The sequence below is a fragment of the Citrobacter sp. S39 genome (assembly GCF_009495675.1).
GTDB lineage: Bacteria > Pseudomonadota > Gammaproteobacteria > Enterobacterales > Enterobacteriaceae > Citrobacter > Citrobacter freundii.
The window spans coordinates 1,896,262-1,952,882 of record NZ_CP045555.1 but is presented as its reverse complement, the minus strand read 5'-3'; the positions used below and the strand labels follow the sequence as shown (position 1 = coordinate 1,952,882).

Genomic DNA, 56,621 nt, shown 5'->3' with positions numbered 1-56,621 from the left:
CCAACAGCCGGTCATGCAGAATTTCCACCTCGCGCTGTGGGCTATGGCAGACATGGAAAGTCACGCTGGTATCGTTCAGATCAAGCCGGCGTTTATTGTCACTACGGGAATATTCTTTCAGCGTGACGCCCGCCACGGCATGACTTTCGAGTTCCAGAATATCTGATTGAATATTATGCAAAAGGTTGTCAGGCGTAATGTCGACAAACGCATCCAGTTCCTGACTATTTTCCAGCTCCGAAAGCAAATAAATGTAATCACGCCCCAGTTTGCCCCACGAGGCCAGCATCGGGTTGCCCACATCCTGTTCGCCATCGCTGTTAAATAATCCTTCGGCTTTCTGGTTATCACGAAACAGCGGCAGGTGCCGTTCTTCAAAGCTGTGCCGACGCTGACGCGCCATCAGCTTCGCCAGCCAGGCAGGATCTTTAATATCTCCCCAGTAGTAGCGACAAGGGTTGGTAAACAGCAGATGAATATCGATATGCTTACCCAGCGCTTGCAATGCCTGCAAATAAACCGGCGGCAGCGCCGAAATACCGCAAATAAAGACACGAGAAGGCAGTCCCTGCGGGCACTCGGACGCGTTTTCCAACGTCTGAATAAATCGTTGGTATAAATTGGCACGATGCCAACGCGGCTGGCCCAACTCCGCGGTGTATTCCACCAGCGCTTTCCACAACGGTGCCTGCCAGGCCTGAGACTCGCCGAGTCCCTCAACCAGTCGCCCCGCTTCCCACTGGGTCAACCAGTCAGGGCGGTAGACTAAATACTGGTCGAAAAGGTCAGCCGCGCGCGAGGAAAGCTGAAAAAGCTTACGTTTATCGGTGTCGTCCGTCAGATAGTGGCGCAGCAATGCAAAGTCATCGCCATCCAGCAATTGCGGCAACAGCGTCATCAACTTCCAGCTCATGCTCTGTTTGCTGAACGCGCTCTCTTTCGGGATATCCGGCAGCACACGCACAAACATATCCCAGATAAAACTCGCGGGCAGCGGAAAATCGATATTGGCGGCAATACTAAACTTCTGTGCAAGAGTCATTTGTAACCACTGCGCCATACCGGTACTTTGAACCAGGATCATCTCAGGCTCAAAGGGGTCGTCCAGCCGCTCGCGCTCAACGATAAACTCCATTAACGCTTCCAGCACATCCAGACGGTTGGAGTGGTAGACCCTTAACATAGCGACTCCTGACTACTGACGATTCGGGCAATGCAGACGCGTCATCTGACCCTGCCTGCCGAGGGGTGAAGAAATTATGACGTTGATGCTGACACATCCCGCTCTCGTTGTCTGCATTCGGTTAACCTGCCAGTTCACAGGCGATGAAAACTGGTACAGCTGGCTTTGCTGCCAGGCGTAACGCCAGAGTTGTTGATACTGGTTTCTGATAATAAAGCTGTTCATTAGCACCCGCTGGTATCCTGACAACGCGGTCACAATCATGATCATCAGTACCATTGCCAGCATAACTTCCGGCAGACTAAAGCCACGCTGACTGTTCAGGGGATCTGGCATAACGTCTGCTCCTTAATCGGACAAAAATCGCTCCAGCCATGCGCCGAGAATTCTATGTTGCCATCAATAACCGCCCCCTGACGCCATAAAAATACTCCTTCATAGTGGGCGATTAGCAGCACGAAATTATTGGTAAGCAGGCGCAGGCAAACCGCGGCATTCTGCGTGGGATCGCGCCGACACTGTACAACGGGTTGTAAGCGCCAGGGTTGTATACGCCCCCATTCCATCGCGGATTGCACTACCGCCTGACGCTGCAGCGCCTGACTTTGTGTGACCACACGCGCAGCAAAACTAGCCTCCTGTCTGCTAACGCCTTCCAGCAGCAGACTACTGAGCACCAGCAGCAACAGGACCATTGCCAGAGAGGATACGCCTCGCTCACGATTCACAGGTTGAATCCCGTAACGCTGTAGACCGCTTCAACAACTTTTTGTGGTTCGTCATTGCTCACTCCACGCAAACGCAGCGTAAGAAGCGGGGAATATCCGCTGAAATTCAGCCGTTCAACCTGGAATGCCTCAATCTGGATGGTAGTCTGATCGGTCATTTTCTCCCATCCTTTTCCAGTGCAACCGGTGGCTCCACGCAGGGTTTCCAATACCTTGTCCTGTAGACGAAACCCGATAGCATCAGCCTCTTTCGCGGAACTGCTCTCCCAAACGCCGTTGCCGTTGACATCCCAGCGTGCAATGACACAGTCCCCCTTAGCCGATATCACCAGTCCCTCTCCGACACAGTTTCCCCGGCAATACCCCGCCCGTTGAAGATGCTTCGCCACGGTGTAGGCTCGCTGCCATATTTCATCTTCCAGCGCTAACTGGCGCGTGTTACGCAGAATCTCTCGCTGTAGCGCCGGTAAAAATCGTGCTGAGCTAAGTAATAAAATACTGCTAATCGCCATGGCAATGAGCACCTCCAGCAGTGAAAATCCCCGTTCGTTTACTGACATAATCTGGCCTCATCGCGCTCACAAAGCCTGATTCGCCCCCAGCCAGACACCACCACGCGCCATTCCCCTGCCGCATTTTTCAGGCGTATATGTCCGGCCCATGCCGTATTGCGCAGTCCAAAAAAAGCCAGTGAAGGCGTGATATCTGCCATTTCGACATCAGCCCAAAGTGGCGCAAATATCAACGGTGAAACAGGCTGACACGAAGCTTGTGATGTCGCTGAGCTTGCCAGACACCATGTCCCCCCTTCGCGGAGTACGTTGATGACGTGATCACGATTGCGCCAGTTAGCATCTTCACGCAGTTGCAGCAGGTAGTCCCGCACCTGGCAGGCGGTCTGCCACAGCCGCTGTTGCTGCTGCCAGCGCTGCCAACCATACAGCCCAGATGCACCAAGCGCCGCGACGATCAGCATCGCAATCAGGGTTTCGAGAAGCGTGTAACCTTGTTGTTTTTTCATGTCGCCAGTATGGCGCGAGGAAAATGAATAACGAGCGGGAAATTCGGTTTCTACGGCGAGCTACGGGAAATATTCGTCGCGTTGCAGACCGTTGCACTACTTCAGGAATGTTCGCTGAAGAACGTGATTTTAGACAAAAAAACCGACGCTCACGGGCGTCGGTTGTGTCAGCATAAAGCTGGTTAGATAGCCACCGGCGCTTTAATACCCGGGTGCGGATCGTAGCCTTCAATTTCAAAGTCTTCGAAGCGATAGTCAAAGATAGATTCAGGCTTACGTTTAATAACCAGTTTCGGCAACGCGCGAGGTTCACGGCTAAGCTGCAGATGCGTTTGATCCATATGATTGCTGTACAGGTGCGTGTCGCCACCGGTCCAGACAAAATCACCCACTTCCAGATCACACTGCTGCGCCATCATGTGTACCAGCAAAGCGTAGCTGGCAATGTTAAACGGCAGGCCGAGGAACACATCGCACGAACGCTGATACAGCTGACAGGAGAGCTTGCCATCCGCGACGTAAAACTGGAAGAACGCATGGCACGGTGCCAGCGCCATTTTATCCAGCTCACCGACGTTCCATGCAGAAACGATAATGCGGCGAGAGTCCGGGTCATTTTTAAGCTGGTTTAACACGGTGGTGATCTGGTCAATATGGCGACCATCTGGCGTAGGCCACGCGCGCCACTGTTTACCATAAACCGGGCCTAAATTACCGTTTTCATCCGCCCATTCGTCCCAGATTGAGACGTTGTTTTCATGCAGATAGGCAACGTTAGTGTCGCCCTGCAAAAACCACAGCAGCTCATGAATGATCGAGCGTAAATGGCAGCGTTTCGTCGTAACCAGCGGGAACCCTTCCTGCAGATTAAAACGCATCTGATGACCAAAAATGGAAAGCGTTCCGGTTCCGGTACGGTCGTTTTTCTGTGTGCCTTCATCCAGCACTTTTTGCATCAGTTCTAAATACTGTTTCATGGTTCCTCAGGAAACGTGTTGCTGTGGGCTGCGGCGGTACGCCCAAACCATCATAATAATGCCTGCGACAATCATCGGGATAGAGAGGATCTGCCCCATGCTGATGTACTGTACCCAGGTGCCAGTAAACTGCGCATCCGGCTGGCGGAAGAATTCAACGATAATACGAAACGCGCCATAACCAATCAGGAACAGACCGGATACCGAGCCCATTGGACGCGGCTTACGAATGTACAGGTTGAGAATGATAAACAGCACAACACCCTCGAGCGCCATCTCATAAAGCTGTGAGGCGTGGCGCGGCAGCGAGCCGTAGGTATCAAAAATAGACTGCCATTGCGGGTTAGATTGCAGTAGTAAAATATCTTCGGTACGGGAGCCCGGGAACAGCATGGCGTACTTGAAGTTCGGGTCAACGCGTCCCCACAGCTCACCATTGATAAAGTTACCCAGACGCCCTGCACCCAGACCAAACGGAATCAGCGGGGCAATGAAATCAGAAACCTGGAAGAACGAACGTTTGGTGCGTTTGGCGAAGATAATCATCACCAGGATCACACCGATAAGTCCACCGTGGAAGGACATACCGCCGTCCCAGACGCGGAACAGATACAGGGGATTATCGAGGAATAACTCGAAGTTATAGAACAGTACGTAACCAATACGCCCACCGAGGAAAACCCCGAGGAAGCCCGCATACAGTAAGTTTTCTACTTCATTTTTGGTCCAGCCACTGCCCGGGCGATTCGCGCGGCGCGTCGCCAGCCACATCGCAAAAATAAACCCCACCAAATACATTAAGCCGTACCAGTGAAGCGCGACGGGTCCGATTGAGAAAATGACCGGATCGAAATCCGGAAAATGCAGATAGCTACTGGTCATCTGTCACCACAAGTTCTTGTTATTTCGCTGAAGTCAGACAGCAATTGATAAGCGCGCCTGCATAATGCAGGCGCTCCAAAGGTGCGAATGATAGCACAAGGGGTTAGAAGCGGATGCCGGGAAGATGTAAAAGATCTGTATAAGTAATCTTTACCCCGTAATGCCTGATGACGCTACGCTTATCAGGCCTACAATCCCCCGCGAATCAACCCCCCCATGCCGCGGCGCTCCATAAAGGCCGCTACCTGATGGCGTACCTCTGCTGCCATCTGCGCTTCCAGGCTGCGCTGCGCCAGCGTTTGCGCCTCATCAAAATCGATATGACGCAGCAGATATTTAACGCGAGCGACAGAACGACCGTTCATCGACAAATGACGGAAACCCAGGCCGATCAGAATAGCCACGCACATCGGGTCGCCCGCCATTTCACCGCACAGGCGTAAATCGATACCGCTTCTTTCGGCTTCCTGCGCAATCATCGCCAGCGCACGTAACATCCCCGGATGCAGACTGTCATAAATGCTGGCTACCCGTGTGTTGTTACGATCGACGGCCAGTATGTACTGGGTAAGATCGTTGGTTCCGACCGAGATAAAGTCAATCCGGTTTGTCAGATGCGGCAGCATGAACACCATCGACGGAACTTCCAGCATGATGCCAATGCGCGGTTTCGGGATCTCGTAACCGATCATCTCCTCCACTTCGCGTCCGGCGCGTTCAATCAAACGTCGCGCTTCGTCCACTTCATCAATGCTGGTTACCATCGGCAGCAAAATGCTGAGGTTACCGGTTGCCGCGTTGGCACGCAGCATGGCGCGAACCTGGATCAAAAAGATCTCTGGCTGATCGAGCGTTATGCGGATCCCTCGCCAGCCAAGGCACGGGTTCTCTTCACTGATCGGCATGTAGGGCAGCTGTTTATCGGCACCAACATCCAGCGTACGTAGGGTCACCGGCTTGTCGTTAAACATTTGCAGCATGCCCTGATACTGCGCAACCTGTTCTTCTTCCGAAGGAAAACCGCTTTGCAGCATGAACGGGATTTCGGTGCGATACAGGCCAATACCGTCGATCCTGCTACCCAGCTTTTCTTCATGTTCCGGGCTGAGACCCGCATTGAGCATCACCTTCACGCGCTCGCCGCTTTTCAACTGTGCTGGCTGGTTGACGTCATCTTCCGCCAGGCGGCTCAGCTCAATTTCTTCACTGATAAGACGCTGGTATTCCTGAATCAATACCGGTTCCGGATCGACCAGCAGTTCACCGCGATAACCGTCCACCACCAGCGTGCGGCGATGCAGCACCGACGGCTGGATATCGGCCCCCATAACGGTAGGGATACCCAGCGCACGAACCATAATTGCCGCATGAGAGTTGGCTGCGCCGTCCCGGACAACCACGCCGACTAACCGGTCCTGAGGAAGCTCCGCCAGCGTGGTCGCCGAAAGTTCATCCGCCACCAGTACGAAGCGTTCCGGCCAGGCATTCGGCCCCTGGATAGAGTCGTCAAGGTGGAACAGCAGACGCTGGCCGAGCGCGCGTAAATCTCCGGCCCGCTCTTTGAGGTAGTTATCGCTCAGCGCGGCAAATTGTTCGGCAAACTTTTCAATGATCGTTTTAACCGCCCACTCGGCCACTGAACCGTTATCCACTTCCGCAAACAGCTCGCGGCGCAGACGGGTATCGGAAAGCAAGTGCGAGTAAAGATCAAAGATCGCCGCCGTTTCTTTCTGCGCCCCAGCGGTAAAACGCTTGCTGTAGCGGCGGAATTCGTTCGCCGCCTCTTCCAACGCACCGGTCAGTCGCTCGCGCTCAAGCACCGGATCCAGCGTTGAAGCCTGATAGACCTGCTCCATCAGCGGCAGCGTCGCATCCTGCCAGCCTTCAGCTATTGCCACGCCGGGGGCGGCAGGCAATGCACGGATGCGCGTTTGCCGGTATTGACCGAACAGCGCGTTTAGTTGCGACTGCGAAAGTATGGCCGCCATTTGCGTGGCGAGCGTGACGAGGAAAGACTCTTCACTTTCATCGTACTGACGCAGTTCACGCTGCTGCACCACCAGCACACCTAAAAGCTGGCGACGCTGAATGATCGGTACACCTAAGAATGCACGAAAACGCTCTTCTTTTACCGAAGGTATGTATTTAAAGCTGGGATGCTTTTGCGCATCGGCGAGGTTGATAGGTTCCGCCAGCCTGCCAACCAGGCCAACGATACCTTCATCAAACGCGAGTGCGACAGTGCGACCACGTGGTTTTTTCAGTCCCCGGGTCGCCATGAGGTAATAACAACGTCGATCGTGATCGGCCAGATAAACCGAACAGACCTCTGTATCCATCGCAAGACAGATGTCGGTAACCAGTATATTGAGCGCTTCATTCAGACGCGGAGCACTGGCCACCTTTTCGACTATTTCGCGCAGGCGGGTGAGCATAATTTGCGTAGCTTAACCTCTTTTACGTCTGTACGCAGGTGTGCTTTGCGGCTTAGGAGTGCTCTCCTGAAGCGCCATGACAACACTTGCGAATTCTTTCATCACCCTGCGATAGACATCGCGTTTAAATGACACCACCTGTCGAACCGGATACCAGTAACTCACCCAGCGCCAGCCGTCGAACTCAGGTGTACTGCTGGTTTGCATATTGATTTCAGCATCGCTGCTGACCAATTGCAGAAGAAACCACTTTTGTTTCTGGCCGATACAAACCGGCTTCGTGTCCCAACGCACCAAACGTTTCGGTAACTTGTAACGCAACCAGTTACGAGTAGAAGCAAGGATCCGTACATCTTTACGACTGAGACCCACTTCTTCAAAGAGTTCCCGGTACATCGCCTGCTCTGCTGTCTCTCCTGCGTTGATCCCACCTTGTGGAAATTGCCAGGAGTGCTGACCAAATCGCCGGGCCCACATGACCTGCCCCTGGCGGTTACAAATTACTATCCCTACATTCGGGCGGTAGCCATCGTCATCAATCACCGGACTACCTCAACATAAACCTTATATACAAACGATTGTTTCACACTCCTGAGGGGCGGTAAACCACTCTGTTAAGGGTGCGATATTCTAATAACAATTGAATAACTCACAGTTAAAGGCCGAGTTATAAACAGAAGAAGGGCAAGCAAGGCGATTTTATTCACCTTTTCTGTGGATATAGTTGTGAAGAAGTACGGAATTACTATGGGAAAACCCAGAACAGTCCGAATAAGACATTCGTCACAGAGTAAAAATAGTCTTATACATTCATAAAGTTAAAACAGATCCACGCAGATAAACACACAGAAATGTGATGTACATCACTCATACGATCTTCACGCTGATGAAAGATCGACCAGCGTCGGTTTTATCCACAGATTATGCCAATAAGTTAGGCACAATTTGTGTGAAAATTCGATTTTCGTCGCACGTCAAGGCTGTAAATTGAAACAGTAGTGGGGGTTTTTCACAGTTATCCCATCTTTCTGTGGATAACATGGTGTAAGATCCTGTTCATTGTCAGTGGCCAGAATTGGAAAACCCGCTTCGCTGTTGCGCAACTCTGCAAACGTGAATCTAAAAACCAATATAAATCATATAATTGAATAAAGCATGTGGAAAAAGATAAACTCTGTCCACACGGTATAAAATCATTGCTTATTTTTTCACCTAAGGGTTAACCCGATGCCAGAACTCCGTCCGTTACTTTCTCCCCCTGAATCTGAAGCCCAGTTGCTGAGCCAGGCACGACAGCTTTCGGGCTACGCGTTAGGAGAATTAGCGGCAATGGCGGGAATCGTTACGCCGAAGGATCTTAAGCGCGATAAAGGCTGGATTGGCGTGCTACTGGAAATCTGGCTCGGTGCCAGCGCGGGCAGTAAACCAGAGCAGGATTTTGCGGCGCTGGGCGTGGAGTTGAAAACGATCCCTGTGGACAGTCTTGGCAGACCACTGGAAACCACCTTTGTGTGCGTGGCACCGTTAACCGGCAATACCGGCGTCACCTGGGAAACCAGCCATGTACGGCACAAACTCAAACGCGTTCTGTGGATCCCAGTAGAAGGCGAACGCAGCATCCCGCTGGCTGAGCGCCGCGTCGGCTCTCCCCTGCTGTGGAGCCCGAATGAAGAAGAGGACCGGCAATTGCGTCTGGACTGGGAAGAATTAATGGACATGATTGTATTAGGTCATGTCGAACGCATCACCGCTCGCCATGGGGAAGTACTGCAACTGCGTCCTAAAGCCGCCAACGCCCGCGCGCTTACCGAGGCCATTGGCGCCAACGGCGAGCCCATCCTGACCCTGCCACGCGGCTTTTACCTGAAAAAGAACTTCACCCGCGCATTGCTTGAGCGACATTTCTTGTTCCAGGCGCAATAGGCACCGCCCGGCCTTTCACCCGCCGCGTTACGGGCCTATAATTACCGCTTCTTTTTTTTGGCAGGACTTTGTTCGATGTTATTTGCATGGATAACCGATCCTAACGCCTGGCTTGCGCTCGGTACACTGACGCTGCTGGAGATCGTTCTTGGGATCGACAATATTATTTTCCTTTCTCTGGTTGTAGCCAAACTCCCGACAGCGCAACGCAATCATGCCCGACGTATTGGGCTGGCGGCGGCGATGATCATGCGTCTGGCTCTGCTGGCTTCTATCGCCTGGGTAACGCGACTGACAAACCCGCTATTCGAGTTGTTTGGCGAGGCAATATCAGCACGCGACCTGATCCTTCTGCTGGGGGGATTGTTCCTGATCTGGAAAGCCAGCAAGGAGATCCACGAATCCATTGAAGGTGAGGAAGAGGGGTTAAAAACCCGCGTATCTTCTTTCCTGGGCGCGATTGTGCAGATCATGTTGTTAGACATTATCTTCAGTCTGGATTCCGTGATTACTGCGGTTGGTTTGTCCGATCATCTGTTTATCATGATGGCGGCAGTAGTGATTGCCGTAGGCGTGATGATGTTTGCTGCTCGCCCAATTGGTGAGTTTGTCGATCGCCACCCTTCAGTAAAAATGCTGGCGCTCTCGTTCCTGATTCTGGTCGGTTTTACGCTGATTCTGGAAAGTTTCGACGTCCACGTTCCGAAAGGATATATCTATTTCGCCATGTTCTTCTCTATCGCGGTAGAGACCCTGAATCTGTGGCGTAATAAAAAAAATCCGCTCTGATGAAATCCATCGCTCCCCGCAAGGGGAGCGAATGCCCACCACACCTACCCCTTCTCACAGTTTAAGATTTTACTGCTTTCACCCTGCACAACTTCGCGTTATTACTAAACTATTGTCAGACGCAGGCCATGTGAGGATAAGCAGATGAAAAAATGGGCAGTTTTGATTTCCGCCGTAGGACTGGCTTTTGCCGTTTCCGGATGCAGCAGCGATTATGTAATGGCGACAAAAGATGGTCGAATGATCCTGACCGATGGAAAACCAGAAATTGACGATGATACCGGTCTGGTGAGCTATCACGACCAGCAGGGCAATGCGATGCAGATTAACCGCGATGATGTGTCCCAAATCATTGAACGCTGATGGTTGAGGTCAGCAGCGCGCTGGCCTTAACAATTTTACTTCCCTTTTTCGCTTCCCTCAGCCATTTTTATAATCCTTATGTCGTGATTATAAAAAGGAAACGGCTATGCAATATCACCGTATACCCCACAGCTCGCTGGAAGTCAGTACACTGGGGCTGGGCACAATGACGTTTGGTGAACAAAACAGCGAAGCCGACGCACATGCACAGCTCGATTATGCCGTAGCACAGGGCATTAATTTGATCGACGTTGCCGAGATGTATCCGGTACCGCCGCGTCCTGAAACCCAGGGTCTCACCGAAACCTACGTAGGTAACTGGCTCGCCAAACACGGCAGCCGCGAAAAGCTGATCGTCGCTTCTAAGGTCAGCGGACCATCACGCAACAACGACAGCGGCATCCGCCCGAATCAGGCGCTGGATCGTAAAAATATCCGTGAAGCGCTGCACGACAGCCTGAAAAGACTGCAAACCGATTACCTGGATCTGTATCAGGTTCACTGGCCGCAGCGCCCGACCAACTGCTTTGGTAAGTTAGGCTACAGCTGGACAGACTCCGCGCCGGTCGTTTCCCTATTGGACACGCTGGACGCATTGGCAGAGTTTCAGCGCGCCGGGAAAATTCGCTACATCGGCGTTTCTAATGAAACCGCATTTGGCGTGATGCGCTATCTGCACCTGGCGGACAAACACGATCTGCCACGCATCGCCACCATCCAGAACCCCTACAGCCTGCTGAACCGCAGCTTTGAGGTTGGACTGGCAGAAGTGAGCCAGTATGAAGGCGTTGAGCTGCTGGCCTACTCTTGCCTGGGCTTCGGTACATTAACCGGGAAATACCTGAACGGCGCGAAACCTGCCGGTGCACGCAATACGCTGTTTAGCCGTTTCACGCGCTACAGCGGCGAGCAGACGCAGAAAGCCGTTGCGGCCTATGTGGATATCGCGAAACGCCATAATCTGGATCCTGCGCAAATGGCGCTGGCATTCGTGCGTCGTCAGCCGTTTGTCGCCAGCACTTTGCTGGGCGCCACGACCATGGAGCAGCTAAAAACCAACGTTGAAAGTCTGCATCTGGAGTTGAGCGAGGAAGTGCTGGCAGAGATTGAAGCGGTGCATCAGGTGTATACCTATCCTGCACCTTAACAGTTAGCGCCTGATGGCGCTGCGCTTATCAGGCCTACAGACAGCGTTCCCTGTAGGCCTGGTTGCAACAGCATATAACAGACTAATGGCGGCGCTGCCAAATCCACAGCGCCGCAATCGCCAGCGCAAACAGCGCACCGAACCCAATACCAATCGCTACCGCCGGAATCCCCACCAGCACCGCCAGTGAGTAAATACCCAACATCAACAGCATCGCGCTGTTTTCACCCAGGTTTTGCACCGCAATCGCATTACCTGCGCCGACGCTTTTCTTACCCCGCTCCTGCAGTAACGCATTCAGCGGCACCACAAAGAACCCACCACACACGCCGATAAGCATCAGCAATGCGTAGGCCGGAAGCAGCGAATGTTGAAGAGAAAAAATCAGCACCACGACGCCGATCAGGATCCCCGCAGGCATACAGCGCGACACAGTTTCCAGCGTCACCAGCTTCGCAGCCGCCCCCGCGCCGACGACAATCCCGATCGCTACCATGGCATTGAGATAGGTCGGCGTGGCGTTATCGGTGATGCCGAGCGCCACCGGAACCCACAGTACCAGCAGAAAACGCAGCGTAACGCCCGCCCCCCAAAAAAGGCTGGTTCCCACCAACGAGAAGCGTGTTTCACCGTTGCGCCACAGCGAAGAGGCGGCACAGAAGAAACTGCGCGTCATTTTCCCCAGATGCCAGGACTGGCCAGGGCGAGCCGCGGCTAGTTTCGGGATATACAGGTTAGCGACCACTGCGCCAGCATAGGCCAGCGCACAGGCAGAAAGCGCGGCAATCACGTGCCAGTCGGCCAGAACGCCGCCGGCGACAGAACCGAGCAAAATCGCGGCAATGGTGGAAGCTTCCATCAGGCCGTTGGCTTTCACCAGTTTGTCGCCGGTGGTCAGTTCACCGAGAATGCCATACTTGGCCGGTGAATACGCCGCCGCGCCAATCCCCACTAGCGTATACCCGAGAAACGGATTAATGCCGAAGCAAATACTTGCCGCACCCAGCAGTTTCAGGGAGTTCGCGAACATCATCACTCTGCCTTTGGCAAAGCTATCCGCCACCTGTCCAACAAACGGCGCAAACAGAATGTAAGCACCCACAAACACCATTTGCAGGATAGGCTGGCTCCAGTCCGGATAAAATTGCTCCTTCAGCAACGCCAGCGTAGCAAACAGCAACGCGTTATCGCCAAACGCCGACAGAAACTGCGCGGCGATAACGGACATCATCCCTTTGGACCAGATTGACGTGTTAGTGTGCACTGACTCACTCATGTTGTTTTTCCGGCTCATCGACCCAGCTTTTCAGCGTAACAAAATCCGGCTTACCGCTGCCGAGTAATGGGAGTTGCTTCAGGTGGCGTATATCACGCGGTACGGCGAGTTCAGGTACGCCGTGCGCCCGCGCATACTGCTGTAGTTTTTCACGCGTGAGTTCGCTATCGGTGGTAAACAGCACCAGCGCCTCACCTTTGCTGGCATCACTCTTGATCGCAGTGGCATGCATTTTGTCTGCAGACACCGCCAACGCCAGTTGCTCAACCATTTCCAGCGACACCATCTCTCCGGCAATTTTAGCAAAACGCTTAGCGCGCCCCTGAATCTGTACAAAGCCGTTTTCATCAAAGCGCACGATGTCTCCGGTGTCATACCAGCCGCGCTCAATCTCACCTTGCGCATTCTCTGCCGTTGGCACCTCCAGCACCCCAGGTTTTTCGACGCGCAAATAGCCGCTCATAATATTAGGGCCTTTCAGCTGTAAACGCCCACCGTCCTCAATTCCCGGAACGGCCAACAGTCGAGCATCCATACCAGGCAAGATGCGCCCTACCGTTCCCGATTTTGCCGCCATCGGTACGTTAATCGACACCACCGGCGCACATTCCGTCACCCCATAGCCCTCAAGGACACGCAGGCCAAATTTCTCCTGCCATAGTTGCTTTGTGCTGTCCTGCAGTTTTTCCGCTCCCGCAACCACATAGCGCAGGCGATGGAAATCGTAAGGATGCGCGAAACGCGCGTAGTTGCCGAGGAACGTTGACGTACCAAACAACACGGTGCAGTTCCGGTCGTATACCAGCTCTGGCACAATGCGGTAATGCAGCGGGCTGGGATAAAGAAACACTTCTGCGCCAGTCAGTAGCGGCGTGAATAATCCCACCGTTAGCCCAAAGGAGTGGAACAGCGGCAGCGCCGACATAAAGCGGTCATCGGCGGTGAAATCGGCAATCGTTTTAATCTGCTCAACGTTCGCCAGAATGCTTTTATGACTGTGAACCACGCCTTTCGGATGGCCTTCTGAACCGGAGGTAAAGAGGATCACCGCAGCGTCTTCCGGCTGCTGCTTCACCTGCGCCAGATGCGGTGCCAGCAGATGTGAGAAAATCCACAGCTTATCGCTAAAGGTCACATCAGCTTTCAAGTCTTCCAGATACACCCAACGCACCTGGGTGAGCTGTTCCGGTAAATGCCAGAGTTTGCCTTTATCGAGAAACTGTCGGGATGTGAAGATCGTCTTTATTTCAGACGCAGTAATGGCGCTGGTTAATCCTTTCACACCCGCGGTGTAGTTCATCATGGCTGGAATGCGTCGACGCGCAATGGCGCCAAAAATGACCGCCGCGCTGATTCCCGCATTTGGCAGCATCAGGCCGATTCTTTCACCCTCGGTGCTGTATTTTTCCAGAATACGCGCGACAAACAGCGTTTTCGTCAGCAGTTTGCGGTAGCTGTCCGGAGTGAAATTAATATCTTCAATGCAGTTTTTGCCTGCGCCAAAACGGTATTTCGCCGCCAGCAGCGACTCGTAGAGCGTCTCACGCGGACGAACCGCCATGCGTGCTTCCATCATAATTTGATGCAGCATCTCTCCGGCGATTTTACGGCGATCGCGAGCTCGCGGTGCTTCCGGCATCGGCAGTTGTGTCGGCGGTAGGATGTGTAAGCGGATGCGCGGGAAGAATCGCTGTTTAACCAAACCTTTCAGGCGGCTAAAGCGGGAAAGCTCTGCGCCCTCAATGCGCACAGGTACGACCGTCGCTCCCGACTTAGCGGCGACAAACCCGGCACCGTCATAGATTTTCATTAACGAGCCGGTGGTCGAAATACGCCCTTCCGGAAAGATAACCACCGGGCGGCCCTGTTCGACCAGACGAACCAGATGTTTAATCGACATCGGTTTGGTTGGATCTAACGGTACGAAATCAATCAGCGGGGTTAGCCAGCGCATATACCATTGCTGGCTGATCGAGGTGTAAACAGCGAAGACGGGACGAATCGGTAAAAAGAGCGCCAACAGGATGCCGTCTATAAATGAAACATGGTTGGGAGTGATTAGAACGCGTTCTCCCTGTAGCGCGCTGACATCGCCCGTGACGCGAACGCGGAAAAGCACGCGAAACAGATTACGAAAAAAGCCAAATAGCATCTCAACTCCCTGTGCCATTAATTATATAAACATCAATGGTGGGAGAGTATACGAGTTGGGGAATAGGTGCGACAGGTAACTGTTAAATACAATTCGAAAAAAAACCTGCGCATCCGCGCAGGTTGGTGCAAGAGACAGGTACGAAGTGCGTACCGAATAATCTCACCAATCAATACCTCTGGGATCTTGATTGTGGTCGTCAGCAGCCAGATACGCCAGTGCGAAAACGCAAAGGAATGAACCCAAATGCAACGAGTTGTGTAAATTATCGGTTACTGTTACAGATAGGCTGAAGGTAAAAAAAAACCTGCGCATCTGCGCAGGCTGGTGTAATTCTAGTGATCAACCCGAAAGTTGATTTCACCTATCAATACCTCTGGGATCTCAACTCTAGCAATCTGCTCAGTTCCCTCACCAGCGAACAATCGCAACAGCACATCGCAAAGTGTAAGCAAAAATTAGCATTTTCTATTTTCTGTCTTACTTCGCTCGTGTGCGCTCACATTTGCGACGTTCTGACGGGCAATCTGCTTGAACAGCCAGCCATTTTCCGTAACACTGACGGAATGTAAGCGTTTACCCACAACAGGTACTATCATGGCGACCATAAAGGATGTAGCCCGACTAGCAGGTGTATCAGTCGCCACCGTTTCTCGAGTGATTAATGATTCCCCTAAAGCCAGCGAAGCATCGCGCCTGGCTGTAACGAGTGCAATGGAATCACTCAGCTACCACCCCAACGCCAACGCGCGTGCGCTGGCACAACAATCCACAGAGACCATCGGTCTGGTAGTTGGTGATGTGTCCGATCCATTCTTTGGGGCAATGGTTAAAGCTGTCGAGCAGGTGGCCTATAACACCGGTAATTTTTTGCTGATTGGCAACGGCTACCATAACGAACAGAAGGAACGACAGGCGATTGAACAGCTCATTCGCCACCGCTGCGCAGCCCTTGTTGTCCACGCAAAAATCATCCCGGATGCTGAGCTGGCATCACTAATGAAGCAAATCCCCGGCATGGTATTAATTAACCGAATTCTGCCAGGATTCGAACAACGCTGCGTTGCCCTTGATGACCGTTTCGGCGCATGGCTCGCGACCCGGCACCTCATTCAACAGGGCCATACACGCATTGGCTATCTGTGCTCCAATCACACAATTTCAGATGCGGAAGATCGTCTGCAAGGCTATTACGACGCGCTGGCAGAGAGCAATATACCGGTCAGCGATCGCCTGGTAACGTTTGGTGAACCGGATGAAAGCGGCGGTGAACAGGCGATGACCGAGTTACTTGGTCGTGGCAAAAACTTCACTGCGGTAGCCTGCTACAACGACTCAATGGCGGCTGGTGCCATGGGCGTATTAAATGATAACGGCATTGATGTACCGGGAGAAATCTCGCTGATTGGTTTTGATGATGTGCTGGTTTCCCGCTACGTGCGCCCGCGTCTGACCACGGTGCGCTATCCGATCGTGACGATGGCAACCCAGGCTGCCGAACTGGCGCTCGCGCTGGCGGAGAAGCGCCCCGTGCCTGAAATTACCCACGTTTTTAACCCAACTCTGGTGCGTCGCCATTCCGTTTCGACGCTGACAGAGCCGGGGAATTCATCGTCAAACGATTAACCAGGATAGCGTTATGACTACGATGTTGGACGTTTCACGACACGCAGGCGTCTCAAAAGCGACCGTTTCGCGCGTACTGAATGGCACGGGTCAGGTAAAAGAGAGCACGCGCCAGAAAGTGTTTAAGGCCATGCAGGCACTTGATTATCGGCCTAATTTTTTAGCGCGATCTTTGGCAAACCGCACCAGCAACAGCATTGGTCTGGTGGTTTCTACATTTGATGGATTCTACTTTGGCCGGCTGTTGCAACAGGCTTCACGCCAGACGGAATCTCACGGCAAGCAGTTGATCGTCACTGACGGACACGACACACCAGAGCGTGAGCAGGAAGCCGTGCAAATGCTGGCGGACAGGCAGTGCGACGCTATTATTCTCTATACCCGCTATATGAGTGAAAAAGAGATAATGTCGCTGATGAACAGCATCGCTATGCCCTTGCTGGTCATCAACCGTGATGTCAGCCAGGCCCGCGATCGCGCGATTTTCTTTGAACAGGAAGACGCGGCCTATCAGGCGGTCAATTATCTTATCTCCCAGGGCCATAGCGATATTGCTTGTATCACAGTGCCAGGCCATACCCCGACCGGTAAATCCCGCCTGATGGGGTATCGTAAAGCGCTGGAAAAAAACGGTATTCCTTGGGATCCCGACAAGGTCAAATACGGCGACTCCACGATGACGCGAGGTTATGAAGCCTGTCGTGAACTGCTGGAGGAAGGGGTGAAATTCAGCGCATTGTTCGCCTGTAACGATGACATGGCATTAGGCGCATCAAAAGCGTTACATCAGGCCGGGCTGAGGATCCCAACGGACGTCTCACTGTTTGGTTTTGATGATGCACCCAGCGCCAAATGGCTGGAGCCGGGGCTGTCTACCGTTTATCTGCCGATTGATACCATGATAACCACGGCAATCGACCAGGCTATCCGGCTGGCCAACGGCGAGAGCGTCGAGCCAATCCCGCCGTTTACCGGCAAACTGGTACTACGTGACTCAGTAACGCTCGGGCCGTACTTTAAGTAATTAAATGCCGGATGGTGGCACAAGTGCCTTATCCGGCCAACAGCGCCCACAGTTAATTTCGTAGGCCGGATAAGCGTAGCGCCATCCGGCATTTCACCACGCTGTAATCAGATTAATTCCAGCGCTAACAGCTCATCAATGGTCTGGCGACGGCGAATCAGCCGCGCCACGCCGTTATCGAACAAAACCTCCGGCAGCAGAGGACGGCTATTGTAGTTTGACGACATAGACGCGCCGTACGCCCCGGTATCATGCAAGACCAGATAATCACCCGGCACCACCGCAGGCAACAGACGGGTTTCCACATTTCCGCCCTCCTGCTGGGTAAACACGTCGCCAGATTCGCACAGCGGCCCGGCCACCACGGTTTCCCGTTGCGGGGTGTGTTCCAGAGAGCGACCATCCCCAGCCAGCGCGGAGATATGGTGATAGCTGCCGTACATCGCCGGGCGCATCAGATCGTTGAAGCCCGCATCGATCAGTACAAAGTGACGGCTACCCATCTCTTTTACGCTGCGTACCTGTGCTACCAGCACGCCGGCTTCCGCGACCAGAAAACGACCCGGCTCTATCTCAAGCGCGACCGGGTGCCCCAGGTATTTAGCAATCTGCTCACGCGCAGCGTTCCACAATCCAAAGTAGTGATCGGTATCGATCGCCTCTTCACCTTCGCGATACGGGATTGATAAACCGCCGCCCGCAGAGATCGCCTCCAGATCCTGATCAAATTCAATTACCTGACGCACCATCGCACCACACACCTGCTCCAGATGCGCGTAGTCCACACCGGAGCCAATATGCATATGAATCCCCACCAGCTTCAGCTTGTAGCGCTGAATCACCTCCAGCGCCGCGGGAAGATCGCTATACCAGATCCCGTGCTTGCTGTTTTCGCCGCCGGTATTGGTTTTCTGACTGTGTCCATGCCCAAAGCCAGGGTTTACGCGTAGCCACACGCGATGGCCCGGCGAGACCTGACCCAGTTGTTCCAGCATATCCACCGACCCGGCATTTACCGGAATGCGCAATTCATGCACCCGCGCAAGCGTCGCTTCATCAATCATATCGGCGGTAAAGACGATTTCATCTTTCCCCGGTACAAAACCTGCCGCTAGTGCACGTTCAATTTCGCCAAGCGAGACGGAATCAACCTTTACGCCCTGCTCGCGCATCAGGTGCAAAATATGAATATTCGAACATGCCTTCTGGGCAAAACGCACCACGTCAAACTGACTCAGTTTGGCAATCTGGGCGCGTATAATCTGCGCATCATAGACCCACACCGGGCAGCCGAATTCGGCAGGCAGGCGCAGCAGGTTGTCGGCGGTCAGGTCAGTGTCTGTGTTGTTGAGTGGGCGTGGCATGGTGTACTCCGGCATTGGCTTTTTTATGATTACGCCACAGCCCGAAAAGAATAAAAAATATCGTTTTATCGTGAGTCTATGCAAAAATGATATGGATTGGTTCATTCGAGGATTGCCCATGCCCGCCGTTAACCTGCGACACATCGAAATTTTTCACGCCATCATGACGGCAGGCAATCTGACGGAAGCCGCGCGCATGCTACATACCTCGCAGCCCACCGTCAGTCGGGAACTGGCCCGATTCGAGAAAGTACTGGGATTAACGCTGTTTGAACGCACGCGTGGCCGGCTGCACCCAACCGTGCAAGGGTTACGTCTGTTTGAAGAGGTGCAACGTTCGTGGTATGGCCTGGACAGAATTGTGAGCGCCGCCGAAAGCCTGCGCGAGTTCCGCCAGGGCGAATTGTCGATTGTTTGCCTGCCGGTATTCTCACAGTCCTTTTTACCGCCACTACTGCAGCCATTCCTCGCACGCTATCCGCAGGTCAATATTCAGATAGTGCCGCAGGAGTCACCGCTACTGGAAGAGTGGCTGTCGGCTCAGCGCCACGATCTGGGGTTAACGGAAACGCTGCATACGCCTGCCGGAACAAAACGCACCGAATTGCTGGCGCTGGATGAAGTGTGCGTGCTGCCCCAGGGGCATCCGCTGACTAAGAAAGCGGTGTTAACGCCGCAGGATTTTCAGGGGGAAAACTACATCAGCCTGTCACGGACCGACAGTTACCGTCAGCTACTGGATACCCTGTTTAATGAGCACCAGGTGAAGCGCCGTATGGTGATTGAAACCCATAGCGCCGCTTCAATTTGTGCAATGGTGCGGGCAGGCGTGGGGATCTCGGTGGTAAACCCACTGACCGCGCTGGATTACGCCAGTAGCGGGGTCGTCATCCGCCGCTTCAGTATTTCGGTACCCTTTACGGTCAGCCTGATTCACCCACTTCATCGCCCCGCCTCGGCGCTGGTTGATGCTTTTACGGCGCATCTGCAGGACCATCTACCAAGTCTTATTGACCCGCTGGAGGCTATTTTGCATCCACAACCGAAAGCATAAATGCCACCGCATCTTGCGCATGGATTGCCGCGGTGTCGAAAACCGGTAGTGGGCTTAGCTCGGCGGGAACCAGCAGACCAATCTCAGTACAGCCAAATATCACCCCTTGCGCCCCCTGTTTCGCCAGTTGGTCGATGACGCCCAGGTAATAATCGCGGGAAGCCTCGCTGAACTCACCGAGACACAGCTCATCGAAAATAATCTGGTTTATTTTCTGACGGTCATCAGCTTCAGGAATCAGCGTGCTAATGCCAAATTCAGTCTGTAAACGACCGCGGTAAAAATCCTGTTCCATGGTGTAGCGCGTACCCAGTAGCGCCACGTTGCTCATCTGCTGCTTTTGTATCGCCCGCCCCGTCGCGTCGGCAATATGCAGGAACGGCACATCACAGGCGCTTTCAATCGCCTCAGCAACCTTGTGCATGGTGTTGGTACACAGCACAATCCCTTCCGCACCCGCCTGCTGTAACCCCAGCGCCGCCTGCGCCAGAATATCGCCTGCTTTATCCCACTCACCGCGACTCTGGCACAACTCAATCTCATGAAAATCCACGCTGTGAAGCAGGATCTGCGCAGAATGCAGGCCACCCAGACGCTGTTTTACCCCTTCATTAATGAGTCGATAATAAGGAATGGTAGATTCCCAGCTCATACCGCCTAACAGACCGATCGTTTTCATCATTTCCCCTGACTCGTTGTTGTCTCTCCAGTGAACCAAAGATGTGATCAACTTTCCACATCTGTTGGCGTGCATTTCTTTTTTTAATTTTCTGATATAGGTTTAATGAAACACTGTTTTAATTAATTACAGGAAGGCCGGATGTTTATTTTTCATAAAGAGACCACGCTTGACGATCTGGGCAATGGCGTTACCCGGCGCATTCTTGCTCACGACGGTAACATGATGGCGGTTGAGGTGAACTTCGAGCAAGGCGCGATAGGCCCGATGCACAATCATCCGCACGAGCAGCTGACTTACGTGTTGTCCGGTGAGTTTGAATTTACCATCGGCGAAGAAAAGCATGTCGTTAGGGCGGGCGATACCCTGTATAAACAACCCAACATTATGCATGGCTGCGTCTGTTTAAAACCGGGAACGCTGCTGGATACCTTTACGCCCATACGCGAAGATTTTCTACACGGGTAATTTCGTTGTTCTCAAGCCGTGCTACTGACCGGTTTGAGAACACGCTAAAATGCGTACTCAGTTCCCTAAAAATGAATACGTTACAATGTGGGGCATTTTCCTTCGATACCAATTCGCATAAGCATTAATCACCCGATGCGTCTCGCCATGTGGGCGATTACAGTCACGTTATCTTAATTAACGGTGACGGATCGCCATGACAAAAATGACAACATCCACTCCACATGACGCAGTCTTCAAACAGTTCTTGTACCATCCTGATACCGCAAGAGATTTTCTGGATATCTATCTTCCATCAACCTTGCGGGAGCTATGTGATCTGCAAACACTAAAACTGGAATCAGGCAGTTTTATTGAGGATAGCCTGCGAGCCAGCTACTCCGACGTACTGTGGTCATTAAAAACAAATGAAGGCGATGGGTATATCTATGTTGTTATCGAGCATCAGAGTTCGCCAGACGCTCACATGGCATTTCGGCTAATGCGCTATGCAATGGCCGCAATGCAACGCCATCTGGATGCTGGCCATAAAACATTACCTTTGGTGATACCGATGCTGTTTTATCATGGCGCACTCAGCCCCTACCCCTTTTCACTCTGCTGGCTGGATGAGTTTGACGACCCCATAGTGGCACGACAGCTATACTCAGCAACATTTCCGCTGGTAGATATCACCGTAATACCCGATGACGAAATTATGCAACATCGCCGTATAGCACTGCTGGAATTGATGCAAAAACATATCCGCAAGCGTGATTTAATGGGATTAGTGGAACAACTGGTCTCGTTGCTGGCTACGGGATACGCTAATGACAGCCAGCTCAAAACGCTATTTAATTACATGATGCAGTTTGGAAATACGCCTCACGTAGATAAATTTATCCGTGAAGTCGCTCAGCGGGTACCACAGCAAAAGGAAAGTCTGATGACTATTGCGGAAGTGTTGCAACAAGAAGCCAAACAACAAGAAGCGTTACGCATTGCCCAGATGATGTTAGCGAATGGTATTAGCCATGAAATTATACTAAAGATAACCGGGCTGTCTGCTAAGGATCTCCTCGCAAGGCAGGCGGCTCCACACTGAAATAAGTAGTAATGAGAGCCCGATAATCAGTTGTTCTATCGGGCTCCCTGCTCACTTACACGCCAATATCTCTTAACTTCTCACCTGCCATCAGCTTACGTTCGATATGCTCAAGCGTGACGTTTTTGGTTTCTGGAATCAGCCAGAACGTAATACCGATAAACACGACGTTCAGCGCAGTATATAGCCAGAACGTGCCGGCGGCGCCAATGCTATCGAGCAGCGTCAGGAACGTTGCGCCAATGATCATGTTCGACACCCAGTTGGTGGTGGTGGAGCAGGTAATACCAAAATCACGGCATTTCAGCGGTTGAATTTCCGAACACAGGATCCACACCACCGGCGCGGCGCTCATCGCATAGCCTGCAATACACATCATCGTCATGCCAACTGACAGCCAGGATAGTCCACTGGAAGCCGTGCCGTTATCAAACTGCATCAGGCAATATCCGAGCACCAGCGTCCCGATGGCCATTACGCTGAACCCAATTTTCAACGCCGGTTTACGTCCTGCTTTGTCGACCGTGAAGACGGCAATAAAGGTAGCGAACATAAACGTTAAGCCAACCACCAGCGTGGCAATCATCTGCTGCTCTGTGGTGGTAAAACCCGCCATTTTGAAAATGCGCGGCGCGTAATACATGATGATGTTCATCCCGGTGAACTGCTGCATCGCCTGCAGTAACATCCCAAGAAAAACTGCGCGGCGCACGTTACGGTTAATTTTAAACAGCGCCCAACCACCCTGCTTCAGCTTCAAGCTTTCACGGATTTCGTTCAGCTCATCGCGGGCCTTTTCTGACGTATCGCGCAGCATGCGCAATACTTCTTCAGCTTCAATGTGGCGACCTTTTTCCGCCAGCCAGCGCGGGCTGTTGGGCAGGAACACAACCAGAATAATCAGCAATACAGCCGGAAGCGCCAGCACGCCCAGCATAGCGCGCCAGTTACCGCTGTAGCTGAACGCGGTATCAGACAAAAAGGCCAGAACGATGCCCAACGTCACCATCAGCTGATACATACTGATCATCTTGCCACGCACGTTTTCGCTTGCCATTTCAGAGAGATAGAGCGGTGCGGTGTAAGAGGCGATCCCCACCGCAACGCCCAGTACCACGCGGGCAAAAATGAGCATTTCTACGCTGGAGGCAAACGCCGAGCCCAGAGATCCGACGACGAAAAGGATCGCCCCCGCCATCAGACTGTATTTACGTCCCAGGCGGAATGACAGCCAACCGTTAAACAGCGCACCAATTGCCGCGCCCAGCATCATGCTGCTGACCACCCACTCCTGCAGGCGGCTGGTCAACACAAAGTGATCGGTGATGAAAGGCAACGCCCCGGCAATCACACCAATGTCCAGGCCGAATAACAACCCTGCGACAGCCGCAGAGATAGAAACAAACATATTCATACGTCGCGTATCGCGCACTGGGCGCGGCGCTAAAGCAGCATCATTATTTATTGAGACCATTTTTTCCTGCCAGATACAGAGTAACCATGCCATTGAAAGTAAGGGATCCCTTGCAGGAAGCGTCAGGCGGGAAACGGCAAAAACATGGATTAAATAGCTACACCACATCGTTATGTGATGGATATTCCAATTTTAAAATTTACCGACAATCACTCAATTAAATTTAATTTATTGATATTAAAGAATATTAAAAATAATAAATTGATACACATGAAATTTAATATGGAATAATTTATAACCACAATATGGATTTTAATGATTCAAAAGTAAAAAAAACCCTGCCATTTAGCAGGGTTTGTTGGCTCTGGAAAGCAATTAACGCGCCAGCCAGCCGCCGTCTACCGCAACGGTATAGCCGTTGATATAGTCAGATGCGCTGGACGCCAGGAACACGACAGGCCCCATCAGGTCGCTCGGCAGACCCCAACGCCCCGCCGGAATACGATCGAGGATTTCTGCGCTACGCTGCTCATCAGCACGCAGCTGTTGAGTGTTATTCGTCGCCATGTAACCCGGTGCAATCGCGTTGACGTTGATGTTATGTTTTGCCCACTCGTTCGCCATCAGACGGGTAACACCCATTACGCCGCTTTTAGACGCGGTGTAAGACGGCACGCGGATCCCGCCCTGGAAGGAAAGCATAGAGGCGATGTTGATAATTTTACCGCCGTTACCCTGGGCGATAAAGTGCTTCGCCGCGGCCTGAGACATAAAGAACACGCTCTTAATGTTCAGGTTCATCACGTCATCCCAGTCTTTTTCGCTGAAATCGATCGCATCGTCACGACGGATAAGACCCGCGTTGTTGACCAGAATATCGATATGGCCGAATTCTGCCACTGCGCGCTCCAGCAGCGCCGGAATACCGTCGATTTGACGCAGATCGGCGGTCAGGCTTAAAAAACGGCGGCCCAGTGCGGTCACACGTTCGATGGTTTCTGTCGGTTCAACAATGTTGATACCGACGATATCGCAGCCCGCTTCCGCCAGGCCCAGCGCCATACCCTGACCCAGACCGGTGTCACAACCGGTCACAACGGCGACTTTACCTTCAAGAGAGAATGCATTCAAAATCATTGTAAATCCTTAATTTTTATAATGCCCGCCGCAGCAGGCACGGCTGTCGCCCGCAACTAGCGCAGATCTTTTACTGCAACATGGTCCATATCATCAAAGACCTGGTTTTCGCCGACCATGCCCCAAATGAACGTATACGCTTTTGTGCCGACACCGGAGTGAATAGACCAGCTTGGAGAAATCACCGCCTGCTCGTTGTGCATCACAATATGACGCGTTTCCTGAGGCTGCCCCATCATGTGGAAGACGCAGGTATCTTCTTCCATATTGAAGTAGAAATAGACTTCCATACGACGTTCATGGGTATGACACGGCATGGTGTTCCACAGGTTACCCGGTGCCAGTTCAGTCAGACCCATGCTCAACTGGCAGGTTTCCAGAACATCCGGCACAAAGTATTTGTTGATGGTACGACGGTTACTGGTGAGGTTATCGCCCAGCGTCACTGGCGCAACGTCTGCAGGCGTGACTTTCTTAGTTGGGTAAGTCGTGTGGGCCGGCGCGCAGTTGTAGTAAAACTTCGCCGGTTTTGTCGTATCAATACTGGCGAATACCACTTCTTTTGCCCCTTTTCCGACGTACAGCGCGTCGCGATGGCCAATTTCATAGCACTGGCCGTCAACGGTAATCGTGCCCGGGCCGCCGATATTGATCACACCCAGCTCACGACGTTCGAGGAAATAGGTTACGCCCAGCTGTTTGCCGACTTCGCCACCCACAGAGACGGTTTTGGCTACTGGCATAATGCCGCCAACAATGATGCGGTCGATGTGGCTGTAGACCATGGTGTATTCATCTGCGACAAACACTTTTTCGACCAAAAACTCATTACGCAGCCCCTGAGTGTCCAGGGTTTTCGCATGCGCACTATGGATGCTTTGTCTTACGTCCACATTTACCTCCAGTGATAAATTGACCGTGAATGCTTAAACGAATAGCAAAACGCTGTTCCGTTTTATCTTATGCACTCATGATATTCCTCCCTGAATGTGTTTTCAATTATAAATAAAACGATGTTTCACTTTTTTTCGCATCTTATTATCAAAAGTGTAAGTGCGATCACGCTAGCGCGTATGAATAGCGAAATGGACCTTAATAAAATGATTGAATAACAATACGATAAATTTATTTATTCATTAGGGGCGGGGATAAAAAATGGAAAATTCAGCCGCGATGATCAGTCGAAAAGACACCTTTTCTAACAAAGTGCGCAGTTAATCACATGAAATGAAACAATGTTTTGATAAGTTGACTGTGTTTAGAGTGTATGTTTCTGTAACTGGCCTTGCCCTCCTGCTGGAGGGCTTTTTTACAGGTGCAGGGAAAACACGTAGAAAGGCGTTTAAGACGGTAAATGTAAGATCGTTAATCTCGTTCGATAGCGAGCGCCACACCCTGACCACCACCGATACACAGCGTTGCCAGGCCCTTATGCGCCCGACGCTTCACCATTTCATGCACCAGCGAAACCAGAATTCGGCAGCCAGACGCACCAATCGGATGACCGAGCGCAATGGCTCCGCCGTTAACATTCACCCGCCGTTCATCCCACTCCAGCATTTTCCCAACGGATAATGCCTGCGCGGCGAAGGCCTCATTAGCTTCGATAAGATCAACATCAGCCAGTTGCCAGCCCACACGCTCAAGGCAGCGGCGGGTCGCATACACTGGCGCAATCCCCATGAGCGCAGGGTCGACCCCGACGCTGGCAAAGGCGCGAATACGGGCCAGTACAGGTAAGTTCAACTCTTGCGCCTTGGCCTCGCTCATCATCATCACCGCAGCGGCGCCGTCATTGATGGATGACGCGTTACCTGCCGTTACCGAACCGAGCCTGTCAAAGGTAGGATCCAGACGCGCCAGCCCTTCGGCGCTGGCATCGGTACGCGGCTGCTCGTCGGTATCCACCACCAATGATTGCCCATTACGCTGTGTTACCACCGGCACGATTTCATCTTTAAAGCGTCCAGCATCAATTGCCATCCGCGCTTTGTGCTGCGAGTGCAGCGCGTAGGCATCCTGTAATTCGCGGCTAATGCCGTATTCTCGCGCCAGGTTTTCCGCAGTAACGCCCATGTGATAATCGTTGAATGCATCCCACAGACCGTCATGTACCAGGCTGTCGACCAGTTGGCTGTTCCCCAGCTGTGCGCCGGTGCGGCTATCGGTAAGGACATGCGGGGCACGGCTCATATTCTCTTGCCCGCCCGCAATCACAATGTCGGCTTCGCCGCACTGAATAGCCTGGGTCGCCAGATGCAGCGCTTTCAGGCCCGAACCGCAGACATCGTTAATGGTGATGGCGGAAACGGTATTGGGTAGCCCACCATTGATGGCAGACTGACGCGCCGGATTCTGCCCGGCACCTGCGGTAAGCACCTGACCGAGGATCACTTCATCCACAGCATGAACGTCCACGCCCGTGCGTTCCAGTAAAGCCCTGACCACCATGCTGCCTAATTCAACGGCAGAGTGGCGCGCCAGCGTCCCCTGGAAGCAGCCAATCGGTGTCCGTAACGCCCCGACTATCACAACCTCTTTCATCACCACCTCAGCGCAAAATAACACCGCAATAGTAGATGATTGTTAAAAAGAGTTATCAAGGTTGTTTAAAAACGGTGATTTTTATCACAAAGGAAATTCGTATCATTTATTGGTCATCTGAACGCCACTCTGCTGTAAATGGTCGCGCAGCCAACTTCCCGCCACGCCAGGCGGTGATTTCTTATTCCACAACAGATCGATAGAGATAGCCTTTGGCCAGCCGGGCAGCTTTAATTGAACCAATGGTTTTTCTGCCGCAAACTCCTCCACCAGCGCACACGGGAGCGCGCACCAGCCGAATCCCTGAACAGCCATACTTAGCAATAACAGGTAGTTAGGAGCCGACCAGACGGGACCGCGCGCCACGTTAGTCCCGCTTTCTAGATAGGTATTCAAACGCAGCTCGCGCCAGGTGTGTAGCTGCTCCCACTGCAGTTTTTCTTGAGCCGCCAACGGATGCGATGCCGCCACGTATAATCCCATCCAGGTTTGCATCGGCAAGCGCGTGACGCCCATATCGGTCGGGTAATCCTCCCGCGCTTCGATCAACCCCACCTGAGCACGTCCTTTTTGCAGCAGATCGATCACGTCCTCGTCTTCGCCAATCAGACATTCAAACTCGGTATGGGGAAACTTGCGGTCAAACTGCACCATCAACTCTTCCAGCACATCCGGATGCAGCGTGTCTGACAACACGAAGGTCAGACGCGCTTCCGTTTCACCCGACAGCGAAATCGCCGCTTCATCCAGTCGTTCGCTGGCCGTCAGAATCGCCTGCACATAACCCAGCACCCGCTTACCTTCTTCGGTCAGCGTTGGCTGGCGCGATGAACGGTCAAACAGCGCAAAACCAAGGTCGGCTTCCAGATGCGCAATGGCCGTACTGATAGTGGACTGGCTTTTACGCAGCCGACGAGCCGCAGCAGAAAATGAGCCGCAGGAAACGGTCTCTACAAATGCCGTTGACGCTTCAGGAGAGTAACGCATGAACTATCTACTTTATCGATGGATACTATCTTTTAGATATCACATAAAACGATAAAATTGCCACCATTCCGTTATCCGGGCATCAAAGAAGGTTTTAGGTTATGCAACACGATACAGTCCAACGTCGCTCGTTAATGGAGCGCATTTTTCATGCCGTCTGCTTTGAAGGCATTGCCACCGCTGTTCTCGCACCAACCACCGCATGGTTGATGCAGCGCTCGGTGCTGGAAATGGGCGGACTGACAATTCTTCTCGCCACTACAGCGATGATCTGGAATATCATTTATAACGCCCTGTTTGACCGTCTGTGGCCGTCGCACCTGGTAAAACGTACGGCGAAAGTGCGAGCATTTCACGCCTTAGGTTTTGAGAGCGGTTTTATTGTGATCGGGGTGAGCATCGTGGCGTATGTGCTGAACGTCAGCCTGCTTCAGGCATTCACGCTGGAAATAGGTTTCTTCCTGTTCTTCCTGCCGTATACCATGTTCTATAACTGGGCTTATGACACGTTACGCGAGCGTGTTATGAAGCGCCGCCAGCAGCGCGTTACTGCCTGATAATTAAAATAATAGTCGGAATCTTCTCGGTTCCGGCTATTGTTCCATTCACTCGCCCGCTTGTTCACACCTCCCCCAGCCCCTGCCATTTGTGGTAAATTGCGCTTCTTTTTGTTTATTTTATAGTTGATACGTTCAAATAATGTCGAAATTTTGGTCAAAAGAAGAGACTCTCTGGAGCTTCGCACTATATGGGACTGCCGTCGGCGCAGGAACCCTCTTCCTCCCCATACAGCTGGGTTCTGCAGGTGCGGTGGTACTGTTTATAACCGCTCTCGTCGCCTGGCCTTTAACCTACTGGCCGCACAAGGCGCTATGCCAGTTTATCCTGTCTTCAAAAACGTCGGCTGGTGAAGGGATTACTGGCGCGGTTACACACTACTACGGCAAGAAGATTGGCAGCCTGATCACCACCCTCTATTTTATTGCCTTCTTTGTGGTGGTGCTGATCTACGCCGTGGCGATAACCAACTCACTCACTGAACAGCTGGCAAAACATATCACTATCGACCTGCGGATCCGCATGCTGGTCAGTCTGGGCGTGGTACTGGTGCTGAATTTAATTTTTCTGATGGGTCGACAAGCCACCATCCGGGTCATGGGCTTTTTGGTATTCCCGCTCATCGCGTACTTTTTGTTCCTTTCGCTCTACCTGACCGGAAGCTGGCAGCCAACGCTACTCACCGGCCAGATGTCTGTCGATCAGCACACGCTTCATCAGGTTTGGATATCTATTCCCGTGATGGTTTTCGCTTTTAGCCATACGCCAATTATCTCCACGTTCGCCATTGATCGACGTGAGAAATATGGCGAGCAGGCCATGGGTAAATGCAAAAAAATCATGAAGGTAGCCTACGTTATCATCTGCCTGAGCGTACTGTTTTTCGTCTTCAGCTGTTTGCTTTCGATTCCGACAAACTATATCGAGGATGCAAAAAATGAAGGCGTGACCATTCTTTCCGCGCTGTCGATGATGCCTAACGCACCGGCATGGCTGTCGATTTCCGGGATCATCGTTGCCGTCGTAGCGATGTCAAAATCGTTCCTTGGCACCTACTTTGGCGTGATTGAAGGGGCAACGGAGGTAGTAAAAACATCGTTGCATCAGGTGGGTGTGAAGAAAAGCCGGGCCTTTAACCGCGCTCTGTCCATTATGTTGGTCTCAAGCATCACGTTTATCATCTGCTGCATCAATCCTAATGCTATTTCAATGATTTACGCGATTAGTGGGCCGCTGATTGCCATGATTTTGTTTATCATGCCGACATTGTCTACCTATCTGATCCCGGCGCTGAAGCCATACCGTTCAGTGGGTAACCTGATCACCCTGATTGTCGGTCTGCTGTGCGTATCTGTGATGTTTTTTGGCTAGAACGTGTTGCTTAACGGCTCATTTTCAGAAAGCATCAACCAGTGTTGGCGGAGGTAATAAACATGTTATCTCAGAGAAAGGATTCCGTTCACCTCATGTTCATCGTTTCTCTGAAGCACAGATTCCTGTGAACGTGCAAGGGAGGCTCACCGCCGCCTCCCTTGCAACCCAGGCTCCCGGCGGGATTGTAAAGAGCGTGGCGAAGAACGCCCTTTACACGTTCACGGGTATCGATGCTTCAGAAAAATAACACTGCTGAGGTGAACGGAACCCTGAGAAAGAATCACATGTTCACCCTACATGCTTAACTGGACGGTATTGAACGTGGATGAGCCGTTAAACTGGTTTATTTGATGTACGAATCCAGTACTTTCAGAATCACATCCAAATCTTCTTCGCGCTTAATTTCATCGCCCTGATGCACAATGTGCTCGGTCAGATGACCTTTAATCACTTCGCGCATTAATCCATTTACCGCCCCGCGGATCGCCGCTATTTGCTGCAATACCGCCGCGCATTCATGCGGTTCATCCAGCATGGTTTTCAACGCCGCTACCTGCCCCTGAATTTTGCTGGTTCGGGCTTTCAGCTTTTGTTTGTCGCGGATCGTATGTGACATAACTTTACCTTTTTAACGTCTGGCTGAAGGGACAATACCATCGACATTCTACTGGGGGGTAGTATTTGATACTGGGGGGGAGTAGAATCAGGCGAAATTAAACAACTAAGAATCATTCTCATGGGTGAGTTTTCTACGCTTCTTCAGCAAGGCAACGCCTGGTTTTTCATTCCCAGCGCGATTCTATTAGGTGTGTTGCACGGTCTGGAACCAGGGCATTCCAAGACGATGATGGCGGCCTTTATTATTGCTATTAAGGGGACCATCAAACAGGCGGTGATGCTGGGGCTGGCAGCAACGCTGTCGCATACCGCCGTAGTATGGCTGATTGCGCTCGGTGGGATGTATATCAGCAAAGCGTTTACCGCCCAGGCCGTTGAGCCCTGGCTGCAATTTGTCTCGGCGATAATTATTCTCGGGACCGCATTCTGGATGTTCTGGCGAACCTGGCAGGGAGAGCAGAACTGGCTGGCCCAGACGCATCACGACCACGATCACGGGCATCACCACCACCATGATCATGACGACCATCACCACCATCATCATGACCACGACCACGATCATAACCATGCCGCGTTAGCAGGGCTGAACGAGGGTTCGAAAGAGTATCAGGATGCCCACGAACGGGCGCATGCCACCGATATTCAGCGCCGCTTTGCGGGCAAAGAGGTCACCAACGGCCAAATATTACTGTTCGGTCTGACCGGCGGGCTGATCCCGTGCCCAGCTGCCATTACGGTACTGCTGATATGCATCCAGCTCAAAGCCTTCACGCTGGGCGCCACCATGGTGCTGTGCTTTAGCCTCGGGCTGGCGATAACGCTGGTAACAGTGGGCGTGGGTGCGGCAATCAGCGTGCAGCAGGCAGCCAAACGATGGAGCGGATTTAACACGCTGGCACGCAAAGCGCCCTATTTTTCCAGCGTGCTCATTGCAATGGTCGGCGTATATATGGGGATTCACGGCTATATGGGGATCGTCGGTTAATATATGGGAGCGCAGCAGCGATAGCCGCTGCGCGGAAAACCAAACTAGCTTGCGACATTCCCCCACACCAGTTGCCCTTTATGGAAGGTCGCAGTGCGTGGGGAGATTCGCGCGACCGCTTCCGCTGAGCATGAGGCATCTACCAGCACAAAGCTGGCTTCATCCTGCGCTTTCGGCCAGACGCGCTCACCTTTATCGTTAAGCGGCAGCACATCACCGGTAGCGAGGAACAGCGCCCGCGACAGGTTGAGTTCATTCGGGCGAATATAGAGCTGCGCGTACAGATTCGCCTTCTCCAGCATGTCTCCCAGGCCGTACGGCGACCAGTGGTCAATCACGCTGTCGGTCCCGGTAATCACTTCCACGCCTTTGCCGCGCAGCTGTTTTAGCGGCATGTGCATCGTGCCAATCGGCACCGTCGAGGCAATGGTAATCTGCTGCGCCGCCATGCGGGTTGCGAGTTCATCCACCTGCTGTTCGTTCAGCGTAGACAGCGCAAACGCGTGGCTGATGGTCAGTTTGCCCTTTAACTGCGGCGTTTTCTCCACCGTTTCTACCATGTAATTCACCGCCGCCACGCCCGCCGGACTGGTTTCATGCAGATGGATATCCACGCCTTTGTTGTAATCGAGCGCAATCTGGAACATGGTGTCGAGGGATTTTTCCATCGCCCCATCCACGCTGGTTGGGTCCAGACCGCCGACATAATGCGCTCCCGCCTGCATCGCTTCACGCATTAGCGGTTCAGATTTTGATAACAGCAGACCATGCTGTGGAAATGCCACAATTTCACAGGCAAAACCCGGCTGGCGACGCGCCAGCACCGCCTGCAGGTTCTCCAGGTTTTTCAGTCCGGAAACCGGTTCTATGTTGCAGTGGCTGCGGGCAATCGAGGTACCTTTTGATTGCAGCAGATCGATCAGCTTTTCCGCGCGCTCCTGGGTGTAAGGCTGGAGTTCAGGCAGCAGCTTTTGTTCCAGGCGGATCATATCCTGAATGGTGGTGCCCGCCGGACGGTTCAGCGAACGCCAGGGACCGCCGTAAAAGGTTTTATCCAGATGGATATGCATGTCGCGCATGGCGGGCAGCATCAGCTTTCCACCCGCATCGTAGTGCGGCAGCGTCGCATCCGGATGCTGCTTATTCTCGCGCAGCGCAACTATTTTCCCGTCCTGGATTTCAACGGTTTGCAGCGCGGTACGGGTGTGCACCACCACTGAGTTTTCGTAATCAAACCCCGCTTCCAGCAGGACGTTATCCAGGTAATAGTGCTTATCGTTAATCGTCATTGTGCTCTTCGACCCGCAGGTGTTCCCGACAGGATTAGCAGCATACGCGACCGGGGCGACTGCGCCAAACAGCGCGGCGGCAGTGACCATTTTTCCGCTCTGGCTTAAAAATTCACGGCGGCTGTTACTTTCCTTCATTCGCATCTCCTCTCAGGAATGGACAATATGGGTGCCCGTTTCGCCGCGCAGTGCGGCGGGCAGGCATTCCGGCGTGGTGATGATCACTCGTTTACCGCCACGCTCCAGAAACGCCAGGCTGGCAACAATCTTGGGTAACATGCTGCCCGGCGGGAAATGTCCCTCCTGCATGTAACGGGTCATCGTGGCGACATCCACCGTATCCAGCGCCTGCTGGTTAGGTTTGCCAAAATGAATACAGACCTGCTCGACGCCGGTGGTGATCACCAGAATGTCGGCGCGGATCTCCTGTGCCAGCAACGCCGTGGAGAGATCTTTATCAATCACCGCATCCACGCTCTGGTAATCCCCCTGATCGCTACGCACCACCGGGATGCCACCACCACCCGCACCAATCACCACGAACCCCTGCTGAGTCAGCGTTTTGATCGCCTCTGCTTCAACAATACGTTTTGGTTCAGGGGAAGCCACAACCCGACGGTAGCCGCGCCCCGAATCCTCAACAAAGCGCCAGCCCGGATTGACCCGCTGCAGTTCATCACGCTGCACTTCACTAAAGAACGCCCCGATAGGCTTGGTCGGGTTAGCAAAGCCCGGATCGTTTTTGTCGACCTCCACCTGCGTGACCACCGTCACTGCCTTTTGCTCGCCGCGTCGTGCCAGTCGGTTGTTCAGCGCCTGTTGGATCAGATAACCGATACCGCCCTGCGTATCGGCGACGCAGTTTGCCAGCGGGGTAAGCGGCAGCCCTTCACGCTCGTGCGCGATTTCCGCACGCCGCAGATCCAGCCCCACCTGCGGCCCGTTACCGTGCGTCAGCACAATGTTGTAGTCCGATGCCAGCATCTCCAGCACCGTATCCGCTACCGCTTTCACCGCTTCAGCCTGATGTTCAATCGACTGGCTGGCGTTATCTTTGATAATGCTGTTGCCGCCAATGGCAACGACCACAAGTTCTTTCATAGTGTTATCTTCCGCTTACAGGCGATTCAGGTCGTTTTCGTCGGTTCCTGCTCAGGCGCAGTCACCGCTTCACGGCTATCAAGAACATGCTTGAGGACAAACATGCCGCTCATCATCAGGTAGGCCACAACAAACATCATCGAGCTGCCCTCAGCAAAGCCAACTGCCGGGGAGTGGATCACGCCAAACAGCGATAACAGTGCCCCAAAGGCTGCGGCAATCGCCCCGCGCAGCGGCTTATTCATAATGGCGAAGATAGCGACGCAGCCCCACAGCATGCTGGCCAGCGGCGCGCCGCTTCCCAGATGCACCAGTCCGTCGTAATAGACACCTTTGCTGTGCAGTAAGTCGCTACCCAGTTTCCCCGCGGATGTTCCGGCGGCGCCCATCACGCTGTTAACGATGGTCAATGCCCAGTTAGCGATCCACGGGAACAGGCAGATGAAGATAACGGGAACCTCGACTTTGGGCGTTTCTCGCACCACCTGGTTGGCGGTCACCACGCCGATAAACACCAGAATCGGCACTATCGCAGTCATCGGAATAATGGCGAGCATAAACGCGCCCAGGCCAAACAGCGGTACCAGGAACATGGTGATGCCTGAAGCGAGGGTATAGCCGATACTGGCGCCCATCGCTTTCCAGCCCGCATGCCCAACATACACGGTCACCGGGAACGGGTTGCCCAGCATGCAGCCGAGCATGGAGGCAAAGCCGTTCGCCATCATCACCTTACGGGTGTTGTACTCATCCCCCGCCGCGTGCGCACTTTCAATGTTCTCAAGGTCGAAAATGTAGTTCGCCAGACCCAGAGGAACCGCAGAAGCCAGATACGGCAGTGCATGCGGCAAACCTTGCAAGAAGCTGTCGACATGAATTTCCGGCGGGTTGAAGCCAAAGGAAGACATCGACGCTTTAATGGCTTCCGGGCTTTGTAAACCGGAGATCCACGCCAGGGCCGTACCGGCAATCAGCAGCAGCAAGCCGGTAGGAATGCGGGCAAAAATCGGCTTCTTACCGAACCAGTTAATGAAGATCAGCAACAGGACGATGAAAGAGACGGTCGGCGCTTCGAATGCCTGCAGCATCGGGTTCATCGCCAGCAGCAACAGTCCCAGGCCGGACAGACAAGAAAGCAGTACCGTACGTGGAATCATCTTGCGGATGGTCTCGCCCAGGAAGGAGCCGCCGACCAGGATCAACGCTTCGACAAAGCACCACACCAAGGCTATCTGGATAGCAAAGTTGGCATCTTTGGTTTGCTGATAAACCGGCATCAGTACCAGGAAGGTTACGGTAAAGATTGACGGTGCGCTCGGTCCGGACGGCAGTGCCGTCACGTCTTTACGCCCGGTGTGTTTTGCCATCTGCAGGCCAAACCAGGCGTAGCAGACGCTGGCCACCAGCACCGCCAGACCAAAGGCAGGCGCAATGCGACCATAGACAATTTCGGTAGGGATCCCGACGACAAAAATGAGCAGCCCCATCATTGTCAGCAGGTTAGTCAGGTTGTTGGTCATCAGCCCAAAGTAAGCTGCCCAGTCACCACGTTTCCATTCTAGTTTTATGCTGTTCATGGAATATCCTTAACAGGTTAAGCATCGTTTGCGATCGCGGAGATCGCCCAGCCCTGCAGGTAAGCAACGTTTTTCGCTTCGCTACTGTGGGGCTAACCGCGTTAGCCCCGATTGTTGTTATTGGCAGTAGCGGTCGCGCCAGTTGAGGATCGCCTTTTCAAAACAGGCGAACGGCGGGTGGACTATTCCGGCGCCGATCATGCCGATCCCCGCGTCTTTGTGCGCAATGGCGGTGTTAATCACCGGCAGAATGCCGGTGCTGCCCACGCGCGTAATATCGATAGCAGTCGGTACGCCCATAAAACCCAGCAGCGGAATGGTGACGTTGGGGTTTTCGCCGAGAGTGATTTCACGCATCTGGCGCGAGAAATCAACGGCCTCTTCGACCGTACCACCCACCAGTGCCACGATGGCCGGTGCCGTCGCCATGGCGAAACCGCCAATGCCGTAGGTTTCGGTGATCGCGCTATCGCCAATATCACGTCCGGAATCTTCCGGCTTGTAGCCTGCAAACATCGGGCCAATCACCTGCTGCGCCGGACCGGTAAACCACTGACCCGGTAAGCCGCTGATGCGCAGACCGAACTCAACACCGTTTCGCGCCATCGTCGTCACCACGGTGCTGTATTCAATGCCGTGGGCGGCGTCCATTGCGGCTTTACACATCGCCATCCAGGTCGGCCCGGAGAAGTAATCGCTGCTGAGGACGAACTCGAACACCTCACGCTGCTGCTCAACCGGATAACCGGTCTGAATAATCCACGGCGTCAGCGCCTGAATCAGCAGCGCCGTCCCGGCGTTGTTACGGTTATGGCACTCATCGCCCATGTGTAGCGCCTGCGCCAACATCAGGCGCAGATCGATTTCGCCCGCCAGCTTCATGGCATCGCGCAGCATCGGTCCCAGCACATCACGCATCCAGTTCAGACGATCAATAACGCTCTGATCGTTCGCGCCCATACGCAGGATCTTCGCCATCTGCTCGCTCATATTGGTATATGCGCGGTTGCCGTAGGTTTTGTTCTCAACGATGTGCATAAACATCGACGCAGAGGTCACACCCGCCATCGAGCCAACGCAGTCATGCTCGTGACATGGTGAGAAGATAATTTCACCCGAGGCGGCCAGTTCGGCAGCTTCATCCAGATCTTTCGCCAGTCCTTCAAACACCAGCGCCCCGGTGACCGCGCCCTTCATCGCACCGCACATTTTTTCCCAGCGGATCGGCGGCCCGGCATGCAGGATGGTGTTGCGGGTCATCCCCGGTACGACATTGATTGCCTGGTCATAGCCAATCAGCACCGGATGCGACTGAATAATACGTTCCAGCGCCTGCTGGTTAGCAGCAGCGATTTTGTCTGCCAGCGGCGAATCGGCAATCTCGTCCAGTGCAGCAACCACCTGCATGTTGCCCTGACCCGGCGGCGTCCAGTCGAGCTGGGTCACTGGAACGTTCTGCTTTTTCAGGTCATCGCTGAACATCGCGATACCGACGTTAATCACGTTCAGCGGCTGGTTAAACAGTGTCTGGCTCATCAGGCTTCCTCCCCTTTACAGATAAATTCACGCGCCAGCAATCCGGTGTTGGTGCTACTGCTCGCCCAGATAACGCCCGCATCAGTCAGCATCTGACATTGTTTTTCCAGCGACGGCGTATCAAGATCGGTCCCCAGCACATAGCCGAGGATCTCAAGCGGACGACCGTCTGCGGCGGCGATCGCTTTGGCTTCAACGATCGCGTCGAGCATCACGCCAACCGGATCTTCATGCGATCCAAAACCAAGGACGAAGTCCATCACGATCACGCCGACTTCAGGATCGCGCGCTTCCTGCAACAGACGACTAATGCGGTTGGTGGGATCGATCATCGGGTGCGGTTTACCGTTGGTAAAATCGTCATCACCGAAATCGAGGAAGGTATGCGCCACGCTGCGGTTGAGATCTTGCAGGCGGAACGCCGGGTCCGGATGAATGTTGCTGTAAACTTCGGCATGTTTTTCCATGGCAGCAAACATCGCCTCATCGCACAACGTGCCACCGCAGAACAAGCCACGGATGTACTTTTGTTGCGGGGTCAGACGGGCGCGAACCTCTTCAATCAGCGGCCAGTTGAGCGGATGCAGATCCAGGCTCTCTTTTTTCACGCCGGTAAGTAGTACAGCTTTCAACGCCGCCTCTTTAGTACCGCGGGCAAACTGCAGGCCTTTTTCATCCGCAGGCGCGGCTTCACGTCCGAGGAAACACACCACCACGGGCTTATGACAGGCGCGCGCACGTTCCAGCACCTTGCGCGCCACCGCTGGCGCAGGAGGTTTGGAGATAAGCGCGATGATCTCAGTTTGCGGATCGGCCTCCAGCATGCCAATCGCGTCAAGCATCATCAGGCCGCCAATCTTCTCACTCAGATCGCGTCCACCGGTGCCAATCAGTTGGGAAATTCCGCCGCCAAACTCGTGAATGCGTACGCTCAGCTCCTGGCTACCGGTACCGGACGCACCAATAATTCCGATGTTGCCGCGACGCACCGCGTTGCCAAAACACAGCGCCGCGCCGTTAATGATGGCGGTTCCGCAGTCTGGCCCCATCATCAACAGCCCTTTTTCGTGCGCCAGTTGCTTAAGCGTCAGCTCGTCTTCAAGAGAGACGTTGTCAGAGAACAACATCACGTTGAGGTTATTTTGCAGCGCCTGACGCGCTTCACGCGCGGCAAACAGGCCGTTGACCGAGATCACCGCCAGGTTGCTGTCGGGAACGTGCTTCTTCGCGCTGGCCAGCGTGGCATAGCGCGCTTCGTGCTGGCCACCCTGCTCTTTATGCGTAAACAGATCGTCAATCGCCACCAGCGTTTGCGCGTTTGCTTCGTCGCTCGCGCCTTTAATGACAATCATCAGATCGCCACTCTTCGCCTCTTCCAGCTCAGGCGTGAGCAGGCCGAGATTCTTCAGCACGCCCTTATTCATTTCTGTCGCCATAGCCACGAACGCCTGCTCAACACCATCGAGCTTATTTGCGCGCGTGGAGATAGACATCAGTGAGACAGAATCAAAATACGTGTTCTTTTTAACAACTATCCTGATCGACATAATTCCCTCCGGACCTGTAGCTCAGGGCGCAGGCATCCGCCATGCCATACAGCATGTCGCAGCCAGAACTTGAGCCAATATTTTTAATGTCAGTAATATATTGTGTAGAAACGGGTTGTTGCTCAGTAATAATATGGTTGAGCAGCCGTCCAACGCTTTCCCGATAACGCTGATGAAAAGCTTCCTCTAATGTTATTTTGCTGAGTAGCGTCGTATTATTTCCGGCACATTGTAAAGCTGCTAAAAAATCTTCACGATATTTCCTCAGCGGATGTCCGGGAATAAATAGAATAGTGCTTAGGCCCACTAAATAATCATCCGATGAGGGCGTCAGACCAATCCCCAAACCAATTAAATGGCTGACCGCTGTAGAGATATTTTCTCCTGTACGCAACGCCGTCAGTAATGTTTGTCGGCGGTTGTGTAATTGACGGGTGATTTCCTGAAAAAACGGATTGTCACCCTGATACAGAAATAATGTGTCGTCGCTTCTTAGCTGTTGGCGGATAACCTCTTCCCAATGCTGCCAGCCGACTGTGGCAAGACTTGCTGCATCAGATGTCCACCGTGGTATTCGCCACAGCAGGCAACCGGCGGTTTCTATCCATTTATCATTGCCAACAACTATTCCCGACCCGCTAAAATTGACCAGCTCACCGGGGTGAAACAGGTCTTCACAATGCGTCAGCGCCAGCCGACAGCTGTTAGGTGCGTTATCACAATCTTCACTCAGTAACGTCAGCAGCCGCTGCTGTTCAGGTATCAACAGGTTTACCGCGTGGGAAAAAACCTGTTCAACCCGTCCCGTTCCCCGGAAAGTGAGAAACGCGCTGTCTGCGGTTAGCGCCCGTACGCATCGCCGTGATGGCGTAGCGATAATGGCGCTCCTGTGTCAGGCTCCGGCCGCAATCAGCAGCTCGGCAATTTCGTGGTACCCTTTCTCTCGCGCCAGTTCCAGCGGGGTTTTACCGTATTTATCCGTCATGTGCGGGTTTGCACCATGGTCGAGCAGCAGCTTAACGATCTCCTGCTGCTTCGCGCCACCGTCATTAAGTACGATGGCTTCCAGGAGCGGCGTCCAGCCAACAAAATTAGTATGGTTGACATTGATATCGGTACGCAGCAGCAGCTCACGCACGATCTCGACATGGCCTTTTTCGCTGGCTGGCGTAATACCGACACCGCCAAAACGGCTCAGACAATTAAGGTCGGGGTTAGCCGGTAATACCGTACGCAACAGCGTTAAATCATTCGTCAGGCAGCTAATCAGGAAGGGGTTAAAACAAGTTTGATCTTGTTTATTAATATCGGCACCCTCAGCAATCAATAAAGAAACACAGTCATAATGTTTATTCAGGCTGGCAATAATAATGGCAGTACGCCCCTGGCGGTTAGTGGCATTAATATCCACATTTTTTGCCAGACAGGATTTTAATCCATCGGCATTGCCCTGTTCTGCCGCCAGCAGAAATTCAGTAATGAGTTCTTTCTCTGACATAATCGCTCTCCTGCAGTTTTTTAGACTTTTTAAATATCCGATAACCTGAGAATAGCAACAGAGTGCAGAGAATAACATCCGCTTAAATTTCATTCATCGTTAGTGCATCGATTATTGAATCAATTTTAACAATGAGAACAAAACGTGCTGTAGTGCAATCTTTCCCTTATGACTGGGGCCCTTTTAGCCACTAATCAGTAGTCCGGTGAATCAGGCGGTATGCTGCACGGATAGCGGCCTGCAATTAAAATACAGAAGTGTGATTGCCTTCAAATCAAATGTAAAACTAGTGTTAAATTTTGTTCAAAACTGATTGCTCTGTATAAGGATTACAAATACATTCAACAATCATCGTGTTGCGGATGCGCATTGTCGCCGGAGGGGAGAAAGATGAATTCAATATTTACCGAGGAAAACCTACTGGCGTTTACGATGGCTGCCCGCTACAGCAGCTTTAGCAAGGCGGCTGAAGAGCTTGGCTTAACCACATCGGCAATTAGTTACACCATTAAGCGCATGGAAATGGGTCTCGACGTGGTGCTGTTTACCCGCAGTACTCGCAGCATTGAACTGACCGAGTCCGGGCGCTACCTGTTTCGCAAGGCGACCGACCTGCTCAACGATTTCCACGCAATCAAGCGCAGCATTGATACCATCGCTCAGGGCATTGAAGCCCGGGTACGCATCTGCATTAACCAGCTTTTGTATACCCCTCAACATACAGCGCGGCTGCTGCAGGTACTCAAGAAACAGTTTCCAACCTGCCAGATAACCGTCACCACCGAGGTGTATAACGGCGTCTGGGATTCGATCATCAACAACCTGGCTAATATCGCCATTGGCGCACCCGATACGTTACTGGACGGCGGCGGAATTGATTACACCGAGATCGGCGCGATCCGTTGGTCGTTTGCGATTGCCCCGGATCATCCCCTCGCCTTTATGCCGGAACCCATTTCTGAGAGCCAGTTACGCCTGTACCCGAACATCATGGTGGAAGACACCGCACACACCATCAACAAGAAGGTCGGCTGGCTGTTACACGGACAGGAGTCGATTCTGGTTCCCGATTTTAATACCAAGTGCCAGTGCCAGATCCTGGGTGAAGGCATCGGTTTTCTGCCGGACTACATGGTGCGCGAGGCGATGGAAAAGTCGTTGCTGGTGACGCGGCAGATCCACAACCCGCGTCAGGATTCACGAATGCTGTTGGCCACCCAGCATTCGGCAACCGGTCGTGTAACTCAGTGGATTAAAAAAGAGTTTGGGCCACAAGGGATACTGACGGGGATTTATCAGGATCTGCTGCATCGGGAGTGATGAACCGGATGGCTGTTATACCTTCCGGTACACATAAGATGATCAGGCGCGGATATCGTCGTACTCGCGGGTTTTATCAAATTCATGTTTGGCAAACGGGCACAGCGGAATAACTTTGCGGTTTTCAGCGCGCATCTTCTCTACCACTTTCGCCACCAGCTGTTTGCCGACGCCCTGACCTTTCAGGCTGGGGTCGACATCGGTATGTTCAATGATGCTCAGATGCTCGCCCGTCGGCACAAATACTATCTCGGCAACCTGGTTGCCCTCAGCATCATTGACATAAAACTTGTTGTGGCCTGCAAGAATTTCCATGGTCCCCTCACTCATTTCTGGCGATATTTCAGCGCACCGCTCGGACAGGTATCGATGACCTTGATGACCGTCTCGACATCCACTTCATCCGGAATGATCCACGGTTTACGTTTCAGGTTAAACAGTTTCGCGCTTCCCCGCACGCAATTGCCCGAATGCTGACATATCGCCGTGTTGAAATAGACGTCAATCTTCTCGCCGGTATAGGCCCGGTAACCTGCATCCAGTAGTTCCTTATCCACGACATTGCCTCACATTTTTTTATTGTCTGGGTCTAATCATAGACCTATGCGAGGCTGAAGGAAGCTGCTGAAAGCAGAAATATCACTCGGGCCTGTTCTGCAACGACGGCTGCTGCTCTGGTGGCAAATACTCCAGCATCGCAGGCGTTGGCGGCGGGAGGCGGTTATCGGCAATATCCCTGTCCACATCGATATGACTGATTTCGCCATTCTCATGATGGTGGACCGTCAGCACCCTCGCCTTGTTCAGTTCCGTAACCAGCTCCCGGGTAATACGCAAACTTTCTGCCAGCTCATGGTCTTCCAGCCCGGGTCTGCGACTGCGGCGTTCCACCCGAAAACGAAACTGGTTGTACTTAGCCCAGCCAATTAGCACCAGGCCGTTGACCAGGGCGACAAGGATATAAAACGTGACCGTATCCAGCGTGGTGAAAAAGGGTCGCACCCCCATATACGGTGAATGCGCCAGGGCCGTGATCAACCCTTTATAGATCAGGTATAAGAAACCAACCCAGGCGATGAGCGTCAACAACACATCGATAATGCGAGGCAGCAGACGCCGCTCCGTAAAGATCAGTGGCTGATTCACGATTCGATCCTCCCAATTCCACGGTCAGGACTCACCCAACGCGCTCTGCCGCGTTTGCGTTTGAGCATCACTTTCGGGAACGCGACCAGCGTGGTGAACAGGCTTAGCATCCAGTACACCACCGGGAACCAGATAATCCAGAACAACGAGGCGCCAATGCCTTTTTCATAACGTCGTTCAATCATCAGGCTCACCGCAAACTGCAGCAAGCACACCACGCCGAGGATAAGTCCGGTAAAGGCTGGCGGGAACAGATGCTGCACATACAGCGAGTCCGGCATCGGGATCATCAGCCCTAACAGGAACAGCACGATACTGATCGCATAGGCAAACGACCAGGCGGTAGAAAAACAAAACTCAAGAAACAGCGGCCACATGCGACGGAACTCCCACGACCACAGACGACGCATGTTAACGATAAACACCTCTGCACCACCCTGCGCCCAGCGCAAACGCTGCTTCCACAGCCCTTTTAACGTTTCAGGCATCAGGATCCAACACAGTGCGCGCGGCTCAAAGAATACCGACCAGTGGCGCAATTGCAGCTTCCAACTGATATCGATATCTTCAGTGATCATGTCCGGGCTCCAGTAACCGACCTCGGCCAGCGCGCGACGACGAAACGCCGCAACTACGCCTGAAACGGTAAAGATCTGCCCATAGACTCGTTGAGTACGCTTAATTAAGCCGATAATGGAAGAGAACTCACCGACCTGCACACGGCCGATTAACGTAGAGCGGGTTCGAATACGCGGATTCCCCGTCACCGCACCAACGCGCGGGAACTGGATCAGTGGAGCCACAATATAGGCAACGGCATCACGATCCAGTAACGCATCGCCATCAATGCACACCAGGTAATCGCTGCGCGCCGCGGCCGCACCGGTCTTGAGCGCCAGCGCTTTGCCCTGGTTTTCAGCCAGATGAATCACCCGCAGGCTGGGGTATTCCACTGCCAGTTGTTCCAGCACGTCGTGAGTGTCATCCGTTGAACCATCGTTGATGGCAATCACTTCGATATTCTTATATCGCTGTGCCAGTGCGGCCTCAATGGTTTCACGCGCGTTGATCCCTTCGTTAAAACAGGGGATCAGAATGGAAACCAGTGGATTCCCCGGCAGGGTCGGTGGTGGCGTGTCATCTCCCCATTTCCAGTGACGTTCACGGTAAAACCAGAAATAGACTCCGCCGCTTATCCACAAAGCAGACATGAACAAAGGCCAGAAGAAGACGAAGTTCAACATCACTTCACCTGTAAAGATGACAGCCACGCCAAACGGCAGGCTGAACATCAGGCAAAGTATCAGGAAAGCAATAATGCGATCGGTCATTTTTGCGGATACCAGTATGAGGAGAACGTCGAGCGAATCTCTGACATCTCAGGTTTGTCGCTGATGAAATCATCCGGGTAATAGCCGTAGTTACCTGCACCGCTTAATTTCAGCTGGCGCATCCATTCGGCTATTTGTTTTCCGCTGATTTCAGCCTGATCCCCGGATTTACGCCAGTCTCGTGCCTGCAGTTCAAACACGGTTTTATCCAGCGCCCCAGGGTTTTGTGCAACGGCATTCACCAGTCGGTCAAGCCATGCGTTGGCATCATTGGCCGGGATCTGTTCCATGAATGGCATCGCCATCGGCGCCGTCCAGTCATAGGTATTGAGGAAATCATTCAGGTTTTGTGCAAACCAGGCTTCACTTTCAGGCTCCAGTACCGGCATGGCGTAAATATTGCGCGCAGTTTGCACCTGTGGACCGCGAATATTACGCACAGACTGGGTCAGCTGTTTGGTGAAGTCGATCAGCATCTTACTTTTCAGGCGCGTCCAGCGCTCGAACGCCTGAGGATTATTACGTATTTGCTCGATACTGCCCGGAAGCCCTGCGGCACGGTAGGCGGCTAACGCCTCCGGTGACGCATCTTCAAAGTCCGTCAGGAAAGCATCGTCATGAAACAAAATACCTTTGAAACTGGCGTGCTTCGCCAGGTCTTCGTAGATTTCAGTGATGCGCTGACGCGCTTCGCTGCTCCAGGGTGAAAGGCGGACATAGTTCTCGTGATTGATAGCAGTACGTCCCGTTTTCGGATCCCATGCGGTTACGCGTGGAATAGACGCGTCGAGATCGAAAGCCAGAACCGGCATCCAGGCATATACCGTCACCCCTGCCCGCGTTTGTAATTGCCAGGAGATATAGTTAAAGAGATCGGCACGCATCGGCAGCCAGCGGTTGGGGAAATAGACCTCACGAATATTCCCGTCGCCTTGCGGATCGGCGTACGCCTGCAGGAAGACATGAGAAATACGCATGTCATAAACGCGCTGGATCAGCTTATCGATATTTCGCTTCTGCTGAGCAGGGTCCTTGTCATACACGTAATCCAGATCGACATGCATCACGCGCATCGTCTGTGGCTCACGGACCTGAGCGACCTGACTGGCAAAGCGCTTAAGGGATGGGTTATCAGAGATCAGCACGCGCGGAATATCATCGAGAAACGCGGCATTCGCCAACCCTTCATTAAGCGTAAAGGCCATCTTATAGCCATGCTCTTTGGCCAGGTTTAACGTCGTGCCGTTGGCTGCGCCGTACGGCCATACCCACGCGCGCGGCGATTTCCCGGTCACCGATTTTATCTTGTTAGTGATCAGAGAAATATCCGTGTTTATACGTCGCGTGTACTGTTCGTCCGTTTCGTAAGTGCCGGTTTTCTTATCATACAGGCGGTTCGCTACCGCTGGCTCTTTACTCCCCTGCGGATTGGCCTCAGCGCCAAAGTGCGAGTTCCAGGTGTGCGCACCGACTTCCACCAACGGCGATTTCCCCATTTCTTCGACCATTTTCCAGGTGGCGAATTTATCTCGCGCTGTCATTAAACCGCCAAAATCGACTTTTTTGTTGGCTGGCGCATCAACCCAACTGCCTACTGGCGCCCAGAGCGCAGGCCAGTTGTAGGCTTTCAGCAATGGCCAGACGCGGGTATAAAAACTGCTATACCCGTCATCAAAGGTGAGTAATACCGCTTTTTCCGGCAGTACAATTTTACCGTCATGGGCATCCAGAATTTGCTGCACGCTGATCGGCTGATAGCCATTATCACGCAGCCAGGCCATTTGGTCGCTCAACGCGCTGGTACGCACAGAGAGGTAACGCTGGTCGGCAGCACCATCTTCAACATCGTGATAACCCAGTACCAGAAAACTATTTTTCGGCCACTGATGATCCGCCGTCAGCGGCGTTCTCTCCCCAGGAGGAACATAGCGAGGCGTTGTATTGTGCGCGCTGCTGCACGCGGTAATCATCAACCAGCCAGCGATTAATGCGCTAAGCCACAGGCATCTTTTCAGCATGAACAATCCTTAAAACCTGACATTTAAATCGAAAGCGAGGGAGATATTCCGCTCACGTTTACCGTCATAGGGGCGTTTATCCCAAATCAGCATCACCCCGCCATCTACGACGTTGTTCCATTTAAGCCGTTGTCCGTATCCTACCTGGACGATAGCGCCTGCATCTTCACCTTGCTGCCAGTAGCCACCTACGCCTGCCAGACCTTGCTGCGTCCAGACGGTATCATAGTGGCGGTAAAGAACCTGCTCTGCGCTCAGGCCAGGGACAACCGAAAAATCACTCTTCGGGTTGTAATACGGCACATTCTCTTTGGTGTTGGTGCTCCCGCCAATGCCCGGCGTAAAGTCCAGCGTGAAGCGAGGCGTGGTCCAGATGCGCTCTTTTCCGCTGAGTCCGTATTCGATGCGATCGTTACCGTCTGAGAAATGTGATGCAGCAAACGACAGTTGATATTCACGTCGTTCGTTTTGATACCAGCGAACGAACATATCGCCGCCGTTGGCATACACACCGCTACGCAGCGCGCGCAATGGCGTATTACGCGACAAGCGCTCGGCCGAACCGCCTACGCGCCAGTTGTCATTGAAGTCATGCCAGCCGGATAGACGCCCCCCAATCTTCTGACCATCGCCATAATTTCGGCCAGACACTTCCATTTCCGCCCAGTAATCACGGGAAGTCCATTCTGCACCCGCCGCCAGATCGCGGCTGATGCCCTTCCCTTCCTCAAATTCACCGGTAGCGAAGTTGAATCCAGTAAACAGTCGCCAGTTGTCATTAATCGGCGGACTGTAAATAGCCGTGTTGATGTTGAAGTCATTCTTACCGCTGACCGGGCTATCGGACGAGATCCCCTGCGTGCCGCTAATGCGCACTTCCGACATTTTGTGGACATCACGAATACGCGCGAGGCGCAGCGTCGCTTCATCATCCGGGCTACGGGCAATAACGTCATCCGTCAGTTCATCGGCCTGCTTCCATTCCTGGAGATCCAGCGCAACGTAAGCCTGCTGACGCTCCAGCTCCAGGTTGCTTGGCTCAATCACTTCCGCCAGCTTAAGCTCTTTCTCCGCCGCATGCGGCAATCCACGCGCTTCAAGCACAGAGGCATAGGAAATGCGCAGTCCCTGGTTACCGGAGCCTGTTCGTGCCAGATGCTCTGCGAGCTTTTCTGCCTCTGGCAGTTCATTGGCAGCGATATGATATTGCGTCAGCAGCGACTGTCCGAGCAGCCAGTTATCGTTAGGCTGCGGCGTTGGCGAGCCATAGATACGCCGCAGATACGGACTCTCTTTGATCAAATCATCGACTTGTTTTTTGGCAGCATCGAAGTTTTCATTATCAATGTGTGCATAGAACAGATCTTGTTGATCCTCTGGACTGAGCGGCGTCACCGGGATAGGCCCATTTGGGTAGTAGATGCTCGCCAACATCGCTTCGGTTTTTTCCGGCTGACGCTCGCTTAACCATGCTGATGCCACCCAACGTTTTGCGTAGTTTGGTACTTCGCCGCTTGCGGAAAGGGACTCATATTCCTCGATCACTTCGGCAGTACGTTTACGCACCAACAGGGCACCCATACGGTCTATTCTCGCCCGGCGGACATCATTCTGCGCAGACGGCTCATCTTTCCAGGCCGCCAACAACTGGTCATAACGGGCCAGCGCTTTATCTGCTACGATAAAACGTTCTTCTTCATTACGTGCGGACGTATAAGAGGATCGGACCATTTCAGCCGCCGCATCAAGCTCAAGGCGACGCTTCACAGGATCTGCCGTGGGTACGACTTCCGCCATATTTAAGGCTGGTCCGGAAACACGGTTCGCTGACAGCGCAGACAATAGCGTGGATTTTGCATTTTTGTTGCCAGGATCGACGTCATCCGCCTGGCTGGCAACCAACAGTGCATCCCAATTTTTCCCCTGAGAATGATATACATAGGCAAGCAATGCGTCGGAATCTGCGCCCGGATGTGCCTGAGCCCATTTATTCGCTTCGGTAAGGGCTTGCTGATTGTAGCGCGCATCTGCCAGCGTCATTATCCAGCCGGTGCGTACATCAACGTTATCAGGTTCTTCCTGTAAAACGCTTTCCCACACCGCCAATGAATCATTCCAGTTTTTCTGGTTACGATACGCACGCGCTGCGGCGACTTTTCCCCGTGCAGGTACATCCATCTGCCCACGATACCGCTGCCAGATTTCAATTGTTGTTTTATCGTTGTTCTCAACCCAACTGGAAACTTGCAGCCAGTCGGCAACCTGGTTTGGCGTTAGCGCACTTTTCTTTCCCTGATCCTCAAGGTAGCGCAATAGCGGCGCACTATTCCCCCCCCGCGCTTCAATAACCAAAGCATCATAATCTGATACCGCAGCAGAGATTTGCATAGGGAAAAGAATGCTGGCCGTAAATAAACAGCTTACAGACTTAAAACGTTTAATGAAGTTGGCATGTCGACGCATACTGAACATATCTGCCCTTATATCTTACATCAGAGTAAAAATAAGCGTTTTCAATAAGTTAAGGTCAATCCCTGACGATTGCCGACCATGTAAGATGCACTGCCGCTTATTTCGTAATAGGGTTATAAAGCAATTAATTCTTTCGTCTTATTGACTACCCGCACCGCGTCCCCTAATCGTTGAGCAGGAGGCATAAACTCGGGAATTTTATCACTCCATGTAGTTCGTGGCTACGGAATAAGAAAAGTCTTAGTCAAAAAAGTATTTTAGACTAAATAATCCTAATACTCTTGGGATTGAATTCTGGATTTAAACAAAGTTTGCCCGGTGACATCATGTGACGATGCTTACTATTGCTGGTTAGCATAGCTACACCGCGCAACTGTTTGCATGGTAACTATTTTGAGAGGTGAATAGAGAAAAGTCTGATAATAGGCTCTCTGCTAACAACAAAATATAACTTAATTTTTAGGGCTCAAACAGGGCCAATGAAATGAAAATAAGGGTACAGGCGCAAGAAGAATTAGATACAGAAACAACACATTGAAATCAAATAACTTTCTTCATCATTTTTCGAAACCTACCATAATTGGTATTTGGATACACGCTCGAAGACGTGCACAAATAATTGTGTATTACTCTACGCGTTAATGTATTTACCAACCTTGCGTATTATTGACAACATCAACCACAATCAATTATTTCCCCTTACAATATGAAAGCCTATTAGCATTGCAAGCAACTGATCGAAGCATAATTTTTTGCACTTACCTTCCCCTTAGTCTTTCAGGTAATCTGGGCAAAGACGCCAATGGGAGCCGATCAATGAAAATCGTTAACGCAGAAGAAAAGCACATCCCCGCCATACGCGATATCTATGCACATCATGTTCTTCACGGTACCGGCAGCTTTGAAACCGACCCGCCGGATGCTCACCAGATGTTTGCTCGTCTGGAAAAAATCCGCAGCCTCGGGCTGCCGTGGGTCGTCGCGCTACAGGAAGATAAGGTCATCGGGTATTGCTACCTCACCCGCTATCGCGAGCGTTATGCCTACCGCTATACCCTTGAGGATTCGATTTATATTGCTCCAACGGCTCAGCGTCAGGGTGTAGGAAAGGCTTTACTGCGTCATGTGATCGGCTGGGCTGAAGCACAGGGCTATCGGCAACTGATTGCCATCGTCGGCGACAGCAATAATCAGGGATCGTTAAAAGTCCATCAGCAGGCCGGATTTACGGAAATCGGCACACTGAAAAACATTGGCTTCAAACATGGACTATGGCTCGACACGGTATTGCTACAACGTAATCTGGGTGAAGGTAACAGCACACTACCACCGGATTTCGGTGTCGCTATTTAACATTTATAAAGAATAACTACAGGGAGAGAGTTTTGGAGCGGGCGAAGGGAATCGAAACTCTGTTTCATTTTTCCATAACGCGACGGTCATAGAATCAACATAGTAACTATTATTGATACTTGATTGCGAGATTTTAGAGGATCAATCTCATGACAATCAAGGGCCAGGAGTATCTTTATCTTTCACCGGACGGCGTTTGGCAGTTTCAAATCTACGTTCCTGCTTACATGCGCCACATGTTCGGCGGGAAGCGCCTCTACCGGAAAAGCACTGGTACAAGAGACATTTACAAGGCTCGACACTTCCGCAATCACATGCTGGTAGAGTGGAACAACCTGAAAGAACAATTCAAGCCAGATACAGAGGACAGGCGCATCCAGCTTGCGATCACTTCCCTGCACTCACAGATCCGCAAGAATAAAAACAAACCCCTGATTGAGGAGCGAGCCAGTTCTATTCCTCATCTGTGCCTATTACGTGACGAATACGCCACTGCTTACCGGGATCGGCGTTCACTGTCCACACTGAGCAAATCGGCGCGAGCCGTGGAGGTTTTTCTCCAGAGTATCGGGAAAGTTGATATCAGTTTGGATCAGATAGGACGGCGGCTGGTTACGGATTTCATCGAAGAACAGCAGAAACGCGACGTAGCAGGGCAGACGCTGCAAAACTGGTTAACGTCACTGGGAAGCCTCTATGAGTTTGCCAAACGTCGCTACGACGCTATAGCGCCGCTTAATCCGTTTGTAGTGGTTTACTGAATTTGGCCACCTGAACAGAGGTGATATGCTCACCTCAGAACATTACAGGTGCCCTAATGAAAAAAAGAAATTTCAGCGCAGAGTTTAAACGTGAATCCGCTCAACTGGTCCTTGATCAGAACTACACCGTTGCAGCTGCGGCCAGTGCTATGGATGTGGGTCTTTCTACCATGACGCGATGGGTAAAGCAGTTGCGGGATGAACGACAGGGCAAAATACCTAAAGCCTCCCCTATAACCCCGGAACAGATTGAAATACGTGAGCTGAAGAAAAAGCTACAACGCATTGAAATGGAAAACGACATATTAAAAAAGGCTACCGCGCTCTTGATGTCAGACTCCCTGAACAATTCTCGTTAATCGGGAAACTCAGAGCGCAGTATCCTGTGGTCACACTCTGCCACGTGTTCGGGGTTCATCGCAGTAGCTACAAATACTGGGAGAAAAGCGCCGAAAAGCCAGACGGCTGGCGAGCTGTGTTACGCAGCCAGGTTCGGGAGCTGCATAACATCAGCCATGGCTCTGCTGGCGCAAGAAGTATCGCCATTATGGCAACCCTGAGAGGCTTCAGAATGGGACGCTGGCTTGCTGGCAGGCTCATGAAAGAACTGGGGCTGGTGAGTTGTCAGCAGCCTACCCACCGGTATAAACGTGTTGGTCATGAACACATCGCTATCCCGAATCGCCTTGAGCGACAGTTCGCAGTGACAGAACCTAACCAGGTGTGGTGCGGCGATGTGACGTACATCTGGACAGGCAAGCGTTGGGCTTACCTTGCAGTTGTTCTCGATCTGTTCGCAAGGAAACCAGTGGGCTGGGCAATGTCATTCTCGCCGGATAGCAAGCTGACCATCAGAGCGCTGGAAATGGCGTGGGAAGCTCGCGGTAAACCAGCCGGAGTGATGTTCCACAGTGACCAGGGTAGCCACTATACAAGCAGGCAGTTCCGGCAGTTACTGTGGCGTTGCCAGATCAGGCAGAGTATGAGCCGACGTGGAAACTGTTGGGACAACAGCCCGATGGAACGCTTCTTCCGTAGTCTGAAAAACGAGTGGGTGCCAGTGACAGGTTATATAAACTTTAGCGATGCTGCTCATGCGATCACAGACTATATCGTCGGGTATTACAGCTCGCTAAGGCCGCATGACTATAACGGTGGGTTGCCCCCAAACGAATCGGAAAACCGATACTGGAAAAACTCTAAAGCCGTGGCCAGTTTTAGTTGACCACTACAATACAGAGGATTCAGAAGAGTGAAAAAAGAGGAAGAGCCGATCACCAGCTTTATCTGGAACGGTGCCACCGTGCGCGTTACAAATCCATGACATCGGCATTTTCCTTGCAGGATTAAGTATGTGTTACATTAATCACATTCAATTGATAATTTAAGTAAATGGAATTAGAACGGCATTTCTATTCACAAGGAGAGGATGTTTTGGTTCACCTGTTACATTGATTTTAAAACATTTCGTATCAGAAGGCAGAAGAGCACGCACGGTATCAGAGCGATTTAAATGCCGTCCGTCATCGCCCCATGCAGCAACCACCAATCCAGCATTAGCTACCGTTTCAACTATGTAGCGATCATTATCTGAACCAACAGGATTAGCCATTCTCATCATTTCGAAGCGATTAGTGTGTACGTATGCAAACAGATTGACAATACGCACCCCACCCCATCCCCAGCTTTTCGCAAACGAGATGCAACGGCCCATGGTACGATCGTCTTTTTCAGCATCAGCATAGGAAGGGTTCAGACCTATAAAGACTACATAGGGTTTTGTTTCATCCCAAGTCCTGGTTATTGAATAGCAATACTGCTTACAATCTGAGAACACCGCACTTTTTAACATTTCCATTTGAAAACCTTTTTTAGTTGTGTTCGTACCAACAGGTTTATCAACTTGTTAAGCGCCAGGCAATAGAAGTCTTTTAGCGCCGTGATGGGACACCATAAAAGCGCCATAGGCGCATCATCAGGGGTGTTTGTCAGTTAACCGTTCTCTTATCGAGTACCGTTCGTTTATGGCACGGTGAACACCACGAGAGAGCCAGCCCCTTTCCCGGACTGGTTAGGATTCCCATCATTTGCTCGTTTATCCGTGGCGTGTCATCACGACAGGCTGTAACGGGACACCGCGCTAAGTGTGGAACGGTTAAAAGTTAATGAGAAGTGCGATCCGTCGCTGCCTGGTGTAGGCTTTGCGTTCATTGTTGGACTATCGCGGTAAGAACTTGAAACCACCGCCGACGATTGGCTACACTCTCATTTCACCGAGTAACCATTCGTGACAAGTGTCAAAGTAGTGAACTATGGTAGAACGCATAAGCATGTTAGTAAGCACTACTGCGTAACATGCTGAAAGAACCGGAGATTTTCGAACGGTTCCACTTGGGGAGATTCTGGAGCGGGCGAAGGGGTTAGAACAACCCCGCCAATAACTTGAAAAATATAGAATTTTCAAGTTATATCTTAACTTATACCCCCAAAGATACCCCCAAAGCACAGAGGCTTTGAATTCAAGTAATTACCTTTGTCGATAAATCAGCAGGAAGCGAGATGATAGCAAATGGCAGGCATACTCGAAAGCAGCGACACCAGTAGCATCAGACTAATTACGATTTAATAAACCCAGATCGCGGCGGGCCCTCATGATATCAATATTCGTGAGATATGGCGTTTGTTCTTGCCAGCTAAACCCTCTGCGATCGATACGAACCAGTTCGTACTTTTCCACTAGAAAGTTAATGGCATTAGCGAGAGTGATACCGGCATCGAAATGTTCCTTTATAACGGTTTCATCACTGAACGGCGTATCGTTCAGGGTCAGACCATAGTGTTTTTCCAGTAGCCGTGTAAGAAGCAATTGCCAGACTGCAACGGGTGGCAGGCAGGGCTTCGCCGCCCGCGAAATTGTAGCCGGTAGAATTTTCATATTTGTTCTCGTGAAATTTGTTAGCGCTGAGTGGAATAAACAGCGACGTATACATAGCCACAACTGCCAAGGGTATCGGCTTCGCAGGTAAAACCGTTGTGGTACAGGGTGACGCAGTGGGCGTGGCGAGGATTCATTTCACCCGTGCTCAGCATGGATTCCATCCGGCTGATAAAATGCGGAAATGCCACATCCAGCTTAAGACATTCGGCATCACTGAACTTACCTGTGATACAGGCCCGGTCAGCCAGGTAGTGCAGCTGGTTGCCCTCCTGCACCAGACGTGTTCCCAGGCGCGGCGTGATATCGCGCTGCAGGCCCCAAATGATGTTGCTCATTACAGTTCTCCACAATTGTCAGTTCAGGGTGATGCTCATCAGGCAGGCATAAGGCCCGTTGCGGTCCTGGCGGCGTTCGGCGTACACAGCCAGGACTCCTGTGATATCCGGAACATCCCTGCCGGTGTAATGACAGACGCTACCGTGCCACTGATATTTTCCGGTGCAGTAGCGAAAGATTCGGGACTCAGGATGCTGGCGGTATATCGTCATTGCCCGGCGTTTACTGATAATTTTCATGTAATACCTCACAACAGACCGTGTTCTGCGAACGAATAGATTTGCCTGCCACCAACAATCAGATGGTCAGGAATACGGATATCCACCAGTTGAAGTACCTGAGTCAGTCGCTGCGTGAGGGCTTTGTCAGCCTGGCTGGGTGTCGTCTCGCCGGAAGGATGGTTATGCACCAGTATCACCGCCGCCGCATTGAAGTGCAGTGCACGTTTGACCACTTCCCGGGGATGGACCTCGGTGCGGTTAATCGTGCCACTAAAGAGCGTCTCATGGGCGATAAGCTGGTTCTGATTATCCAGATACAGCACCCGGAACTCTTCCCGCTCAAGTGCGGCCATATGCAGTCGCAACCACTCCCGAACGGCGTGAGTAGAGGTGAAGGCTACCCCTGGCTCATGCAGGTGCCGCTCCAGAGCCCTGAGCGCCCGCTGAATGAGACGCCGGTCCTGTGGCGTCATCTCGCCGGGTAAAAAGGAGAGCTGTTTCATCCTTTGTTCCTCCGTTCAGTCGATGATACGCAGAATGGCGTGAGCTTCAGGATGCTGCAGGGCATAGTCCCGCAAGCGATAATAGTGTGCGGTCATTGCGTCACACTCTGTGCGACAGGCGTGATGGCTGTATTCAATCATGCAGACCGCGATACCTGCGGCTTCCACGCTCATTTCCGCGCCATTGCCGTTCATGCTATTAAACAGATGCCATTTATCGCCACCGTCAGCATCAGGGGCCATAAACGCGCCGCCATTACTGAGCGTGTAAAAGGACCAGATACCACCGCTGTACTCATCACAAAAGCGCTCCATCCAGGCGAAAATACGCGGTTCCAGCGTTATCCACTGCGGGATAGTGCCAAAGTACAGCGGCCAGAAATCGAGACGCTGTTCGTCAGGTACTGGTGTTGCTGTAAGGGCAAATTGAGGTTCATTAGCGGGTACCAATTCGCATTGAGTTTGTGTCGTCATGGATTTTCTCCGTCAATAAAAACGCCAGCGACGATGGCTGGCGTATGGGAAATAAAGGACAGACAGGGATGATGAATGGGTGTGGTCAGGAGGAGGATGCTCTGAGCATGCCTGAGTTGCGGATATAACGGTTAAGCCCTTCACCGGCATCCGGTTCAAAGCACCACGCCCGCCAGATCATTCGACCTTCAGAGTCACGAACCACCAGGCGGAAGTGTGTGCCCTGGTCGTCTTCAATGCTGATGTTGCGATACCTGCGGGTAACCGCTTCGGCCTGCTGTCGGGTAAAAGGTCCCGGTGGCAGCATGTGAGATTCAGACATTCGATGTACCTTAAAAGCAAAAGCCCCTGACGCAGACGCGTCAGGGGCTTTGGGAATATGCGGGTGTGGGGAGATTGTCAGTAACCGGTTTGTACCTTATACAGCCGCAGGGTTTTGCTGCCCCGAACAATCTTCACATACAGGGCATTATCTTCCGCGCTGCGTACAAAACCGGCCTTCACATCGCCCTTACAGTCACCACCATCGTAAGGAACATTGATGCCGGTCTGGCGCACCAGGTCGATAATCCCGAAGCTTAAATCTTCACAGGCTGGGCCCGGCAGGTCCTGAATCAGGGCAAATTTATGGTCGTCGCTGACACCGGTCAGTGAGCACATGGACGTATTGATGTCGTTTCCCTGGCACCAGTACTCCTGGCCGGGATTGTCTTTATCCATCAGACTTGCCGGAAGCTGAGCGGCACCGGCACTGAAGGCGGCAAGTGACAGAATGAGGGCAGGTACAGCAGAGGTCATTATTTTCAGCATGGTCTTCTTCCTGAATTAATCCAGCCCGCTGTCGGGCAAAATGAGAGAGGTTGATATCGGGTGTTATCAGAAGCGCCGGTAGCGAAACAGCTCTTTGCCCTGGTAAAGTGCCACCAGGTCGTCATATTCCGGCTTCTTCTGGTTGGGTTTAAAGGTCACTACCGTGCCCGGACGGCACAGGTCTTTTACGGTGAGTCCGTATTTCTTGTCCGGAGTAATGGTGAATCCTTTCGACACATCGTTGCGCATGATAGTTATCCAGCCCCACAGGCCGCCTTCGCAGTCTTTAAAGGGTGCGGAACGCACCGTGACCATCCCGCCCAGGCGGTCAACAGACATGGCTTCGCATTTTCCGGTAACCTGACGATGCGCATCGCACCAGAAAATGTTCCCGTTGTTGTCATTAACTACAGCAGGGAGGGTCCGGTTATAAGGCTGAGCCTGAGCGCCCACACAGAGCAGAAGGCTGCCGGTAATACCCAGTACTTTAATCAGTGTTTTCATTACGTTGGTCCTAAACAGAGAAAGAATCAGGTAGCGGTCATTCAGGCCCAGACAGTCAGGGCCAGCATCAAAAGCCATACCCAGAAGTAAGCCG

Annotated in this window: 57 protein-coding genes and 1 pseudogene (2 of these 58 only partly in view); 16 read left to right on the top strand and 42 right to left on the bottom strand. The window is 52.4% G+C overall.

Annotated elements, in window-relative coordinates; all coding sequences use genetic code 11:
- The 9 genes from recC to rppH form a co-directional block, all read right to left on the bottom strand.
- Positions 1-1,183, bottom strand: partial view of an exodeoxyribonuclease V subunit gamma gene (gene recC, locus GFB57_RS09305; RefSeq protein ID WP_003034001.1) — the start only. It extends 2,186 nt beyond the left edge of the window; 1,183 of the gene's 3,369 nt are visible here — the first part of the coding sequence; its start codon is at positions 1,181-1,183; its stop codon lies off the left edge, out of view.
- Between the two features lie 12 nt (positions 1,184-1,195).
- The gene (locus GFB57_RS09300; protein ID WP_003033999.1) at positions 1,196-1,519 is read right to left on the bottom strand and encodes a prepilin-type N-terminal cleavage/methylation domain-containing protein; all 324 of its coding nucleotides are present in this window, start codon (positions 1,517-1,519) and stop codon (positions 1,196-1,198) included.
- On the bottom strand, positions 1,504-1,911 hold the full coding sequence (locus tag GFB57_RS09295; RefSeq protein ID WP_003033997.1) for a DUF2509 family protein: 408 nt from the start codon (positions 1,909-1,911) through the stop codon (positions 1,504-1,506). The genes GFB57_RS09300 and GFB57_RS09295 overlap by 16 nt, the downstream gene beginning before the upstream one ends.
- Positions 1,908-2,471 (bottom strand): prepilin peptidase-dependent protein, encoded by a 564-nt coding sequence (locus tag GFB57_RS09290; protein ID WP_003033995.1) that lies wholly within the window; start codon positions 2,469-2,471, stop codon positions 1,908-1,910. Before GFB57_RS09290 ends, GFB57_RS09295 begins: the two co-directional genes overlap by 4 nt.
- Entirely contained in the window at positions 2,462-2,932 is a 471-nt protein-coding gene (locus GFB57_RS09285; protein ID WP_003033993.1) for a prepilin peptidase-dependent protein, read from the bottom strand. The genes GFB57_RS09290 and GFB57_RS09285 overlap by 10 nt, the downstream gene beginning before the upstream one ends.
- Positions 2,933-3,114: 182 nt before the next feature.
- On the bottom strand, positions 3,115-3,909 hold the full coding sequence (gene thyA / locus GFB57_RS09280) for a thymidylate synthase (RefSeq protein WP_003033990.1): 795 nt from the start codon (positions 3,907-3,909) through the stop codon (positions 3,115-3,117).
- 6 nt (positions 3,910-3,915) lie between these two features.
- The gene (lgt, locus tag GFB57_RS09275) at positions 3,916-4,791 is read right to left on the bottom strand and encodes a prolipoprotein diacylglyceryl transferase (RefSeq protein WP_003033987.1); all 876 of its coding nucleotides are present in this window, start codon (positions 4,789-4,791) and stop codon (positions 3,916-3,918) included.
- 188 nt (positions 4,792-4,979) lie between these two features.
- Complete coding sequence (gene ptsP / locus GFB57_RS09270) at positions 4,980-7,226, bottom strand: phosphoenolpyruvate--protein phosphotransferase (RefSeq protein ID WP_003033984.1); 2,247 nt, start codon at positions 7,224-7,226, stop codon at positions 4,980-4,982.
- A 12-nt stretch (positions 7,227-7,238) separates the two neighbouring features.
- A complete protein-coding gene (gene rppH / locus GFB57_RS09265) occupies positions 7,239-7,769 on the bottom strand; it encodes an RNA pyrophosphohydrolase (protein WP_003033982.1) in 531 nt (176 codons plus the stop codon).
- 684 nt (positions 7,770-8,453) lie between these two features.
- On the opposite strand from rppH, the gene mutH reads away from it, so the two are divergent.
- The 4 genes from mutH (at position 8,454) to GFB57_RS09245 (ending at position 11,448) form a co-directional block, all read left to right on the top strand.
- Positions 8,454-9,149 carry a DNA mismatch repair endonuclease MutH gene (mutH, locus tag GFB57_RS09260; protein ID WP_003033965.1) on the top strand — a complete coding sequence of 232 codons (696 nt, stop codon included), beginning with the start codon at positions 8,454-8,456 and terminating at the stop codon, positions 9,147-9,149.
- Positions 9,150-9,224: 75 nt separating this feature from the next.
- A complete protein-coding gene (locus GFB57_RS09255; RefSeq protein ID WP_003033961.1) occupies positions 9,225-9,938 on the top strand; it encodes a TerC family protein in 714 nt (237 codons plus the stop codon).
- A 144-nt stretch (positions 9,939-10,082) separates the two neighbouring features.
- A complete protein-coding gene (gene ygdR / locus GFB57_RS09250; RefSeq protein WP_000758660.1) occupies positions 10,083-10,301 on the top strand; it encodes a lipoprotein YgdR in 219 nt (72 codons plus the stop codon).
- A gap of 106 nt (positions 10,302-10,407) precedes the next feature.
- Entirely contained in the window at positions 10,408-11,448 is a 1,041-nt protein-coding gene (locus GFB57_RS09245) for an NADP(H)-dependent aldo-keto reductase (RefSeq protein ID WP_003033954.1), read from the top strand.
- Positions 11,449-11,530: 82 nt separating this feature from the next.
- On the opposite strand, the gene lplT is transcribed toward GFB57_RS09245, so the two are convergent.
- Together lplT and aas are read right to left on the bottom strand one after the other, a co-directional pair.
- A complete protein-coding gene (lplT, locus tag GFB57_RS09240; protein WP_003033951.1) occupies positions 11,531-12,724 on the bottom strand; it encodes a lysophospholipid transporter LplT in 1,194 nt (397 codons plus the stop codon).
- A complete protein-coding gene (gene aas, locus GFB57_RS09235) occupies positions 12,717-14,876 on the bottom strand; it encodes a bifunctional acyl-ACP--phospholipid O-acyltransferase/long-chain-fatty-acid--ACP ligase (protein WP_003033949.1) in 2,160 nt (719 codons plus the stop codon). The genes lplT and aas overlap by 8 nt, the downstream gene beginning before the upstream one ends.
- Positions 14,877-15,473: 597 nt before the next feature.
- Here aas and galR point away from each other — a divergent pair.
- Positions 15,474-16,502 carry an HTH-type transcriptional regulator GalR gene (galR, locus tag GFB57_RS09230; RefSeq protein WP_003033945.1) on the top strand — a complete coding sequence of 343 codons (1,029 nt, stop codon included), beginning with the start codon at positions 15,474-15,476 and terminating at the stop codon, positions 16,500-16,502.
- A gap of 13 nt (positions 16,503-16,515) precedes the next feature.
- Positions 16,516-17,526, top strand: a complete 1,011-nt coding sequence (locus tag GFB57_RS09225; RefSeq protein ID WP_003033942.1) for a LacI family DNA-binding transcriptional regulator — start codon at positions 16,516-16,518, stop codon at positions 17,524-17,526.
- A 107-nt stretch (positions 17,527-17,633) separates the two neighbouring features.
- Here the strand turns inward: GFB57_RS09225 and lysA are convergent, their stop codons facing one another.
- The gene (gene lysA / locus GFB57_RS09220; protein ID WP_003033941.1) at positions 17,634-18,890 is read right to left on the bottom strand and encodes a diaminopimelate decarboxylase; all 1,257 of its coding nucleotides are present in this window, start codon (positions 18,888-18,890) and stop codon (positions 17,634-17,636) included.
- 118 nt (positions 18,891-19,008) lie between these two features.
- On the opposite strand from lysA, the gene GFB57_RS09215 reads away from it, so the two are divergent.
- Entirely contained in the window at positions 19,009-19,944 is a 936-nt protein-coding gene (locus tag GFB57_RS09215) for a LysR family transcriptional regulator (RefSeq protein WP_003033937.1), read from the top strand.
- On the opposite strand, the gene GFB57_RS09210 is transcribed toward GFB57_RS09215, so the two are convergent.
- Positions 19,916-20,623 (bottom strand): aspartate/glutamate racemase, encoded by a 708-nt coding sequence (locus GFB57_RS09210; protein ID WP_032933518.1) that lies wholly within the window; start codon positions 20,621-20,623, stop codon positions 19,916-19,918. The two genes, GFB57_RS09215 and GFB57_RS09210, sit on opposite strands and share 29 nt — an antisense overlap.
- 141 nt (positions 20,624-20,764) lie before the next feature.
- On the opposite strand from GFB57_RS09210, the gene GFB57_RS09205 reads away from it, so the two are divergent.
- The gene (locus tag GFB57_RS09205; protein WP_003033932.1) at positions 20,765-21,091 is read left to right on the top strand and encodes a cupin domain-containing protein; all 327 of its coding nucleotides are present in this window, start codon (positions 20,765-20,767) and stop codon (positions 21,089-21,091) included.
- Positions 21,092-21,287: 196 nt separating this feature from the next.
- Positions 21,288-22,175 carry an Rpn family recombination-promoting nuclease/putative transposase gene (locus GFB57_RS09200; RefSeq protein WP_003033929.1) on the top strand — a complete coding sequence of 296 codons (888 nt, stop codon included), beginning with the start codon at positions 21,288-21,290 and terminating at the stop codon, positions 22,173-22,175.
- 55 nt (positions 22,176-22,230) lie between these two features.
- Here GFB57_RS09200 and araE read toward each other — a convergent pair whose 3' ends face one another.
- From araE to GFB57_RS09175, 5 genes are all read right to left on the bottom strand, one after another.
- A complete protein-coding gene (araE, locus tag GFB57_RS09195) occupies positions 22,231-23,649 on the bottom strand; it encodes an arabinose-proton symporter AraE (protein WP_003033926.1) in 1,419 nt (472 codons plus the stop codon).
- A 315-nt stretch (positions 23,650-23,964) separates the two neighbouring features.
- On the bottom strand, positions 23,965-24,726 hold the full coding sequence (kduD, locus tag GFB57_RS09190) for a 2-dehydro-3-deoxy-D-gluconate 5-dehydrogenase KduD (protein WP_003033923.1): 762 nt from the start codon (positions 24,724-24,726) through the stop codon (positions 23,965-23,967).
- Between the two features lie 56 nt (positions 24,727-24,782).
- Complete coding sequence (kduI, locus tag GFB57_RS09185; protein ID WP_003033918.1) at positions 24,783-25,619, bottom strand: 5-dehydro-4-deoxy-D-glucuronate isomerase; 837 nt, start codon at positions 25,617-25,619, stop codon at positions 24,783-24,785.
- 472 nt (positions 25,620-26,091) lie between these two features.
- Positions 26,092-27,270 carry an acetyl-CoA C-acetyltransferase gene (locus tag GFB57_RS09180; RefSeq protein ID WP_003033912.1) on the bottom strand — a complete coding sequence of 393 codons (1,179 nt, stop codon included), beginning with the start codon at positions 27,268-27,270 and terminating at the stop codon, positions 26,092-26,094.
- 102 nt (positions 27,271-27,372) lie between these two features.
- Entirely contained in the window at positions 27,373-28,257 is an 885-nt protein-coding gene (locus GFB57_RS09175; RefSeq protein WP_290366964.1) for a LysR family transcriptional regulator, read from the bottom strand.
- A gap of 101 nt (positions 28,258-28,358) precedes the next feature.
- Between GFB57_RS09175 and GFB57_RS09170 the strand changes: the two genes are divergently transcribed.
- Both GFB57_RS09170 and GFB57_RS09165 read left to right on the top strand, forming a co-directional pair.
- Positions 28,359-28,814 carry a multidrug/biocide efflux PACE transporter gene (locus GFB57_RS09170; RefSeq protein ID WP_003033906.1) on the top strand — a complete coding sequence of 152 codons (456 nt, stop codon included), beginning with the start codon at positions 28,359-28,361 and terminating at the stop codon, positions 28,812-28,814.
- A 142-nt stretch (positions 28,815-28,956) separates the two neighbouring features.
- Positions 28,957-30,186: an amino acid permease gene (locus GFB57_RS09165; RefSeq protein WP_003033903.1), complete on the top strand. Its 1,230-nt coding sequence runs from the start codon at positions 28,957-28,959 to the stop codon at positions 30,184-30,186.
- Between the two features lie 346 nt (positions 30,187-30,532).
- On the opposite strand, the gene rcnR is transcribed toward GFB57_RS09165, so the two are convergent.
- Entirely contained in the window at positions 30,533-30,805 is a 273-nt protein-coding gene (gene rcnR / locus GFB57_RS09160; protein ID WP_003033900.1) for a Ni(II)/Co(II)-binding transcriptional repressor RcnR, read from the bottom strand.
- 120 nt (positions 30,806-30,925) lie between these two features.
- Between rcnR and GFB57_RS09155 the strand changes: the two genes are divergently transcribed.
- Positions 30,926-31,792 (top strand): nickel/cobalt efflux protein RcnA, encoded by an 867-nt coding sequence (locus GFB57_RS09155; protein WP_003033899.1) that lies wholly within the window; start codon positions 30,926-30,928, stop codon positions 31,790-31,792.
- A gap of 44 nt (positions 31,793-31,836) precedes the next feature.
- Here the strand turns inward: GFB57_RS09155 and GFB57_RS09150 are convergent, their stop codons facing one another.
- The 7 genes from GFB57_RS09150 to GFB57_RS09120 form a co-directional block, all read right to left on the bottom strand.
- A complete protein-coding gene (locus GFB57_RS09150; protein ID WP_290366963.1) occupies positions 31,837-33,219 on the bottom strand; it encodes an amidohydrolase family protein in 1,383 nt (460 codons plus the stop codon).
- 12 nt (positions 33,220-33,231) lie between these two features.
- Positions 33,232-34,182, bottom strand: a complete 951-nt coding sequence (locus tag GFB57_RS09145) for a carbamate kinase family protein (protein WP_003033892.1) — start codon at positions 34,180-34,182, stop codon at positions 33,232-33,234.
- A gap of 26 nt (positions 34,183-34,208) precedes the next feature.
- The gene (locus GFB57_RS09140) at positions 34,209-35,759 is read right to left on the bottom strand and encodes a hypothetical protein (protein ID WP_003840986.1); all 1,551 of its coding nucleotides are present in this window, start codon (positions 35,757-35,759) and stop codon (positions 34,209-34,211) included.
- A 117-nt stretch (positions 35,760-35,876) separates the two neighbouring features.
- Complete coding sequence (locus GFB57_RS09135) at positions 35,877-37,295, bottom strand: DUF1116 domain-containing protein (RefSeq protein ID WP_003033887.1); 1,419 nt, start codon at positions 37,293-37,295, stop codon at positions 35,877-35,879.
- The gene (gene fdrA, locus GFB57_RS09130; protein WP_003033884.1) at positions 37,295-38,842 is read right to left on the bottom strand and encodes an acyl-CoA synthetase FdrA; all 1,548 of its coding nucleotides are present in this window, start codon (positions 38,840-38,842) and stop codon (positions 37,295-37,297) included. The genes GFB57_RS09135 and fdrA overlap by 1 nt, the downstream gene beginning before the upstream one ends.
- The gene (locus tag GFB57_RS09125) at positions 38,820-39,608 is read right to left on the bottom strand and encodes a DUF2877 domain-containing protein (protein ID WP_003033881.1); all 789 of its coding nucleotides are present in this window, start codon (positions 39,606-39,608) and stop codon (positions 38,820-38,822) included. Before GFB57_RS09125 ends, fdrA begins: the two co-directional genes overlap by 23 nt.
- Before the next feature lie 126 nt (positions 39,609-39,734).
- The gene (locus GFB57_RS09120) at positions 39,735-40,340 is read right to left on the bottom strand and encodes an ankyrin repeat domain-containing protein (RefSeq protein WP_003033877.1); all 606 of its coding nucleotides are present in this window, start codon (positions 40,338-40,340) and stop codon (positions 39,735-39,737) included.
- A gap of 390 nt (positions 40,341-40,730) precedes the next feature.
- On the opposite strand from GFB57_RS09120, the gene GFB57_RS09115 reads away from it, so the two are divergent.
- Complete coding sequence (locus tag GFB57_RS09115) at positions 40,731-41,660, top strand: LysR substrate-binding domain-containing protein (protein WP_003033874.1); 930 nt, start codon at positions 40,731-40,733, stop codon at positions 41,658-41,660.
- Between the two features lie 42 nt (positions 41,661-41,702).
- On the opposite strand, the gene GFB57_RS09110 is transcribed toward GFB57_RS09115, so the two are convergent.
- The 6 genes from GFB57_RS09110 to pgaA form a co-directional block, all read right to left on the bottom strand.
- A complete protein-coding gene (locus tag GFB57_RS09110) occupies positions 41,703-41,975 on the bottom strand; it encodes a GNAT family N-acetyltransferase (RefSeq protein ID WP_003033869.1) in 273 nt (90 codons plus the stop codon).
- An 11-nt stretch (positions 41,976-41,986) separates the two neighbouring features.
- Positions 41,987-42,217 carry a 4Fe-4S mono-cluster protein YjdI gene (yjdI, locus tag GFB57_RS09105; RefSeq protein ID WP_003033864.1) on the bottom strand — a complete coding sequence of 77 codons (231 nt, stop codon included), beginning with the start codon at positions 42,215-42,217 and terminating at the stop codon, positions 41,987-41,989.
- A gap of 82 nt (positions 42,218-42,299) precedes the next feature.
- Positions 42,300-42,806, bottom strand: a complete 507-nt coding sequence (pgaD, locus tag GFB57_RS09100; RefSeq protein ID WP_003033860.1) for a poly-beta-1,6-N-acetyl-D-glucosamine biosynthesis protein PgaD — start codon at positions 42,804-42,806, stop codon at positions 42,300-42,302.
- Entirely contained in the window at positions 42,803-44,137 is a 1,335-nt protein-coding gene (gene pgaC, locus GFB57_RS09095; protein WP_003033859.1) for a poly-beta-1,6-N-acetyl-D-glucosamine synthase, read from the bottom strand. Before pgaC ends, pgaD begins: the two co-directional genes overlap by 4 nt.
- A complete protein-coding gene (pgaB, locus tag GFB57_RS09090) occupies positions 44,134-46,155 on the bottom strand; it encodes a poly-beta-1,6-N-acetyl-D-glucosamine N-deacetylase PgaB (protein WP_003033857.1) in 2,022 nt (673 codons plus the stop codon). Before pgaB ends, pgaC begins: the two co-directional genes overlap by 4 nt.
- Before the next feature lie 9 nt (positions 46,156-46,164).
- Positions 46,165-48,627 (bottom strand): poly-beta-1,6 N-acetyl-D-glucosamine export porin PgaA, encoded by a 2,463-nt coding sequence (gene pgaA / locus GFB57_RS09085; RefSeq protein WP_257665511.1) that lies wholly within the window; start codon positions 48,625-48,627, stop codon positions 46,165-46,167.
- Between the two features lie 816 nt (positions 48,628-49,443).
- On the opposite strand from pgaA, the gene GFB57_RS09080 reads away from it, so the two are divergent.
- From GFB57_RS09080 to GFB57_RS09070, 3 genes and pseudogenes are all read left to right on the top strand, one after another.
- The gene (locus tag GFB57_RS09080; RefSeq protein WP_003033852.1) at positions 49,444-49,980 is read left to right on the top strand and encodes a GNAT family N-acetyltransferase; all 537 of its coding nucleotides are present in this window, start codon (positions 49,444-49,446) and stop codon (positions 49,978-49,980) included.
- 149 nt (positions 49,981-50,129) lie between these two features.
- Positions 50,130-50,726, top strand: a pseudogene (locus tag GFB57_RS09075) (DUF6538 domain-containing protein); the annotation flags it as partial.
- A gap of 71 nt (positions 50,727-50,797) precedes the next feature.
- Positions 50,798-51,966, top strand: a protein-coding gene (locus GFB57_RS09070) for an IS3 family transposase (RefSeq protein WP_100216202.1) whose coding sequence is annotated in 2 segments (ribosomal slippage) — positions 50,798-51,047 and positions 51,047-51,966 — 1,170 coding nt in all. Because the reading frame shifts where the segments join, the coding sequence is not laid out codon by codon here.
- Between the two features lie 159 nt (positions 51,967-52,125).
- On the opposite strand, the gene GFB57_RS09065 is transcribed toward GFB57_RS09070, so the two are convergent.
- The 10 genes from GFB57_RS09065 to GFB57_RS09020 all read right to left on the bottom strand — a co-directional run.
- Positions 52,126-52,593 carry a DUF1643 domain-containing protein gene (locus tag GFB57_RS09065; protein ID WP_032932915.1) on the bottom strand — a complete coding sequence of 156 codons (468 nt, stop codon included), beginning with the start codon at positions 52,591-52,593 and terminating at the stop codon, positions 52,126-52,128.
- Positions 52,594-53,352: 759 nt separating this feature from the next.
- The gene (locus GFB57_RS09060; protein ID WP_000698542.1) at positions 53,353-53,676 is read right to left on the bottom strand and encodes a TA system toxin CbtA family protein; all 324 of its coding nucleotides are present in this window, start codon (positions 53,674-53,676) and stop codon (positions 53,353-53,355) included.
- A gap of 20 nt (positions 53,677-53,696) precedes the next feature.
- Positions 53,697-54,014 (bottom strand): type IV toxin-antitoxin system YeeU family antitoxin, encoded by a 318-nt coding sequence (locus tag GFB57_RS09055; RefSeq protein ID WP_000065326.1) that lies wholly within the window; start codon positions 54,012-54,014, stop codon positions 53,697-53,699.
- 18 nt (positions 54,015-54,032) lie between these two features.
- A complete protein-coding gene (locus GFB57_RS09050; protein ID WP_000691995.1) occupies positions 54,033-54,254 on the bottom strand; it encodes a DUF987 domain-containing protein in 222 nt (73 codons plus the stop codon).
- Positions 54,255-54,262: 8 nt separating this feature from the next.
- Positions 54,263-54,739 carry a RadC family protein gene (locus GFB57_RS09045; RefSeq protein WP_000811694.1) on the bottom strand — a complete coding sequence of 159 codons (477 nt, stop codon included), beginning with the start codon at positions 54,737-54,739 and terminating at the stop codon, positions 54,263-54,265.
- A 15-nt stretch (positions 54,740-54,754) separates the two neighbouring features.
- Positions 54,755-55,213, bottom strand: coding sequence for an antirestriction protein (locus GFB57_RS09040; protein WP_016538084.1), 459 nt, complete (start codon positions 55,211-55,213; stop codon positions 54,755-54,757).
- Between the two features lie 85 nt (positions 55,214-55,298).
- Complete coding sequence (locus GFB57_RS09035) at positions 55,299-55,535, bottom strand: DUF905 domain-containing protein (protein WP_000004273.1); 237 nt, start codon at positions 55,533-55,535, stop codon at positions 55,299-55,301.
- A gap of 77 nt (positions 55,536-55,612) precedes the next feature.
- Positions 55,613-56,023, bottom strand: a complete 411-nt coding sequence (locus tag GFB57_RS09030) for a hypothetical protein (protein WP_000912997.1) — start codon at positions 56,021-56,023, stop codon at positions 55,613-55,615.
- Positions 56,024-56,089: 66 nt separating this feature from the next.
- Positions 56,090-56,527, bottom strand: a complete 438-nt coding sequence (locus GFB57_RS09025; RefSeq protein WP_024198335.1) for a hypothetical protein — start codon at positions 56,525-56,527, stop codon at positions 56,090-56,092.
- Positions 56,528-56,568: 41 nt separating this feature from the next.
- A protein-coding gene (locus tag GFB57_RS09020; RefSeq protein WP_000219797.1) for a DUF4339 domain-containing protein crosses the window boundary here: on the bottom strand, positions 56,569-56,621 show its 3' portion. 484 nt of this gene lie beyond the right edge of the window; only the last 53 of its 537 coding nucleotides appear in the window; its start codon lies beyond the right edge, outside the window; it ends in the stop codon at positions 56,569-56,571.

What these genes read in the sequence shown, in the direction of transcription:
- GFB57_RS09300 (WP_003033999.1), bottom strand. Translation starts at nt 1,519, where the DNA reads ATGCCAGATCCCCTGAACAGTCAGCGTGGCTTTAGTCTGCCGGAAGTT.
- GFB57_RS09290 (WP_003033995.1), bottom strand. Translation starts at nt 2,471, where the DNA reads ATGTCAGTAAACGAACGGGGATTTTCACTGCTGGAGGTGCTCATTGCC.
- GFB57_RS09285 (WP_003033993.1), bottom strand. Translation starts at nt 2,932, where the DNA reads ATGAAAAAACAACAAGGTTACACGCTTCTCGAAACCCTGATTGCGATG.
- thyA (WP_003033990.1), bottom strand. Translation starts at nt 3,909, where the DNA reads ATGAAACAGTATTTAGAACTGATGCAAAAAGTGCTGGATGAAGGCACA.
- lgt (WP_003033987.1), bottom strand. Translation starts at nt 4,791, where the DNA reads ATGACCAGTAGCTATCTGCATTTTCCGGATTTCGATCCGGTCATTTTC.
- ptsP (WP_003033984.1), bottom strand. Translation starts at nt 7,226, where the DNA reads ATGCTCACCCGCCTGCGCGAAATAGTCGAAAAGGTGGCCAGTGCTCCG.
- mutH (WP_003033965.1), top strand. Translation starts at nt 8,454, where the DNA reads ATGCCAGAACTCCGTCCGTTACTTTCTCCCCCTGAATCTGAAGCCCAG.
- GFB57_RS09255 (WP_003033961.1), top strand. Translation starts at nt 9,225, where the DNA reads ATGTTATTTGCATGGATAACCGATCCTAACGCCTGGCTTGCGCTCGGT.
- ygdR (WP_000758660.1), top strand. Translation starts at nt 10,083, where the DNA reads ATGAAAAAATGGGCAGTTTTGATTTCCGCCGTAGGACTGGCTTTTGCC.
- GFB57_RS09245 (WP_003033954.1), top strand. Translation starts at nt 10,408, where the DNA reads ATGCAATATCACCGTATACCCCACAGCTCGCTGGAAGTCAGTACACTG.
- lplT (WP_003033951.1), bottom strand. Translation starts at nt 12,724, where the DNA reads ATGAGTGAGTCAGTGCACACTAACACGTCAATCTGGTCCAAAGGGATG.
- aas (WP_003033949.1), bottom strand. Translation starts at nt 14,876, where the DNA reads ATGCTATTTGGCTTTTTTCGTAATCTGTTTCGCGTGCTTTTCCGCGTT.
- galR (WP_003033945.1), top strand. Translation starts at nt 15,474, where the DNA reads ATGGCGACCATAAAGGATGTAGCCCGACTAGCAGGTGTATCAGTCGCC.
- GFB57_RS09225 (WP_003033942.1), top strand. Translation starts at nt 16,516, where the DNA reads ATGACTACGATGTTGGACGTTTCACGACACGCAGGCGTCTCAAAAGCG.
- lysA (WP_003033941.1), bottom strand. Translation starts at nt 18,890, where the DNA reads ATGCCACGCCCACTCAACAACACAGACACTGACCTGACCGCCGACAAC.
- GFB57_RS09215 (WP_003033937.1), top strand. Translation starts at nt 19,009, where the DNA reads ATGCCCGCCGTTAACCTGCGACACATCGAAATTTTTCACGCCATCATG.
- GFB57_RS09210 (WP_032933518.1), bottom strand. Translation starts at nt 20,623, where the DNA reads ATGAAAACGATCGGTCTGTTAGGCGGTATGAGCTGGGAATCTACCATT.
- GFB57_RS09205 (WP_003033932.1), top strand. Translation starts at nt 20,765, where the DNA reads ATGTTTATTTTTCATAAAGAGACCACGCTTGACGATCTGGGCAATGGC.
- GFB57_RS09200 (WP_003033929.1), top strand. Translation starts at nt 21,288, where the DNA reads ATGACAAAAATGACAACATCCACTCCACATGACGCAGTCTTCAAACAG.
- araE (WP_003033926.1), bottom strand. Translation starts at nt 23,649, where the DNA reads ATGGTCTCAATAAATAATGATGCTGCTTTAGCGCCGCGCCCAGTGCGC.
- kduD (WP_003033923.1), bottom strand. Translation starts at nt 24,726, where the DNA reads ATGATTTTGAATGCATTCTCTCTTGAAGGTAAAGTCGCCGTTGTGACC.
- GFB57_RS09180 (WP_003033912.1), bottom strand. Translation starts at nt 27,270, where the DNA reads ATGAAAGAGGTTGTGATAGTCGGGGCGTTACGGACACCGATTGGCTGC.
- GFB57_RS09175 (WP_290366964.1), bottom strand. Translation starts at nt 28,257, where the DNA reads ATGCGTTACTCTCCTGAAGCGTCAACGGCATTTGTAGAGACCGTTTCC.
- GFB57_RS09170 (WP_003033906.1), top strand. Translation starts at nt 28,359, where the DNA reads ATGCAACACGATACAGTCCAACGTCGCTCGTTAATGGAGCGCATTTTT.
- GFB57_RS09165 (WP_003033903.1), top strand. Translation starts at nt 28,957, where the DNA reads ATGTCGAAATTTTGGTCAAAAGAAGAGACTCTCTGGAGCTTCGCACTA.
- rcnR (WP_003033900.1), bottom strand. Translation starts at nt 30,805, where the DNA reads ATGTCACATACGATCCGCGACAAACAAAAGCTGAAAGCCCGAACCAGC.
- GFB57_RS09155 (WP_003033899.1), top strand. Translation starts at nt 30,926, where the DNA reads ATGGGTGAGTTTTCTACGCTTCTTCAGCAAGGCAACGCCTGGTTTTTC.
- GFB57_RS09150 (WP_290366963.1), bottom strand. Translation starts at nt 33,219, where the DNA reads ATGAAGGAAAGTAACAGCCGCCGTGAATTTTTAAGCCAGAGCGGAAAA.
- GFB57_RS09145 (WP_003033892.1), bottom strand. Translation starts at nt 34,182, where the DNA reads ATGAAAGAACTTGTGGTCGTTGCCATTGGCGGCAACAGCATTATCAAA.
- GFB57_RS09140 (WP_003840986.1), bottom strand. Translation starts at nt 35,759, where the DNA reads ATGAACAGCATAAAACTAGAATGGAAACGTGGTGACTGGGCAGCTTAC.
- GFB57_RS09135 (WP_003033887.1), bottom strand. Translation starts at nt 37,295, where the DNA reads ATGAGCCAGACACTGTTTAACCAGCCGCTGAACGTGATTAACGTCGGT.
- fdrA (WP_003033884.1), bottom strand. Translation starts at nt 38,842, where the DNA reads ATGTCGATCAGGATAGTTGTTAAAAAGAACACGTATTTTGATTCTGTC.
- GFB57_RS09120 (WP_003033877.1), bottom strand. Translation starts at nt 40,340, where the DNA reads ATGTCAGAGAAAGAACTCATTACTGAATTTCTGCTGGCGGCAGAACAG.
- GFB57_RS09115 (WP_003033874.1), top strand. Translation starts at nt 40,731, where the DNA reads ATGAATTCAATATTTACCGAGGAAAACCTACTGGCGTTTACGATGGCT.
- GFB57_RS09110 (WP_003033869.1), bottom strand. Translation starts at nt 41,975, where the DNA reads ATGGAAATTCTTGCAGGCCACAACAAGTTTTATGTCAATGATGCTGAG.
- pgaC (WP_003033859.1), bottom strand. Translation starts at nt 44,137, where the DNA reads ATGACCGATCGCATTATTGCTTTCCTGATACTTTGCCTGATGTTCAGC.
- pgaB (WP_003033857.1), bottom strand. Translation starts at nt 46,155, where the DNA reads ATGCTGAAAAGATGCCTGTGGCTTAGCGCATTAATCGCTGGCTGGTTG.
- pgaA (WP_257665511.1), bottom strand. Translation starts at nt 48,627, where the DNA reads ATGTTCAGTATGCGTCGACATGCCAACTTCATTAAACGTTTTAAGTCT.
- GFB57_RS09080 (WP_003033852.1), top strand. Translation starts at nt 49,444, where the DNA reads ATGAAAATCGTTAACGCAGAAGAAAAGCACATCCCCGCCATACGCGAT.
- GFB57_RS09065 (WP_032932915.1), bottom strand. Translation starts at nt 52,593, where the DNA reads ATGTTAAAAAGTGCGGTGTTCTCAGATTGTAAGCAGTATTGCTATTCA.
- GFB57_RS09060 (WP_000698542.1), bottom strand. Translation starts at nt 53,676, where the DNA reads ATGAAAATTCTACCGGCTACAATTTCGCGGGCGGCGAAGCCCTGCCTG.
- GFB57_RS09055 (WP_000065326.1), bottom strand. Translation starts at nt 54,014, where the DNA reads ATGAGCAACATCATTTGGGGCCTGCAGCGCGATATCACGCCGCGCCTG.
- GFB57_RS09050 (WP_000691995.1), bottom strand. Translation starts at nt 54,254, where the DNA reads ATGAAAATTATCAGTAAACGCCGGGCAATGACGATATACCGCCAGCAT.
- GFB57_RS09045 (WP_000811694.1), bottom strand. Translation starts at nt 54,739, where the DNA reads ATGAAACAGCTCTCCTTTTTACCCGGCGAGATGACGCCACAGGACCGG.
- GFB57_RS09040 (WP_016538084.1), bottom strand. Translation starts at nt 55,213, where the DNA reads ATGACGACACAAACTCAATGCGAATTGGTACCCGCTAATGAACCTCAA.
- GFB57_RS09035 (WP_000004273.1), bottom strand. Translation starts at nt 55,535, where the DNA reads ATGTCTGAATCTCACATGCTGCCACCGGGACCTTTTACCCGACAGCAG.
- GFB57_RS09030 (WP_000912997.1), bottom strand. Translation starts at nt 56,023, where the DNA reads ATGCTGAAAATAATGACCTCTGCTGTACCTGCCCTCATTCTGTCACTT.
- GFB57_RS09025 (WP_024198335.1), bottom strand. Translation starts at nt 56,527, where the DNA reads ATGAAAACACTGATTAAAGTACTGGGTATTACCGGCAGCCTTCTGCTC.